At 50.5% G+C, this 57,671-nt stretch carries 52 protein-coding genes and 1 rRNA gene (1 of these 53 running past the window's edge); 29 read left to right on the top strand and 24 right to left on the bottom strand.

Annotated elements, in window-relative coordinates; all coding sequences use genetic code 11:
• From rfaC to coaD, 10 genes are all read left to right on the top strand, one after another.
• Positions 1-657 carry the 3' portion of a lipopolysaccharide heptosyltransferase RfaC gene (gene rfaC, locus LC431_RS22260; protein ID WP_112152577.1) on the top strand. 333 nt of this gene lie to the left of the window's left edge, so only the last 657 of its 990 coding nucleotides appear in the window; its start codon lies off the left edge, out of view; it ends in the stop codon at positions 655-657.
• Positions 654-1,751, top strand: a complete 1,098-nt coding sequence (locus LC431_RS22255) for a glycosyltransferase family 9 protein (RefSeq protein ID WP_013577615.1) — start codon at positions 654-656, stop codon at positions 1,749-1,751. The genes rfaC and LC431_RS22255 overlap by 4 nt, the downstream gene beginning before the upstream one ends.
• Entirely contained in the window at positions 1,744-2,748 is a 1,005-nt protein-coding gene (locus LC431_RS22250) for a glycosyltransferase (RefSeq protein ID WP_013577616.1), read from the top strand. The genes LC431_RS22255 and LC431_RS22250 overlap by 8 nt, the downstream gene beginning before the upstream one ends.
• Positions 2,745-4,031, top strand: a complete 1,287-nt coding sequence (locus LC431_RS22245) for an O-antigen ligase (protein WP_112197350.1) — start codon at positions 2,745-2,747, stop codon at positions 4,029-4,031. Before LC431_RS22250 ends, LC431_RS22245 begins: the two co-directional genes overlap by 4 nt.
• A gap of 69 nt (positions 4,032-4,100) precedes the next feature.
• Entirely contained in the window at positions 4,101-5,108 is a 1,008-nt protein-coding gene (locus LC431_RS22240) for a glycosyltransferase (protein WP_013577618.1), read from the top strand.
• Between the two features lie 160 nt (positions 5,109-5,268).
• The gene (gene rfaQ, locus LC431_RS22235) at positions 5,269-6,351 is read left to right on the top strand and encodes a putative lipopolysaccharide heptosyltransferase III (RefSeq protein ID WP_013577619.1); all 1,083 of its coding nucleotides are present in this window, start codon (positions 5,269-5,271) and stop codon (positions 6,349-6,351) included.
• Positions 6,344-7,489 carry a glycosyltransferase family 4 protein gene (locus tag LC431_RS22230; protein ID WP_119262201.1) on the top strand — a complete coding sequence of 382 codons (1,146 nt, stop codon included), beginning with the start codon at positions 6,344-6,346 and terminating at the stop codon, positions 7,487-7,489. The genes rfaQ and LC431_RS22230 overlap by 8 nt, the downstream gene beginning before the upstream one ends.
• A 120-nt stretch (positions 7,490-7,609) precedes the next feature.
• A complete protein-coding gene (gene waaA / locus LC431_RS22225; protein WP_013577621.1) occupies positions 7,610-8,884 on the top strand; it encodes a lipid IV(A) 3-deoxy-D-manno-octulosonic acid transferase in 1,275 nt (424 codons plus the stop codon).
• Positions 8,884-9,651, top strand: coding sequence for a glycosyltransferase family 2 protein (locus LC431_RS22220; RefSeq protein WP_037035350.1), 768 nt, complete (start codon positions 8,884-8,886; stop codon positions 9,649-9,651). Before waaA ends, LC431_RS22220 begins: the two co-directional genes overlap by 1 nt.
• A 6-nt stretch (positions 9,652-9,657) precedes the next feature.
• The gene (gene coaD / locus LC431_RS22215) at positions 9,658-10,140 is read left to right on the top strand and encodes a pantetheine-phosphate adenylyltransferase (protein WP_013577623.1); all 483 of its coding nucleotides are present in this window, start codon (positions 9,658-9,660) and stop codon (positions 10,138-10,140) included.
• A gap of 8 nt (positions 10,141-10,148) precedes the next feature.
• Here the strand turns inward: coaD and mutM are convergent, their stop codons facing one another.
• The 4 genes from mutM to radC form a co-directional block, all read right to left on the bottom strand.
• Positions 10,149-10,958, bottom strand: a complete 810-nt coding sequence (gene mutM / locus LC431_RS22210) for a bifunctional DNA-formamidopyrimidine glycosylase/DNA-(apurinic or apyrimidinic site) lyase (protein WP_223510340.1) — start codon at positions 10,956-10,958, stop codon at positions 10,149-10,151.
• Positions 10,959-11,098: 140 nt separating this feature from the next.
• Entirely contained in the window at positions 11,099-11,266 is a 168-nt protein-coding gene (gene rpmG, locus LC431_RS22205; protein ID WP_004392084.1) for a 50S ribosomal protein L33, read from the bottom strand.
• Positions 11,267-11,277: 11 nt separating this feature from the next.
• Positions 11,278-11,514 carry a 50S ribosomal protein L28 gene (gene rpmB / locus LC431_RS22200; RefSeq protein WP_004931195.1) on the bottom strand — a complete coding sequence of 79 codons (237 nt, stop codon included), beginning with the start codon at positions 11,512-11,514 and terminating at the stop codon, positions 11,278-11,280.
• 266 nt (positions 11,515-11,780) lie between these two features.
• Positions 11,781-12,461 carry a DNA repair protein RadC gene (radC, locus tag LC431_RS22195; protein WP_013577625.1) on the bottom strand — a complete coding sequence of 227 codons (681 nt, stop codon included), beginning with the start codon at positions 12,459-12,461 and terminating at the stop codon, positions 11,781-11,783.
• Between the two features lie 184 nt (positions 12,462-12,645).
• Here radC and coaBC point away from each other — a divergent pair, with 184 nt between their 5' ends.
• The 3 genes from coaBC to slmA all read left to right on the top strand — a co-directional run bounded on the left by coaBC (position 12,646) and on the right by slmA (position 15,067).
• The gene (gene coaBC, locus LC431_RS22190) at positions 12,646-13,863 is read left to right on the top strand and encodes a bifunctional phosphopantothenoylcysteine decarboxylase/phosphopantothenate--cysteine ligase CoaBC (protein WP_013577626.1); all 1,218 of its coding nucleotides are present in this window, start codon (positions 12,646-12,648) and stop codon (positions 13,861-13,863) included.
• Positions 13,841-14,299: a dUTP diphosphatase gene (dut, locus tag LC431_RS22185; protein WP_013577627.1), complete on the top strand. Its 459-nt coding sequence runs from the start codon at positions 13,841-13,843 to the stop codon at positions 14,297-14,299. Before coaBC ends, dut begins: the two co-directional genes overlap by 23 nt.
• Before the next feature lie 171 nt (positions 14,300-14,470).
• Positions 14,471-15,067 carry a nucleoid occlusion factor SlmA gene (gene slmA / locus LC431_RS22180; RefSeq protein WP_013577628.1) on the top strand — a complete coding sequence of 199 codons (597 nt, stop codon included), beginning with the start codon at positions 14,471-14,473 and terminating at the stop codon, positions 15,065-15,067.
• 53 nt (positions 15,068-15,120) lie between these two features.
• On the opposite strand, the gene LC431_RS22175 is transcribed toward slmA, so the two are convergent.
• The 4 genes from LC431_RS22175 to rph form a co-directional block, all read right to left on the bottom strand.
• On the bottom strand, positions 15,121-15,657 hold the full coding sequence (locus LC431_RS22175) for a GDYXXLXY domain-containing protein (RefSeq protein ID WP_013577629.1): 537 nt from the start codon (positions 15,655-15,657) through the stop codon (positions 15,121-15,123).
• A complete protein-coding gene (locus LC431_RS22170) occupies positions 15,644-17,851 on the bottom strand; it encodes a DUF2157 domain-containing protein (protein ID WP_112152586.1) in 2,208 nt (735 codons plus the stop codon). Before LC431_RS22170 ends, LC431_RS22175 begins: the two co-directional genes overlap by 14 nt.
• 31 nt (positions 17,852-17,882) lie before the next feature.
• Positions 17,883-18,524, bottom strand: coding sequence for an orotate phosphoribosyltransferase (gene pyrE / locus LC431_RS22165; protein WP_037035354.1), 642 nt, complete (start codon positions 18,522-18,524; stop codon positions 17,883-17,885).
• 83 nt (positions 18,525-18,607) lie between these two features.
• On the bottom strand, positions 18,608-19,324 hold the full coding sequence (rph, locus tag LC431_RS22160) for a ribonuclease PH (RefSeq protein ID WP_013577632.1): 717 nt from the start codon (positions 19,322-19,324) through the stop codon (positions 18,608-18,610).
• A gap of 248 nt (positions 19,325-19,572) precedes the next feature.
• Between rph and LC431_RS22155 the strand changes: the two genes are divergently transcribed.
• Positions 19,573-20,436 (top strand): YicC/YloC family endoribonuclease, encoded by an 864-nt coding sequence (locus tag LC431_RS22155; RefSeq protein ID WP_013577633.1) that lies wholly within the window; start codon positions 19,573-19,575, stop codon positions 20,434-20,436.
• 79 nt (positions 20,437-20,515) lie between these two features.
• On the opposite strand, the gene fabF is transcribed toward LC431_RS22155, so the two are convergent.
• Together fabF and LC431_RS22145 are read right to left on the bottom strand one after the other, a co-directional pair.
• Positions 20,516-21,790: a beta-ketoacyl-ACP synthase II gene (gene fabF / locus LC431_RS22150; RefSeq protein ID WP_013577634.1), complete on the bottom strand. Its 1,275-nt coding sequence runs from the start codon at positions 21,788-21,790 to the stop codon at positions 20,516-20,518.
• 145 nt (positions 21,791-21,935) lie between these two features.
• Positions 21,936-22,556: a TetR/AcrR family transcriptional regulator gene (locus tag LC431_RS22145; protein WP_013577635.1), complete on the bottom strand. Its 621-nt coding sequence runs from the start codon at positions 22,554-22,556 to the stop codon at positions 21,936-21,938.
• Positions 22,557-22,899: 343 nt separating this feature from the next.
• Here LC431_RS22145 and LC431_RS22140 point away from each other — a divergent pair, with 343 nt between their 5' ends.
• On the top strand, positions 22,900-23,517 hold the full coding sequence (locus LC431_RS22140; RefSeq protein ID WP_013577636.1) for a trimeric intracellular cation channel family protein: 618 nt from the start codon (positions 22,900-22,902) through the stop codon (positions 23,515-23,517).
• Between the two features lie 20 nt (positions 23,518-23,537).
• Here LC431_RS22140 and ligB read toward each other — a convergent pair whose 3' ends face one another.
• A complete protein-coding gene (gene ligB / locus LC431_RS22135; protein WP_223510339.1) occupies positions 23,538-25,241 on the bottom strand; it encodes an NAD-dependent DNA ligase LigB in 1,704 nt (567 codons plus the stop codon).
• Positions 25,242-25,519: 278 nt separating this feature from the next.
• Here ligB and gmk point away from each other — a divergent pair, with 278 nt between their 5' ends.
• The 6 genes from gmk to LC431_RS22105 all read left to right on the top strand — a co-directional run bounded on the left by gmk (position 25,520) and on the right by LC431_RS22105 (position 32,940).
• On the top strand, positions 25,520-26,143 hold the full coding sequence (gene gmk, locus LC431_RS22130) for a guanylate kinase (RefSeq protein ID WP_013577638.1): 624 nt from the start codon (positions 25,520-25,522) through the stop codon (positions 26,141-26,143).
• A gap of 54 nt (positions 26,144-26,197) precedes the next feature.
• Positions 26,198-26,473: a DNA-directed RNA polymerase subunit omega gene (rpoZ, locus tag LC431_RS22125; protein ID WP_013577639.1), complete on the top strand. Its 276-nt coding sequence runs from the start codon at positions 26,198-26,200 to the stop codon at positions 26,471-26,473.
• Between the two features lie 19 nt (positions 26,474-26,492).
• A complete protein-coding gene (gene spoT, locus LC431_RS22120) occupies positions 26,493-28,601 on the top strand; it encodes a bifunctional GTP diphosphokinase/guanosine-3',5'-bis pyrophosphate 3'-pyrophosphohydrolase (RefSeq protein ID WP_013577640.1) in 2,109 nt (702 codons plus the stop codon).
• Positions 28,602-28,606: 5 nt separating this feature from the next.
• The gene (trmH, locus tag LC431_RS22115) at positions 28,607-29,305 is read left to right on the top strand and encodes a tRNA (guanosine(18)-2'-O)-methyltransferase TrmH (RefSeq protein ID WP_013577641.1); all 699 of its coding nucleotides are present in this window, start codon (positions 28,607-28,609) and stop codon (positions 29,303-29,305) included.
• On the top strand, positions 29,302-31,383 hold the full coding sequence (gene recG / locus LC431_RS22110; protein ID WP_013577642.1) for an ATP-dependent DNA helicase RecG: 2,082 nt from the start codon (positions 29,302-29,304) through the stop codon (positions 31,381-31,383). Before trmH ends, recG begins: the two co-directional genes overlap by 4 nt.
• A 231-nt stretch (positions 31,384-31,614) precedes the next feature.
• Positions 31,615-32,940, top strand: a complete 1,326-nt coding sequence (locus tag LC431_RS22105; protein WP_013577643.1) for a PTS cellobiose transporter subunit IIC — start codon at positions 31,615-31,617, stop codon at positions 32,938-32,940.
• A 54-nt stretch (positions 32,941-32,994) separates the two neighbouring features.
• Here LC431_RS22105 and gltS read toward each other — a convergent pair whose 3' ends face one another.
• Positions 32,995-34,206 (bottom strand): sodium/glutamate symporter, encoded by a 1,212-nt coding sequence (gltS, locus tag LC431_RS22100; protein WP_013577644.1) that lies wholly within the window; start codon positions 34,204-34,206, stop codon positions 32,995-32,997.
• 238 nt (positions 34,207-34,444) lie between these two features.
• On the opposite strand from gltS, the gene LC431_RS22095 reads away from it, so the two are divergent.
• On the top strand, positions 34,445-35,836 hold the full coding sequence (locus LC431_RS22095) for an NCS2 family protein (RefSeq protein WP_013577645.1): 1,392 nt from the start codon (positions 34,445-34,447) through the stop codon (positions 35,834-35,836).
• Between the two features lie 153 nt (positions 35,837-35,989).
• Positions 35,990-37,684: an AsmA family protein gene (locus LC431_RS22090; protein ID WP_112197357.1), complete on the top strand. Its 1,695-nt coding sequence runs from the start codon at positions 35,990-35,992 to the stop codon at positions 37,682-37,684.
• Positions 37,685-37,751: 67 nt separating this feature from the next.
• Here LC431_RS22090 and fabY read toward each other — a convergent pair whose 3' ends face one another.
• The 5 genes from fabY to typA all read right to left on the bottom strand — a co-directional run bounded on the left by fabY (position 37,752) and on the right by typA (position 42,630).
• Positions 37,752-38,684 (bottom strand): fatty acid biosynthesis protein FabY, encoded by a 933-nt coding sequence (gene fabY, locus LC431_RS22085; RefSeq protein WP_013577647.1) that lies wholly within the window; start codon positions 38,682-38,684, stop codon positions 37,752-37,754.
• A gap of 33 nt (positions 38,685-38,717) precedes the next feature.
• Positions 38,718-39,155: a D-aminoacyl-tRNA deacylase gene (dtd, locus tag LC431_RS22080; RefSeq protein WP_015699247.1), complete on the bottom strand. Its 438-nt coding sequence runs from the start codon at positions 39,153-39,155 to the stop codon at positions 38,718-38,720.
• Positions 39,156-39,173: 18 nt separating this feature from the next.
• Positions 39,174-40,043, bottom strand: coding sequence for a virulence factor BrkB family protein (locus LC431_RS22075; protein WP_013577649.1), 870 nt, complete (start codon positions 40,041-40,043; stop codon positions 39,174-39,176).
• Between the two features lie 11 nt (positions 40,044-40,054).
• Complete coding sequence (yihX, locus tag LC431_RS22070; RefSeq protein WP_013577650.1) at positions 40,055-40,642, bottom strand: glucose-1-phosphatase; 588 nt, start codon at positions 40,640-40,642, stop codon at positions 40,055-40,057.
• Positions 40,643-40,806: 164 nt separating this feature from the next.
• Complete coding sequence (typA, locus tag LC431_RS22065) at positions 40,807-42,630, bottom strand: ribosome-dependent GTPase TypA (RefSeq protein ID WP_013577651.1); 1,824 nt, start codon at positions 42,628-42,630, stop codon at positions 40,807-40,809.
• 471 nt (positions 42,631-43,101) lie between these two features.
• Between typA and glnA the strand changes: the two genes are divergently transcribed.
• The 3 genes from glnA to glnG all read left to right on the top strand — a co-directional run bounded on the left by glnA (position 43,102) and on the right by glnG (position 47,233).
• Positions 43,102-44,511: a glutamate--ammonia ligase gene (gene glnA / locus LC431_RS22060; RefSeq protein ID WP_013577652.1), complete on the top strand. Its 1,410-nt coding sequence runs from the start codon at positions 43,102-43,104 to the stop codon at positions 44,509-44,511.
• 252 nt (positions 44,512-44,763) lie between these two features.
• Positions 44,764-45,813 (top strand): nitrogen regulation protein NR(II), encoded by a 1,050-nt coding sequence (gene glnL / locus LC431_RS22055; protein WP_013577653.1) that lies wholly within the window; start codon positions 44,764-44,766, stop codon positions 45,811-45,813.
• A gap of 7 nt (positions 45,814-45,820) precedes the next feature.
• A complete protein-coding gene (gene glnG, locus LC431_RS22050) occupies positions 45,821-47,233 on the top strand; it encodes a nitrogen regulation protein NR(I) (RefSeq protein WP_013577654.1) in 1,413 nt (470 codons plus the stop codon).
• A 64-nt stretch (positions 47,234-47,297) separates the two neighbouring features.
• Here the strand turns inward: glnG and hemN are convergent, their stop codons facing one another.
• Both hemN and yihI read right to left on the bottom strand, forming a co-directional pair.
• Positions 47,298-48,671 (bottom strand): oxygen-independent coproporphyrinogen III oxidase, encoded by a 1,374-nt coding sequence (gene hemN / locus LC431_RS22045; protein ID WP_013577655.1) that lies wholly within the window; start codon positions 48,669-48,671, stop codon positions 47,298-47,300.
• 187 nt (positions 48,672-48,858) lie between these two features.
• A complete protein-coding gene (gene yihI / locus LC431_RS22040) occupies positions 48,859-49,410 on the bottom strand; it encodes a Der GTPase-activating protein YihI (RefSeq protein WP_119262207.1) in 552 nt (183 codons plus the stop codon).
• 579 nt (positions 49,411-49,989) lie between these two features.
• On the opposite strand from yihI, the gene yihA reads away from it, so the two are divergent.
• Positions 49,990-50,640 carry a ribosome biogenesis GTP-binding protein YihA/YsxC gene (gene yihA, locus LC431_RS22035; RefSeq protein ID WP_013577657.1) on the top strand — a complete coding sequence of 217 codons (651 nt, stop codon included), beginning with the start codon at positions 49,990-49,992 and terminating at the stop codon, positions 50,638-50,640.
• Positions 50,641-50,990: 350 nt separating this feature from the next.
• On the opposite strand, the gene polA is transcribed toward yihA, so the two are convergent.
• From polA to LC431_RS22015, 4 genes are all read right to left on the bottom strand, one after another.
• On the bottom strand, positions 50,991-53,795 hold the full coding sequence (polA, locus tag LC431_RS22030) for a DNA polymerase I (RefSeq protein ID WP_217243656.1): 2,805 nt from the start codon (positions 53,793-53,795) through the stop codon (positions 50,991-50,993).
• Positions 53,796-54,182: 387 nt separating this feature from the next.
• A complete protein-coding gene (dsbA, locus tag LC431_RS22025; protein WP_013577659.1) occupies positions 54,183-54,806 on the bottom strand; it encodes a thiol:disulfide interchange protein DsbA in 624 nt (207 codons plus the stop codon).
• Positions 54,807-54,851: 45 nt separating this feature from the next.
• Positions 54,852-55,838: a serine/threonine protein kinase gene (locus LC431_RS22020; RefSeq protein ID WP_037035574.1), complete on the bottom strand. Its 987-nt coding sequence runs from the start codon at positions 55,836-55,838 to the stop codon at positions 54,852-54,854.
• 92 nt (positions 55,839-55,930) lie between these two features.
• Positions 55,931-56,200, bottom strand: a complete 270-nt coding sequence (locus tag LC431_RS22015) for a YihD family protein (protein WP_013577661.1) — start codon at positions 56,198-56,200, stop codon at positions 55,931-55,933.
• A gap of 153 nt (positions 56,201-56,353) precedes the next feature.
• On the opposite strand from LC431_RS22015, the gene mobA reads away from it, so the two are divergent.
• Together mobA and mobB are read left to right on the top strand one after the other, a co-directional pair.
• Entirely contained in the window at positions 56,354-56,941 is a 588-nt protein-coding gene (mobA, locus tag LC431_RS22010; RefSeq protein ID WP_013577662.1) for a molybdenum cofactor guanylyltransferase MobA, read from the top strand.
• Complete coding sequence (mobB, locus tag LC431_RS22005) at positions 56,938-57,471, top strand: molybdopterin-guanine dinucleotide biosynthesis protein MobB (protein WP_013577663.1); 534 nt, start codon at positions 56,938-56,940, stop codon at positions 57,469-57,471. The genes mobA and mobB overlap by 4 nt, the downstream gene beginning before the upstream one ends.
• An 80-nt stretch (positions 57,472-57,551) precedes the next feature.
• Here the strand turns inward: mobB and rrf are convergent.
• A 5S ribosomal RNA gene (gene rrf / locus LC431_RS22000) occupies positions 57,552-57,667 on the bottom strand.
• Positions 57,668-57,671 lie beyond the last annotated feature (4 nt).

Below are 57,671 nucleotides of genomic sequence, written 5' to 3'. Positions count from 1 at the left end.
CACGGTCAGGATTGTAAAAGTGCCCGTGAACCATTCGCCAGCTGGTTCTACAATCAGCGTCATGAAATCGATAAAAAGCAGCACGCGGTAGAACGTACCCGGGAATTGTTTGCGAAAAGCCTGGGCTATGAAAAGCCATCAGGCCAGGGAGATTATGCTATTGCAGCACGTTTCCTCTCCCATCTTCCTGCCGACGCGGGCCGGTATCTGGTGTTTCTTCATGCCACCACCCGCGCCGATAAACATTGGCCGGAAGAACACTGGCGTGAGCTGATCAGCATGTTCGGCGGGCAAGATATCCGCATCAAACTTCCGTGGGGGGCAGACCATGAACATCAGCGCGCATTGCGTCTGGCGGAAGGTTTCCCTTATGTCGAGGTGTTGCCTAAGTTGAGTCTGGAAAAAGTTGCTGAGGTTTTAGCCGGTGCGAAAGCGGTCATTTCTGTTGATACGGGGCTGAGCCATCTGACTGCCGCGCTGGATCGTCCAAATATCACGCTTTACGGACCGACCGATCCGGGATTGATTGGCGGGTATGGAAAGAATCAGTTTATCCTCAAAGCCGAGAACAATTCACTGGAAAACTTACCAGCCAAAACCGTCTTTGAGCGTCTGAGTGATCTGACCGCTGCGAAAGAGGAAATGAACCGACCATGAGCTACGTGATTATTTTCATCTTGCTGTGGCCGTTCAAAATGCTGATGAAGCCTTTTCATCAGGGCAAAGGGCGAAATCTGGTCATACAAACCGCCAAAATTGGTGATTTCGTCAATATCACGCCTTTACTGAAGCATTTAAAAAAATCAGATGTCTTGATCAGTAAAACGGTTTTGCCTTTGGCTGCACACGATTCGACGATCGATTCTATTTATCTCATTGAAGATTACAAAAAATCTTTAGTCAGTAAAATTGGTCTCGCCTTTCGCCTGCTCAACCGCTACGACAATATTTATCTGCTACAACCTAACAGCGTTAACGTTTTCTATGCCGCCTTCTGTAATGCGAAGCATAAAGCCTTTCTGATCGCTTATACCCGCAAGTGGTATCACGGGATTTTTTATCAGACGGCCGACGTTGTTCGTTTGCATCAGAAAACCGATTTTACGCTGGAAAGTTATCTTAAGCTGGCAGACCCCAGCCTCAGCGCAGAAAGCTATACTAAACATGCCACCCTTCCCTTGTGGATACCTGAAAAAACCTTGCCGGAGCTGGCGGCAAGCAAGCAGGTCAAAATTGGTATCAGCATTTCGGCAGGCAATAAAGCTAAAACAATTCCGACAGCGGTATGGATTAAAATCCTTAATACCCTGGCTGGCCTTCCTTGTCAGTTTTATGTTTTTGGCCCGGAGAATGAGCAGAAATACCTTGATCAGTTGCTGGAAAAACTCAGTGCTCGCGAAAACATCATTAACCTGATCGGTAAGCTAAAATTGCATGAAGTCCCACATGCCATTTCTCAGATGGATATGTATATCGCCTCAGATTCTGGAAACGTGTATATCGCAGATGCGGTGAATATCCCAGTGGTATGTTTAGCGGGTCCTTGTGACTTAACCGAGCAGCATCCAACCTATGCGCCACTCATCCTGACGCCTGAAGATAAAAAACTCGCGCCTGAATCTTTTATTTTCTCAGCACCTTATCAATTCCGGCACAGTGCTGAAGAACTTTTTTCACTCAGTGATGCTCAACTGGAGAAAATACGTTCATTTGTTATAAGCAAAACAAGTCAGGTACAACATTATGTCTGACCATAAATATATGAGCTATCTCGAGCATAAAGAAGAGCTCGTGAACAATTTAGGGGATTCATCACTCCCGGTGGTCCATATCGCATTCGGAATAAATAATGCCTATGCCCGTGGTATGGGGGTCACTGTCTTTTCTGTTCTGAAAAACAATCCTGACTTAGCTTTTCATATTCATATATTTGGCAGTGCGCTCGATGAAATATCAAAATCCCGGCTGCTTGAGCTGGCGGCAAATCATCCGCTGGCCATCACCTGTTACGTTTTTAAAGAATCTGCGTTCACTGCTTTACCGCTGATGGGGCGCTATCCTCAGGCTATTTATTATCGGTTATTCACTCCCTACATCCTTTCTGGCGTCACATCAAAATTACTCTACCTTGACGCGGACACATTATGTTTAGGCAGTTATAAAGAACTGAGCGAGATGGATATCAGCCCTTATACGCTGGCAGCCGTCAATGATACGCAACGGGCAAGAAATAAACTTTGTTCACAGTTAAGTCTGACAAAGGGAAATTATTTCAACTCAGGATTCTTATACATCAATATCCCTCAATGGCTTGAGAAAAATACAACTGAGCGGATCATCCGGACACTTAGCCTTCAGGAAAGTGAATTTAAATTCCCTGATCAGGACGCACTTAATATTGTCCTGGAACAGGAAGTTCTGCTGCTTCCTAAAAGATATAATTTTGTGTGTGACATCATTTTAAATAAAGTGGGAAAGAGAGTTGATATCCCGAAAGATACCATCCTGATTCATTATACGGGTAAATGTAAACCCTGGCACCTTTGGGGAATGGGAGAACTGGCCGATATTTATGATCAATATTATGCGCAATCCCCATGGCACGCAGTCCCACATGACGTGCCGGTTTCCTATAAAGAGATGAAACGCTATGCCCAGGCACTCTGGCATAAGGGTCGCTACCTGACCAGCTTGCGCTGGATGACCAAATATATGAATAATAAGATTTTCAGGAAAAGCTCTTTATGAAAAGTAATCTGATGGCACAGATAAAAAAATCGTCTTTTGACGATAAACTTGCATCTTTACTATTCTTATTGATTACCATTTCCATTTCTTTCTTTATGTACTCTGGTGAAATAACCCGGAATTTCTTTTATATCGCAACGTATATTGCTGTCCTGTATTTCATCTACGTCACCCTGCGTGTTGATAAGAAAATTAAATTCTACCCGGTTGCCTGCACAATTCTACTTCTGGGTATCAGCAAGTTGCTTTGGGTTATGCTCACCGTAAACCATCAATATCCGCTCATTGCCTATCATTACCAAATTAGCGGTAAGAGACTCATATTAGCTTCATTTATTCTGTATGCCATTGAACATAACATTCACAAATGGAAAATCCCTGCACTGACAGTGCGCACGGGGATAGCTATTATGACGATTCTTTTTATCGTTATATCCGTCATACGAATCATTGTTTATTTAAAGACAGGCGAAAGAATGAAAATAAATTCTGACGCTCCGACTTCCGGCGCCTATACATTTACTATTTTTTCTTTGCTGGTGATGTACAGTCTTAAATATCATGCGTTAAAGCATTACAGGCTCATTTGTCTGATTGTGATGACGCTAACTTTTGCGGTTCTCGCTGCCACAGAAACCCGCTCTGCAATAATACTCTTTATACTTATTAGTGCAGGCAGCATTATTTACGATTTCACCAAAAGCTCGCATACGTCTAAAATCATCTACGGTTTTGCCATTGCGGTCTTAATTATTGCCGCCGTGACTTCTGGTCATCCTTATTACAATAAAGTCCTCACCCGCTTCGATAATCTCCAAAACGAGGTTACCTCTTACAATGACGGGGAGCGTAATACTTCAGTCGGTGCGCGTTTCTCAATGTGGCGAGCCGGAGTGGATGCTTTCAAACATCACCCGTTTGGTCAGTCCGCCGACAGCCGCAATGCACTTGCCACCACGTTCATCGATGAGCATGAAGGCGGAAACCCGGAAGCGTTACGCAATCTTCAGTTCCATTTGCACAATGATATTATCGATACAATGTCATTACAGGGAATTTTAGGCGCATTGATTATGGTACTTTTCTTCGCCGTATTATTGCTCTATCCCTTCAGGCTGGTGCCCAAAGGTTACGAATTTTTATTACTGTCGGTCCCGGTAATTTACTTCAGCATGGGTGATACCCAGTTTTACAATCGCGAATCACCGTATTTTATTGTGCTGGTATTTGCCTACCTGATGATGCTCAGGATGAGGCCACATCCCGCGATAGAAAAACAATGATTTTTTCCGGGCTGTGAAACTTACACCGGCCCGGTTGATTGCCCTCCTTATCAGTGGAAATTGTGTGATATGCCCCTTACAACGACATCCGACAACATTAAGCTCAGCGCGATTATCCCTCTGTATAACGCAGGGGAAATGTTCCGAAACTTTATGGATTCGCTCGTCGCCCAGACGCTGACAAACTTCGAGATCATTATCGTCAATGATGGTTCGACAGACGGTTCCGAGTGCGTTGCGCAAGAATATGCTGAGAAATACCCGCATATTCGCGTCATTCATCAGGCTAACGGCGGCGTATCGCGTGCGCGTAATGCTGGCCTGGATATCGCCAAAGGTCAGTACGTCACTTTTCCGGATGCCGATGACATACTCTATCCGAACATGTACCAAACGCTGATTGAACTGTGTGAACAGGATGATCTGGATGTCGCACAATGCAATGGTGAACGTTATTTTGTCGGCTCAGAAAAAGTTAAACCCATCATCCCCACCGATCGTTTAACGTCGACTGCCGTGCTGGATGGCCCGCACTGGCTTAAAATGGCGCTGGCAACAAACCGTTATTTGCACGTAGTGTGGTTAGGTGTCTATCGTCTGGAACTTATTAAAAAGCATCATCTGTATTTTGAACCCGGCCTGCATCATCAGGATATTCCCTGGACAACCGAATTCATGTTCAACGCACGCCGCGTGAAATACACCCAAGAGGTGCTTTATCGCTATTACATTCATGGTCAGTCAATCAGTAACCAAAAAAGAACCGGAATGAAAAACGTTGAATATCAACGGCATTACCTGAAAATCGCCAAAATGCTTGATGAATTAAATAAGCGATATAAAGACCGGGTAAAAATCTATGCGGAGTTTCCGAGACAGGTCACCCGGGAAGCCCTGACGGTTTGTCATTCTGTTCGCCGCGAGCCTGTTCAGGCCGCTCAGAAAGCCATGATCGACGATATTTACACCTCCGGCACACGCAGGATAATGCTGCGTAACGCACGCGGACCGAAACAATGGTGGCAACTGTTACTGTGGCTGTATCGTCTCCATAACCTGCGTAAAAAACTCGGTTAAGTTGTTTCAGAAAGAGACGATTCCTTTATTCGTTTAAGTGGAATCTAACTATTTCATAAATGAAGTTATTTATCTTTCTATATCAGGAAGATAAATAACTTCACAGCATACGATTCTTCACCTAAAATCAACTCACTATATTCTACTATCAGATAATAGAATGCCTAATTCAGAAGCCAAATACGCAGCGTTCAGACCCCAAAGAATTCTTCTGGTGAAACTCCGTCATCATGGAGATATGGTGCTGACCACGCCGGTGATAAACAGGCTACGCGAGCATTACCCCGATGCTGAAATTGATGTGCTTCTGTATAAAGAAACTCGCCCTATTCTCAGTGAACATCCAGCGCTATCTCATATCCATGTCATTGACAGAACATGGAAAAAACAAGGTGTCCGCTATCAGTTACAACAGGAATATCAGTTACTCAAAGCTGTTCGCGACCGACATTATGATCTGGTGATTAATCTTGCCGATCAATGGCGCAGTGCTTTGATTTCCCGATTTAGTGGCGCGAAAGTTCGTTTAGGATTCGACTATAAAAAACGACGTTCTGCTTTCTGGCGGGCAGGTCATACGCAGTTAGTGACGACCGAAAATCACAGCATTTTGCATACTGTCGAACAGAATATGTCGATTTTGTCACCGCTTGGTATTTCCACCGATAACGCTCTGACATCAATGCATTATTCAGAAAGTGACAAGTCATTTTGTCAGCAATTACTTCTGAAAAATCAGGTGTCCGGCGAATATATTGTGATTCAGCCAACGTCCCGCTGGACGTTCAAATGCTGGGATGATGACAAATTCGCCAATGTGATTGATGGACTTGCTGAAACCGGCCTGACGATCGTGATGACCTCCGGCCCGGATAAGAAAGAGCTGGATATGGTGAGCAAAATCCAGGATCTCACGCACAATCCGCAGGTGATCTCTGTCGCCGGTCAGTTATCACTGACCCAGCTGGCTGCAATGATTGACGGTGCAAAACTCTTTATTGGGGTGGATTCTGCGCCGATGCATATGGCCGCCGCGCTTAATACGCCTTGCGTCGCCTTATTCGGCCCGACGAAAATGCAACACTGGCGTCCATGGGGCAAAAATAATACCACTCTCTGGGCGGGGGACTACGCGCCGCTACCCGCACCCGATTCGATCGATACAAAAACTCAACAACGTTATCTGCATGCAATCCCTGTCAGTGATGTGATTGATGCAGCCAGGAGTTATCTGCATGACTAATGCCGCCAGTGGGAAAAACATCCGTTTAGCGATTGTCAGACAAAAATATCGCCCGGATGGCGGCGCGGAACGTTTTATTTCCCGCGCCCTGGAGGCACTGGATGACCAAAATATTGATCTGAATATTATTACCCGCCAGTGGGAAGGCAAGCCAAATCCGCAATGGAAAATTCACCTGTGTAATCCGGCAAAGTATGGCCGTGTTTCACGTGAGAAGGGTTTTGCCGCTGCTGCGCAACAATGTTGGAAACAGGAACATTTCGACATAGTGCAAAGCCACGAACGTATTCCGGGTTGCGACATTTTCCGGGCCGGCGATGGTGCACATCGTGTCTGGCTGGAACAACGGGCGCGTGTCATTTCCCCTCTTCAGCGTTTTCTTACAAAAATCAGCCCCTACCACCGCTATGTCCTGCAAGCCGAAGAAGAGATGTTCCACTCCCCGGCATTGAAAAAAATCATCTGCAATTCTGAGATGGTAAAACGGGATATCATCCGCTGTTACGGAGTTGATGAGAGCCGTTTTGAAGTGATCTATAACGCCATTGATTCCCAAAAATTCGTACCGGCGACAGATGCACAGCGCCTTGCTGCGCGTGAAATGCTTTCAATTCCTGCGCAGGCCGTGGCACTGATTTACGTAGGTTCAGGTTTTGAACGCAAAGGGCTGAAGCCTGCCATTGAAGCGATCGCTTGTGGCGATCGCTACCTCATTGTCGTCGGACAAGATAAAGACCAGAAAAAATATGCGTCGCTGGCTCAGCAATCAGGATGCGCTGACCGGGTCCGCTTTGTCGGGGTACAAAACAATGTACTCCCTTATTACCATGCGGCTGATGGCATGATTCTGCCGACATTATACGACCCGTTCCCGAACGTGATTCTTGAAGCCATGGCCTGCGGATTGCCCGTTATCACCAGCGAAACCTGTGGTGGCGCAGAGTTTATTATGCAGGGGCGCGAAGGCTTCGTTTGCGATGCGCTGGATGTGATAAGACTTAGCGAATACGTCAATAAAATTCCTTCACGTCAGGAAAATGACCAGATGGGAAATGCGGCAAGAGACCGGATTTTACCTTACAGCCCTAAAAACCTTTCAAAACAGTTGGTTACACTTTATCACTCGTTACTGGTCTGAGGACGCAGGCGCTGACATGATGAGTCGATCACACTTATCTGATAACATGTGCCCATCTATCCGCCGGGACTATTTTCGCTCTATGAAATTGACTTTCCCTTATGCAACGCCTGATAAAAGATGAATATTTTTTATAATATAATCATATATTTAATTCAGCCATTGATTTGGATCCGTTTACTTTTGCGCAGCCGCAAGTCGCCCGCCTATCGTAAACGCTGGGCTGAACGTTATGGCTTCTGCAAAGGAAAGGTTGTCTCCGGCGGCATTATGCTGCATTCCGTTTCCGTTGGAGAAACGCTGGCAGCGATCCCTTTAGTCCGCGCATTACGTCATCGTTATCCTTCCTTGCCAATTACCGTCACCACCATGACACCGACAGGCTCAGAGCGTGTTCAGTCCGCTTTTGGCAAGGGTGTGCACCACGTCTATCTGCCTTATGATCTGGCCGGATCCGTAAATCGTTTCCTGGATGAGGTTAACCCCAAGCTGGTAATCATTATGGAAACCGAGCTTTGGCCGAACCTTATCAGTGCATTGCATCGTCGCAAAATTCCACTGGTTATCGCCAATGCCCGTCTTTCTGCCCGTTCAGCGAAGGGATACCAGAAGCTAGGCAAATTCATTCGCACCATTTTGCAACGCATTACACTGATCGCCGCACAGAATCAGGAAGATGGTGAACGCTTCTTGTCTTTAGGACTCAAACGCAACCAGCTTGCGGTGACCGGTAGCCTGAAATTCGATATCTCGGTCACGCCGGAACTGGCGGCAAAAGCCATTGCACTGCGCAGCCAGTGGGCATCACGCCGTCAGGTGTGGATCGCTACCAGTACGCATGAAGGCGAAGAAACTTTACTGCTGGAGGCGCACAAAGAGCTGCTGAAAGCGCATCCGAACTTGCTGCTTATTCTGGTGCCGCGCCATCCTGAACGTTTCCCGGTAGCTTGTGAGCTGACGCGCAAAGCTGGCCTCTCTTTCATTCAGCGCAGCTCAGGGGAAGTTCCTTCTTCGGCCACTCAGGTCGTGATCGGCGATACGATGGGCGAATTAATGTTGCTGTATGGCATTGCTGACCTGGCATTTGTCGGTGGCAGTCTGGTCGATCGCGGAGGCCATAATCCCCTGGAAGCGGCAGCCCACGCAATTCCGGTGCTGATGGGACCCCATACCTTCAATTTCAAAGACATCTGCGCCAAGCTGGCTCAGGACGACGGTCTGATCACGGTCACTGATACTGCATCGCTGGTGAAAGAAATTTCTACACTGTTGACCGATGAAGACTACCGTTTGTATTACGGTCGCCATGCCGTTGAAGTTCTGCATCAAAATCAGGGGGCGTTACAGCGCCTGCTGCATTTACTGGAGCCTTATCTGCCCATCCGGAGTCATTAATGGCTGATAAAAAACGTTTATCCGTCGTGCTGATTGCCCGTAATGAGGCGGATTTATTGCCGGAATGCCTTAAGTCAGTAGACTGGGCAGATGAAATAATTCTGCTCGATTCCGGCAGCAACGATGCGACGCAGGATGTTGCCCGCCACTTCGGCGCTAAAGTATTCCAGAACACAGAGTGGCCGGGTTTTGGCAAACAGCGCCAGCTGGCGCAAAGTCATGCCACCGGTGACTACATTTTGATGATCGATGCCGACGAGCGTGTCACCCCTGAATTACGCCAGTCGATTGAAACCGTGCTGAATTGCCCGCAGGAAAATACCGTTTATAGCCTCGGACGCAGTAATCTGTTCCTCGGAAAATTCATGCGCCACAGCGGCTGGTATCCTGATCGGGTCAACCGCCTGTACCCTGCTACATTCTGCTACAACGACGATCTGGTGCATGAATCACTGAACACAGGCAATGCGACTGTCGTTGCTTTGCAAGGTGACCTGCTGCATCTCACCTGTCGCGACCTTTTCGCCTTCCAGCGTAAACAACTCAGCTATGCGCAGGCATGGGCAGAGCAACGCCATCAGCAAGGCCGCCGTTGCAGTTTTTCCTCAATTCTTTCGCATACGCTGGGCGCATTCGTCAAAACCTGGATCCTGCGGGCCGGTTTTATGGATGGAAAGCAGGGGTTGATCCTGGCAGGCGTCAATGCACAATATACGTTCAATAAATATGCCGCCCTGTGGGCACTCAGCCACCAACTGCAAAAGTGAGCCGTCATGAGCACTAAGGCAATTTATCCCGGTACGTTCGACCCGATGACCAACGGGCATCTCGATATCGTCACCCGTGCGGCGCTGATGTTCGACCAGGTCATTCTTGCGATTGCGGCCAGCCCGAGCAAAAAACCGATGTTTTCGCTGGATGAACGCGTGGCACTGGCGACCCAGGTCACATCCCATCTGGATAATGTTGAAGTCATTGGTTTCAGCGATTTGATGGCGAATTTCGCCAAAAATCAGGGCGCAAACGTGCTGGTACGGGGATTACGTGCGGTGTCTGATTTTGAATATGAGATGCAACTGGCGAACATGAACCGACATTTGCTGCCAACGCTGGAAAGCGTGTTCATGATGCCCTCAAAAGAATGGTCGTTTATTTCTTCTTCGCTGGTCAAAGAAGTCGCCCGCCACGGTGGGGATATCACGCCTTTCCTGCCGCAAATCATTACTCAGGCACTGATGGAAAAAATCAGCGCCTGAATCATGCGTTAGCGCTGACAGCGCGGGCAGAAAAACGTGGTGCGCTGAGCGTGTTTCTTACTCTCAATGGGCGTACCACATGCGCGGCAAGGCTCGCCCGTTCTGCCGTATACCTGCAGTTCTTGTGCAAAATATCCTGGCTTCCCATCTGACTGTAGAAAGTCTTTCAGCGTCGTCCCGCCCTGTTCAATAGAGCGCAGCAATACCGCTTTGATGGTTCTCACCAGTAATTCCGTCTCATCACGTTTGAGCGAATGTGCAGGTCTGTCAGGTGAAATACCGGCAACAAAAAGGGATTCGCTGGCATAGATATTCCCGACGCCGACCACCAGTTTGTTATCCATCAGCCAGGGTTTGATTGGCGATTTCTTCGTACGGGATTTCTCAAACAGATAATCTGAGTTGAAATCCTCGCTCAGCGGTTCCGGCCCCAGATGGGCTAAGACATTACTGGCCGCCAGATCAGAAGACCATAACCAGGCACCAAAACGTCGCGGATCGGTATAACGCAGCACATGGCCGGTATCCATCACCAGATCAACGTGGTCATGCTTACCTGCTTCAGTTTCTTCCGGCAATACCCGCAAACTGCCGGACATGCCCAGATGAATGATAATCCATCCGGTTTGCAGCTCAACCAGCAGATATTTCGCCCGACGCTGCACACTCAGAACCGGCTGATCGCTTAACGCTAAGATCTCCGCCGAGACAGGCCAGCGCAGGCGCGGATTACGCACAATGGCATGCAGTATCGTGTGACCTTTCAGATAGGGTTCAATCCCTCTGCGGCTGGTTTCAACCTCAGGTAATTCCGGCATAATTTCCCCTTGAGCAAAATCGTGTTCAAAGTGTGTCGCAGACACCGACATCAGGCAAATAAAAGTCGCACTAAATGGAAATCACGAAATTCAGGCAATAAAAAACCCGGCCGGAGCCGGGTTTTAGCAATCCACTAAAATTATTTAATTTTAGCTTCTTTATAGATCACGTGTTGACGGACAACTGGATCGAATTTCTTCAGTTCCAATTTTTCCGGCTTAGTACGCTTGTTCTTCGTGGTGGTATAGAAGTGACCAGTACCAGCAGAAGAAACCAGCTTGATCTTCTCGCGAACACCTTTAGCCATGATGCAGTTCCTTAATACTTCTCACCGCGGGCACGCAGATCGGCCAAGACCGTCTCAATACCCTTCTTATCAATAACACGCATACCTTTAGCAGATACACGCAGAGTTACAAAGCGCTTCTCAGCCTCAACCCAAAAACGGTGGGAGTGCAGGTTCGGCAGAAAACGGCGTTTGGTCGCGTTCATTGCGTGGGAACGGTTGTTACCGCTCACCGGGCGCTTGCCAGTAACTTGGCAGACTCGGGACATGTCTATTCTCCAAAAATCAAATCAGCTCGAGCTTCGTATAGGGTATGGCCGCCTCGTCAGGCTTTTAGAGCCCATCTCAGCAAACTCCACTGAGAACCGACTCACTGTCGTCGGGTAAAAAACCAATTCATCAGGTCAGAAACCTGCTGAGATAGGCTCTTAACGCCAAACCCAAGATTCTCAAAGGTGGCGTAGTATACGCTCTGTAGCGTAAGTGCTCAAGTCCCGAACAGCTAAAGATCCCTAAGGATCTTCAAAAAACGAAGTTAAATCCAGCCGCGTTCGGCAAAAGATACCGTTTCTCCGTGGCCTACAACCAAATGGTCGAGGACACGAATTTCCAGCAACTGGCACGCTCGAATAATCTGTTCAGTTACTTTTCTGTCCATCAGACTGGGCTCAGCCCGACCGGATGGGTGATTATGCGCCAGAATTAGGGCTGCCGCATTAACCTTCATCGCACCACGAACAATTTCGCGGGGATACACTTCTACGTGCCCAATAGTACCAGCAAACATCTCCTCATGGCGAATAACGCGATGCTGGTTGTCGAGAAAAAGTACCAGGAACACCTCTCTTTCCCGAAAAACGAGTAAATTCTGCAAATATTCACGGATAACTTTGGGGCTGAGCATCGCATTTTCGGCACTCAGGTGGCGCAGATAAGCGCGGCGGGATAATTCGGACACCGCCACAAGTTGCGAAAACTTGGCAACCCCCATTCCTTTCGTGCGCGCCATGGCGTCAAAATCCGCCATCAGTAACTGATGCAATGAACCGAACTCTTCCAGCAGATTCTTTGCCAGGTCCATCACATGCAATCCCCGGCATCCTGTACGCAGGTAAATCGCCAGCAATTCCTGATCCGTCAGCTCTTTTGCCCCTTGCTGCAATAATTTTTCGCGCGGTGGCATCACTCCCGGCCACTGGTTTTGCTGTTTCGTCATCCTGACTCCTTTTTTGCGGCGATTGTGTCACAGCATTCTCCCTGTCATAACGTCCGGTATGTCAGCTTGCGAGATGTTACGCAGAATTTTTATTCCTCAACTTTCGACGCATCGCCAATAGCTGTCATCATTCCCCGTTATGCTAAAATGTCGCTTCTTTCAGCTTTCAACCAATCGGACAATGATGATGACGGGACTTTCCGGCAAACATATTGTGCTCGGTATCAGCGGTGGTATCGCTGCCTATAAAGCACCAGAACTGGTACGTCGCTTACGTGAAAGAGGCGCTGAAGTTCGCGTCGTCATGACAGAAGCGGCGAAATCTTTCGTGACTCCGCTGAGCCTGCAGGCTGTTTCTGGCTATCCGGTTTCTGACGACCTGCTTGATCCGGCGGCCGAAGCGGCAATGGGACATATCGAGTTAGGGAAATGGGCAGATTTAGTCATTATCGCGCCTGCCACAGCGGATTTGCTGGCTCGCATGAATGCTGGCATGGCAAATGATCTGCTGACGACGGTGTGTCTGGCGACAGCGGCACCGGTCGCGGTACTTCCTGCGATGAACCAGCAAATGTATCGTGCGGCCATCACGCAAGAAAACCTGCAAAGCCTGGCAGCACGGGGCACATTGTTGTGGGGGCCGGACAGCGGCAGTCAGGCCTGCGGCGATGTTGGCCCGGGACGTATGCTGGACCCGCTGGTGATTGTGGATATGGCCAATGCGCATTTCTCTTCGCGCAAGGATCTGGCGCATCTGAATATTATGGTGACCGCAGGCCCCACCCGTGAGCCGCTGGATCCTGTCCGCTTCATCAGTAATCACAGTTCCGGCAAAATGGGTTTTGCCATTGCCAAAGCCGCCGCTGAACGTGGTGCCAAAGTAACGCTGATCGCCGGGCCGGTGACGCAACCGACGCCTGCCCGTGTTCATCGTATTGATGTGGAAAGTGCGCTGGAAATGGAGCAAGCCGTCCAGCTTTCGGCAGCTTCTCAGCATATTTTTATTTCCTGCGCTGCCGTGGCAGATTATCGCGCAGAACGTATTGCTGATGAGAAGATCAAAAAGCAAGGCGATGAAATCACTGTAAAAATGATTAAAAACCCTGACATCGTCGCTGGCGTCGCGGCCATGACAGAAAACCGGCCTTACGTCGTGGGGTTTGCCGCTGAAACCCAGAATGTGGAAGAATACGCGCGGCAAAAAAGGATCCGTAAGAATCTGGATCTGATCTGCGCCAACGATGTTTCACTTGCCGGGCAAGGTTTCAACAGCGATTCCAATGCCTTGCATCTTTTTTGGCAGGACGGGGATAAAATCTTACCACTCAGCGATAAGTCCCTGCTTGGCCAACGTTTATTAGAAGAGATTGTCAGCCGTTATGATGAAAAAAATCGACATTAAAATTCTCGACCCGCGCATCGGTTCGACTTTCCCTTTACCGGCTTACGCGACACCGGGGTCTGCGGGTCTGGATTTACGCGCCTGTCTGGATGCTTCTGTAGAACTGAAACCGGGCGAAACCACACTGCTGCCAACAGGTCTGGCTATCCATATTGGTGATGCTAATCTGGCGGCGGTGATTTTGCCACGTTCCGGTCTGGGTCATAAACACGGCGTTGTACTGGGCAATCTGGTTGGCCTTATCGATTCAGATTATCAGGGCCAACTTATGGTGTCCGTCTGGAACCGTGGTCAGACAACATTTGTTATCGAACCGGGCGAGCGCATTGCTCAGATGGTGTTTGTGCCTGTCGTTCAGGCAGAATTCAATCTGGTGGAAGATTTTGACGCCAGTGAACGCGGCGAAGGGGGCTTTGGCCACTCAGGTCGCCAATAAGAACCTGTTCAGCACCGCTGATTTTGACGCGATATTGAACAGATCCTTATCACTATCAGACCGTAACAACGCGAAGGGAACGAAATAAGCCGCAGGATCACAGCGATTCATGCGGCAGTTGTGCGGTTTCTCCATGATTTTAGCCGTTTTTTAGCAAGGGTCTATTCAGACATGGCAGAGAAAGAAACGACAAAAAGGAACAGGCGCGAAGAGATTTTGCAGGCATTAGCGCAAATGCTTCAGTCCAGCGACGGCAGCCAGCGGATCACGACTGCAAAGCTCGCCGCCAGCGTGGGGGTTTCAGAAGCAGCTCTTTATCGTCATTTTCCCAGTAAAACGCGGATGTTTGACAGCTTAATTGAGTTTATCGAAGACAGTCTGATCACCCGTATCAATCTCATCCTGCAGGATGAAAAGGATACGCTAAACAGAATACGTCTGATTTTGCTGCTGATTTTAGGGTTTGCCGAGCGTAATCCGGGATTGACCCGTATTATGACCGGCCATGCCCTGATGTTTGAACAGGACCGTTTGCAGGGCCGCATCAACCAACTTTTCGAGCGGATTGAAGCGCAACTGCGTCAGGTACTGCGGGAAAAGAAAATGCGTGAAGGCAGCGGATTCATCAGCGATGAAACTCTACTCGCCAGCCAGTTACTGGCATTTTGCGAAGGGATGCTGTCACGTTTTGTACGCTCTGAATTCAAGTACAAACCGACTCAGGACTTCGATACCCGCTGGCCACTTATCTCTGCTCAGCTGCAATAAACGCGCAGGGACAAACGTCAAATCTAAAAAGGGCCGAAAGGCCCTTTTTCATATTATGGCTGAATCATTTTCCCATTTTCATCCAGCATCGCGGTCAGTAACGCTGTGCCGTCATCACCTACCCGAAATGCACCATAACGCGCACGGGCGAAACGTTCACCTTGCCCTTCCTGGAAAAAATACGCATTAGTTCCCACCATCAGTGTTCCGGCATTCATATGATAGTTAACCCGTAATTCATCGGGCTTCAGCGGGTCACCGCTATCAAACCGCGCCTGAGTGACCTGCCGGTGCTCATTAACTGCCACAATAATTTTGCCACTAACAGGAAAACAAGGCGTCTGTGGAAGAGAATTACAACCCTGACGTTGCTGGTATAACTCCTCTTGCAAAGATCGCGTGATGGCATAATTGAGAGCCATGTAATCCCCCTGCATCAAAGAACGCGGATCAACCGGCGCAAGCTGCAATATCATTACCGCACCCTGTTTAAGCACCTGCTCTTTTTGCCAGATACCCGCATTCACTGCGATCAGTGCCAGCAGTATCACTACTCCTGACAGCCATTTCCTCAGATTACGGGTTTGCATAAGCTTCCTCCTTACGCACGGGGATCAGTTTTTTGGCTGCAAAGGCCAGCGCCAGCAACACCACGCCTGTGACAAACATCAGAAGGGATTTCTGCAATAAGCTGACGCCGAGGAAGTAATACCAGTCGATAACATACAGCGCGAGGAAACAGCCGCTCGCGGCTAAAACCCCCTGATTTCCCTGATAACGCGCCATCAGTAATAGCCACAGCCCCAGGCCAATTCCCGGCGCATAAAAGGCTGCGACGCCACACACAACCGCCGCCACCAGATACAGCATTGCTGATGGCGTCTTTTTCACCACAGTCTGATACAAACACACCAGTACTAAACCTGCGGCAATGCCTGCGCCAGTTCCTCCCGAAAGAGGAAAATACCCCGCTGGCCGCCAGAAAACATCGAAGAGAAGCGAGGTGTTAATGGCGGAAAAACACTGCAATATCAGGCCGGAAGGAATACCCCAGAGGAGGGGGAAAACAGCCTCAGCCCATGATGTGGCTTTTAAGTTAATTTGTTCTCTGATAATCCACAGCCAGAAAATCACAATGACAGTAACCAGCGCGGAAACCGCCCAAAAACGGGTGACCGGCGGTAAATACATCCCTGTCAGCAAATTGCCGGAAAGGATCAGCAAAAATGTCAGCGCCGTTATCGCCATAAAGCGGAAAGTACGATCGCGCATTGCCAGCGCCATCAACGTAAGCACCGGTAATGAACAGAGCGAGCCCACCAGGAAGGACATTTCCCAGTCGGGTTCAAAGAGAAGATAGAAACCAAAACAGAGGCCGCAGGTCGCGGCTATCGCCCATGCCAGCCCGATATGATGCTTACTCACGCCCTGCATGCGCAAAAGCCCACCCGCGACAATTGCAAGGAGCAGAGAAGGGATAATCACCGTGGCTGCATTGGGGTCATTGAGCAGGTCGACAACATACAGCACCAGAATCAGCAGAAATAAAATAATCATCGCGGCGACCCAGCCACCGATACCCAGTGTCAGTCGCAGGTACCAGGGAAGATGAGAGGAGTGATCGTATTGCTGAATCTCTTCAATTTGCACCTGACTAAGCAAATCATTTCGGCGTAGTTGTTCCGTCAGCACTGCCATTTCCGTGGAAGAAACCTCGACCGGCTGGCTCTCATAGAGTTTACGCCGCCAGTAGAGCATCAGGGCGCCACATCCCGCCAGCCATAAAGCCATCAGGCAGCCCAGCATAAACAGGCCGCCAATATCGTAAGAACTGTCGAACATCTGCACGATCAGCACACATCCCACTGCCGCTGCGCTGGCGGTTCCCAGAGTCAGCATGCAGAGATCAGGATAGCGATAACGATAAAAGAAGTAACTCACCACTAAGACTGCCAGCCATAAAGCGGTGACGAAGGGGTGAGGGGTATCGTATCCCCAACCGGATATATTTTCGGCAACAATGCAAGTCAGCACTAATAGCAGGAAGCCAGCCATCACCCGGGAAAACCAGCGGCTGGCAAGCCAGGCGTGGGGATTGTGCTTAATGACCCGTATGGCCAGAACTTCGCGAATAATCAGGCACAACGTCTGCGCAATCAGATAGCTGTAGAGCGCAGTTGTGGGAAAATAGTCGAGACCGTCGAATACGGCGCTGTCCATCAGGGACATAGACACCGTGGCGTAATAGAGCTGAAACGTCAGATTGGCAAGTAACCAGGAGCAGAACCACAGACTGTTCTGTCGGGCGATTAAGGCTAAAGGCAGGAAAACAAACAGCCAGGCCCTGAACAGCTCCCAGCTGTCGGCCCCCGTCTGATAAATCTGGCCATAAAGGGCAAACAGAGCACCAAAGCCGAGACCCGCAGCCAGCAAGGCACTGCGTGCAATCCCGTCATACCAGCGCCACCAGACGACGACGGCAAGCGCAACGATCAGTAACTCGGCCAGCGCAAATTTTGCCATCTTTGGCATATCAGCCCAGTTCCAGGCTACAAAGAATACGGCACCGGCCACCAGTGATAACAGACCCAGCAGGGAGAGTAAGGGAACCAGAAATTTCTGCCATTCGGGATAACCCGGCCGGACGCCACAAAAGTCATAAATACGCTGACATGCGGCCGGCGTCAGGCTACCGCTTTTGACCAGACGCTCCGTCTGGCGACAGAGAAACTCTGCCGCCCGCGAAGGCATCCATTCTTTGCTGCCGGCTTCATTTTGTGTCATGACATCCCTGCCTTTGAGGTTTTACCCGATATTAAACACCATACTCCTGCCGGTAAGCCCGCACAGCAGCCAGATGGTCAGCCATTTCCGCCTTTTCTTCCAGATACTCAATCAGGTCGGCCAGCGTAATAATTGAAATCACTTTGCAATGATAGTCGCGCTCAACCTCCTGAATAGCGGAGATATCTGCGCGTCCACGTTCCTGACGGTCCAGAGAAATCAATACGCCAGCCAGAGTGGCTTTGTTCGCGTTGATGATTTCCATCGATTCACGGATGGCAGTACCGGCGGTGATCACATCATCGACCAGCATGACACGCCCCTGCAAAGGGCTGCCGACCAGCAAGCCGCCTTCACCATGGTCTTTGGCTTCTTTGCGGTTAAAGCAGTATGGCACATCGCGCTCATGATGCTCAGCCAGTGCAACCGCGGTGGTCGTCGCGATTGGAATACCTTTGTAAGCCGGGCCAAACACTAAATCGAAATCAATTTTGGAATCCACCAATGCTTCGGCATAAAAACGTCCCAGTAACGCCAGATCACGGCCAGTATTAAATAGACCAGCATTGAAGAAGTAAGGGCTGATGCGCCCGGACTTCAGGGTAAATTCACCGAATTTCAAAACCTGTTTGTTCAGTGCGAACTCAATAAACTGGCGCTGATAGGCTTTCATTGATGGTCTCCTCTATAACGTCTTATTTCTTATTGTCAGCCCGCAGGCCATAAAAAAGGCGACTTCTCAGTCGCCTTAAAAAATTATTCCGCCAGCGCCGCTTTCTGCGCCTGGAAGATAGTGTCGATGCCCCCTCTGGCGAGAGCAAGTAAACCGAGTAACTCTTCGTGGCTGAATGGCTCACCTTCTGCGGTGCCCTGCACCTCAATCATGCGGCCATCTTCCATCATCACCACGTTCATGTCGGTTTCTGCCGCTGAGTCTTCGACATACTCGAGATCACACAGCGCTTCGCCTTTCACGATGCCTACGGAAACCGCTGCAACCATGCCTTTCATCGGATTAGCTTTCAGTTTACCTGCAGCTACCAGCGCATTCAGTGCATCCGCCAGAGCAACGCAAGCACCAGAAATGGACGCAGTGCGCGTGCCGCCGTCCGCCTGCAACACATCACAGTCGAGCGTAATGGTGAATTCACCCAGCTTTTTCAGATCCACCGCAGCACGCAGGGAACGGGCAATCAGACGCTGAATTTCCAGAGTACGACCGCCTTGCTTGCCTTTTGCGGCTTCACGCGCATTACGCGTATGGGTAGAACGCGGCAACATGCCGTACTCTGCGGTGATCCAACCTTGTCCCTGACCTTTCAGAAAACGCGGAACACCTTCCTCCACCGTCGCGGTACATAGCACTTTAGTATCACCAAACTCCACCAGCACGGAACCTTCAGCGTGTTTAGTGTAATGGCGGGTCAGTGTTACGGGGCGCACTTGTTGTGCATTTCGGCCTGCTGGACGCATGGATACTTCTCCGGGTCACGAATCATGTTTGGCTGCGCATTATACCCAAAAACATTCAGGTTGCATCAAGGCGGCAAGTGAATGAACTCCGCGAGCTTACTCAGGTAAGCGACCGGAATGAGTAAACGACGCCAACGCAGAGGCAGCCTGAAGGGTGACGGGGATACGGACTTCAGGAGGTTATACCTATCATGACTGGCATGGCACGGCTATAATCGCTGCATCTTTACATTAACAGGTACGCATACATGATCAGAAGTATGACCGCTTATGCCCGACGCGAAATTAAGGGTGACTGGGGCAGCGCAGCGTGGGAACTCCGCTCGGTAAACCAACGTTATCTCGAAACCTACATCCGTCTGCCCGAGCAATTCCGCAGCCTGGAGCCGGTTGTCCGTGAGCGCATTCGCGCCCGGCTTACCCGCGGTAAAGTCGAATGTAATCTGCGTTTTGATCTCGATCCGGGCGCACAAAGCACGTTGCAGCTCAATGAAAAACTGGCGAAACAGCTGGTTGAAGCCGCGCAATGGGTGAAAATGCAAAGTGATGAAGGCGAAATTAATCCGCTGGAAGTCCTGCGCTGGCCGGGCGTGATGCTGGCTGAAGAACAGGATCTGGATGCCATCAGCACCGAGTTGCTGCTGGCGCTGGAAACAGCACTGGACGATTTCATCAGCGCACGCGAAAGCGAAGGTGCCGCACTGAAAACGATGATCGAACAGCGTCTCGACGGTGTGAGTGCAGAAGTGGTAAAAGTCCGCGCCCAGATGCCAAATATTCTGCAATGGCAGCGCGAGCGCCTGGTCAGCAAACTGGAAGATGCGCAGGTTCAGCTGGAAAATACCCGTCTGGAGCAGGAACTGGTTCTAATGGCGCAGCGTGTCGATGTAGCTGAAGAGCTGGACCGACTTGAAGCGCACGTCAAAGAAACACATAAAATCATGAAGAAAGAAGAAGCCGTGGGCCGTCGTCTTGATTTTATGATGCAGGAATTTAACCGCGAATCGAACACACTGGCATCTAAATCTATCAATGCTGATGTCACGACGTCAGCCATCGAGTTGAAAGTGTTGATCGAACAAATGCGCGAGCAGATTCAGAACATCGAGTAAATCCTCTCCCCCGCATAATAAAAAACGCCTCCGGTCATAAAACCCGAGGCGTTTTTTTATGCGTCAGCGAAGAAAGAAATTAGTCTTCCCAGCGTTTCAACAATACACAGGCATTAACGCCACCGAAGCCGAAACCGTTTGATAAGGCATAGGTGATGTCATGTTTCTGCGCAGTATTACCGACGATGTTCAGACCGGCAGCCGCTTCGTCTTTGTTTTCCAGATTCAGCGTCGGAGGAACGATTTGGTCACGTACGGCAAGAATGGTGAAGATCGTCTCCAGCCCGCCAGCCGCGCCCAACAAGTGTCCGGTCGCAGATTTGGTAGACGTAACAGCCAGTTTGCCGTCAGTGCCAAACAGGGTTTTAATCGCATTGATTTCACCCAGATCACCCACCGGTGTAGACGTGGCATGAGCATTCAGATGTTGCACGTCTGATGGCTGAATACCCGCCTGACGCAGGGCGATTTTCATCGCGCGGCCCGCACCGTTGCCATCTTCCGCACCGGACGTCATGTGGTAGGCGTCACCGCTGGTGCCGTAACCGACAATCTCAGCCAGAATTTTGGCGCCACGTGCCTTCGCATGTTCCAGCTCTTCGATCACCAGCATGCCTGCGCCTTCGCCCATGATGAAACCATCACGCGCGCTGTCAAACGGACGGGAGGCTTTTTCCGGATGATCTTCATGACCGGTAGACATGGCCTTCGCTGCAGCAAAACCGCCCAGGCTCACGGTATCAATCGCCGCTTCTGCGCCGCCACAAAGCGCAACATCGGCTTCGTCATTGCGAATCAAACGCACTGCATCACCAATCGCCTGAACACCTGCCGCGCAAGCCGTTACCGGTGCGCCAATCGGGCCTTTGAACTGATGTTTAATCGAAACCTGGCCAGACGCCAGATTCACCAGGAATGAAGGTATAGTGAAAGGCGACAAACGCTTAGCGCCACGGCTGTCATTGGTGCGCACGGCATGGGCAATAGCCGGGAAGCCGCCGATACCAGAACCGATGATAGTTGCGGTACGTTCCTGTTGTTCCTGCGTTTCTGCTTTCCAGCCAGCGTCAGCAATAGCCATATCCGCAGCAGCCATCGCAAACAGAATGAAACGGTCCATTTTTTTCTGGTCTTTCGGTACCACGAACATATCCGGATCGAATCCTGACTCAGGGTCCTGTTCTTTAGTTTGTACCTGACCACCAATTTTCACAGTCAACGTTTCAACAATCTCTTCCGGCAAAACTCGGATACCAGACTGACCGGCCAGCAGACGCTTCCAGATAGTTTCGATATCACAGCCCAGAGGACTCACAGCCCCCATGCCGGTAATAACCACTCGACGATGAGTCATAAAACATTCCTCTCTGTCTGTATAAGACGTAAGTTTCTGCAGGCGATTACATGAACCGGCCAGAAACGGGTTTCTGGATAATAAAGCCTGACAGTATGTGACGAATTACGTTTTTGTAAACCCGTAACCCAAAATTTTATTGTGCCTACTTTGCGAGGCTACGCAACACCAGGCTGGTGATTGCCTGAACGCGTTCTTCCAGTTGTTCAGGTGTTTTTTGTTCCAGCAATAACGGATGCGAGAAGGGGGTTGTCACCGTGGTGATCGCCATACAAACCTCATCCAGCGGCGTTTTACGCTCAAATTCACCGGATTCCCGGCCGTCGGCAACCACTTTCTCAACAATGCTGTATATCATAGCACGATGATTTAATGTGGATTTCCATCGCTGAGCTGAGGCTATCGCGGCCAGATCATGTAATTTCCTGTCCAGGAAAAAGAGATCCAGACTACGTGTCAGCAGCGTTTTAAAAATAGATCTCAGGCGCAGAGTCGCACTTTGGTCACTTTGCGCAATCACCATGAGCGCTTCATCTATCTGCCCCACCCGCTGCGAGCAAATGGCTTCGCCAATAGCTTGTTTAGACTCAAAAAACTTATAAATATAAGCACTTGAAACGCCAATCGACTTGGCAAGATCCGCCACCGACGTTTTGGCATAGCCATAAAGACGAAAGTGCTCGAATGCCGCATCTATAATTTGTTCACGCCGTTCGTGCTCGGCAGGTCCACGCTGTGTTAACGCAACCGGAATATCGGGCTTCATACACTCCTCCGGGCAGATTAAACAATTAAGCCGTGCGTCAATGAGTGACGATTTTAATTAATCGTAACCTATAAGCGAAGAAAATTCACCTCTGATAAAAAACGGCGTCATGGATAAATGGAAAAGCACCGTCAAAACAAACGAGTAATCACCAATTTTCTAATCTAAAATAATGCAACATTTTCTCTTACCCTTTAGTAATGGCTGACACGAGAGAAATCAGCATTAGATAAAGTAATGTTAAAAGCCATGTAAAAGAAAAACTCAGTCGCCAGCTAATGGGAAACTCATTACTCTACGCGGCTACCGTTTCCTCACTGACTGATTTGTCTGGCGCACATCCATGTTACTCACCGTTCTTTATATTATTGGGATCACCGCAGAAGCCATGACCGGTGCTCTGGCTGCCGGACGTCGGAAAATGGACTCCTTTGGCGTCATTATTATTGCTGCAGCGACGGCCATTGGCGGCGGTTCTGTTCGCGACATGCTTTTAGGGCATTACCCATTGGGATGGGTTAAGCATCCGGAGTACATCGTGATTGTGGCTGTGGCCGCGCTAATGACCACCTGGCTGGCTCCTTTAATGCAACATCTGCGAAAGCTCTTTTTAGTGCTTGATGCCGTGGGGCTGGTGGTGTTTTCCATTATCGGGACACAAGTGGCCCTCGATATGGGACATGGCGCTATCATTGCTTCGGTTTGTGCGGTCATTACCGGTGTTTTTGGCGGCGTGCTGCGGGACATGATGTGTAATCAGATCCCGCTGGTCTTTCAGAAAGAAATTTATGCCGGCGTGTCATTTGCCTCAGCCTGGGTTTACATCGGGCTACAATATTTCTCACTGCCCCACAATCTGGTGGTTATTATCACGTTACTGATCGGCTTTACCGCGCGTCTTATTGCGCTGCGTTTTCGCCTTGGATTGCCTGTGTTTAATTACCCGCATTCGGACCACTAATGCGTCCTTCCTGTAGCCCGTTAGCGGAATGCAGGCAATTGCGCCTGCCTCAGAGCTTCGGTCAAAATCTCAACGTCCGGATGATGAATAAAATCAAAAACCTGAGCGGCCCGTTTTCTCCCGATCCCCTCAGTCATTTCCCAGTCGCGGGACGTCAGCTGTTTCAACCTGTTCCAGCTTTGCTGGCGTTCTGCAAATCCCAGGGCAAAAGAAGGAAATCCTATTGCTGACAGCCAGCGCCGGAAGCTCTTTTCGCGTGCAAGATGAATTTGCGCCATCAGTTTTTGCGCCTGTTTAACACCGATACCCGGAACCGCAGCCAGCTCTTTCTCGTTAAAGCTTAACCAACTGATCAGAGAATCCGCCGGGGAAGCATCCAGTAACTTTTGCCATGTGGCCCCGCCGAACCCCGCCATATCTAACGCTTCCGGCCCGCTAAGCCAGATCAGACGTGAGAGAAACTGCTGCATACAGCCCGGTTCAGGCGTAAAGCAGGAAAGTGCGTTATAGCGCGTTGGTTCAGGCAAAGGCATTTCCGTACGCTTACTTACCCGCCATGTCACTTCATCAAGGCGCGGGATCCCCTGTCCGGCCAGCGCGACAGCGACCTGATCGCCAGGAAGAACATCCCATTGTCTGAACCGGCTAACCGATCCCACACTCACCTTACTGACTAACTTATCGTCCAGCCTCAGGGGCTTCAGGTTGAGGATAACGGTCACTTTCCCGCTTCGTCCTGTGGTGGTGGTGATACCCGTGACATCGGTGAGCTCTCTGGCGGGCGGATATTTCCAGGCAACCGCCCAGACTGCGGGTTTATTTTGCCAGTATTTCCCGGCAGGCTCTTCTTGCTGACGAACAACCACACCATCCGTCGCAAAAGGCAGAGGCTGGTGAAACCAGTCTTCACGCCACTTTTCCACATCTTCGACAGCGCTCACCGCATGCGTGAACTGAGCCACAACCGGAAAACCGAACTGGCTCAGCTTCTCCAGGTGGTCAGCCATAAGCGTGGGTCCATCCGGCCATGACCAGATAAAAATACCCGTCTGCTTCAGCAGGTCAGAAGCAGAAGCAGAAGCACGCATCATTGCACCCGCAACTTTTGATCTTGCATTCATCCCGCCATCAGCACTTTGTTGATGACCGGTCATCAACAGATAAAGCTCGCCCTGTAATATCAACTCAGGGCTCATGTCCGGGATATGCAGCGGGATCGCCGGAATTGACGCGGCTTTTACCGTCCAGTTTTGTCCTTTCTCACCATCGCCACGACTTACCAGTGCGGCCAGCTGCCCATAACGGTAAATCAGCGACACCGCTACGCCATCGATTTTGGGCTGCACCCACAGATTCTTTCGCCCTTGCATCCAGTTTGCGACAGCATGTTTATCTTTCATTTTATGCAGGCCGGTATGAGCCACCGGATGCGTAAATTCAGCATCATCACTCGCTGGCACTGTTAGTTCAGGCACCGGCTGGCTGGCACACTGTAGCCAGAGACGTTGTTTCTGACGCAAATGATCATAGACCGAATCTTCTATCGGGCTGCTGCCAGACTGATGGTAGGCTGCATCCCACTGGGTCAGCTGAGCGGTGAGATGGTGGGTTTCCTGTGTCAGGCGTTCTGATGGCCAGACAGGGCAGTCTGGCGACGGCATATTCTTACCGTAAGCAGAGAAAGCAAAAGGGAACAGGCAGATGAGAAAAATAAACTGGCGCATTGGCACCTCCTTGTGAAGGCAAGTAAACGCCGGTGTAATTTTTCCTGCCAGTGGCATAACCCCTTCTTGCGAGATACCTTCCTGGTTATTTCATCTGTTGCTGCAACGAAGAAAAAATTTGGAATGCGGCACGTAAATCTGTCAGGAAAGGCTATTTTCTCTGGCAAAGTTGCGATGAAATACGTCTGGGCGCTGCACCGAATGCAGCGAGCGTGTATACTGTGCGAGAGATCACTCTTCGCATACTTCCTATCAACCCATTCAGTTGAAACGTCATCATGGTTCAAGGCACGCTATATATTGTCTCCGCCCCTAGTGGAGCAGGCAAATCAAGTCTGATTCAGGCTTTACTTAAAACACAACCGCTCTACGACACACAGGTTTCTATTTCTCATACGACCCGAGCTATACGTCCGGGCGAGAAAGATGGCGAGCATTACTTCTTTGTCGACAAAGAAGCGTTTCGCGAGATGATTGAACGTGATGCCTTTTTAGAACACGCAGAAGTTTTTGGTAACTATTACGGGACTTCGCGTGAAACCATTGAGCAGGTTTTAGCGTCGGGTGTGGATGTTTTTCTGGATATCGACTGGCAAGGCGCGCAGCAAATTCGGAAAAAAATGCCGCAGGCACGCAGTATTTTTGTCTTACCGCCATCGAAAGATGAGCTAGACCGTCGCCTGCGTGGCCGCGGGCAAGACAGCGAAGCCGTTATCGCAAAACGTATGGCACAAGCCGTAGCTGAAATGACACACTTTGCCGAATACGACTATTTAATTGTGAATGATGATTTTGATCTGGCTTTATCGGATTTAAAAACCATTATTCGCGCTGAACGTCTGCGTCTGAGCCGTCAGCGGCTCCGTCATGACGGATTAATCACCAAACTATTGGCAGACTGAAGTCACTTTCAGTATTATGCCCAGTCTTTCGTCACCCTGTGGAGTAGCACATATATGGCACGCGTAACTGTTCAAGACGCTGTTGAAAAAATTGGTAACCGTTTTGACCTGGTGTTGGTGGCTGCTCGTCGCGCACGCCAGCTGCAATCTGGTGGTAAAGATCCACTGGTCGCTGAAGAAAACGATAAAGTCACTGTAATTGCCCTGCGCGAAATCGAAGAAGGCCTGATCACCAATCAGATCCTCGACGTTCGTGACCGTCAGGAGCAACAGGAGCAGGAAGCCGCAGAGATTCAGGCAGTGACTGCCATCGCTGAAGGCCGTCGTTAATTAACGAAACGGATCTCACTTGTATATCTTTGAAAGCCTGAATCAACTGATTCAAAAATACCTGCCGGAGGAGCAAATTAAGCGCCTCGTGCAGGCTTACCTCGTGGCGCGGGACGCGCACGAGGGGCAAACACGTTCCAGCGGTGAGCCGTATATTACTCACCCGGTGGCCGTGGCATGTATTTTGGCTGAAATGAGGCTCGATCATGAGACTCTGATGGCGGCGTTATTACACGACGTTATCGAAGACACGCCTGCAACTTACCAGGACATGGAACAACTGTTTGGCAAAAGCGTTGCTGAGCTGGTTGAAGGCGTTTCAAAGTTAGACAAGCTGAAATTCCGTGATAAGAAAGAAGCGCAAGCGGAAAACTTCCGCAAAATGGTCATGGCGATGGTGCAAGATATCCGCGTCATTTTGATCAAACTCGCTGACCGTACTCATAACATGCGCACGCTGGGCTCTTTACGCCCGGACAAACGTCGCCGCATTGCCCGTGAAACGCTGGAAATTTACAGCCCGCTGGCACACCGTTTGGGTATTCATCACCTGAAAACCGAGCTCGAAGAGCTGGGCTTCGAAGCCCTTTATCCAAACCGTTATCGCGTCATCAAAGAAGTGGTGAAAGCTGCGCGTGGTAACCGTAAAGAGATGATCCAGAAAATCCTCTCTGAGATTGAAGGCCGTTTAACCGAAGCCGGCATTCAGTGCCGTGTCAGTGGTCGCGAAAAACACCTGTATTCTATCTATTGCAAAATGCACCTGAAGGAACAGCGTTTCCATTCTATTATGGATATCTACGCCTTCCGGGTGATCGTTAAAGAACTCGATACCTGTTATCGCGTGTTAGGACAGGCACATAGCCTGTACAAACCGCGTCCGGGTCGGGTTAAAGATTACATCGCCATCCCAAAAGCCAACGGCTATCAATCTTTGCATACATCACTAATCGGTCCGCATGGTGTGCCGGTTGAAGTACAGATCCGTACGGAAGATATGGATCAGATGGCGGAGATGGGGGTTGCGGCTCACTGGGCTTATAAAGAGAACAGTGAAACCAGCACCACCGCACAGATCCGTGCTCAGCGTTGGTTACAGAGTCTGCTTGAGCTGCAACAAAGTGCAGGCAACTCCTTTGAATTTATTGAGAGCGTGAAATCGGATCTGTTCCCGGACGAGATTTACGTCTTTACGCCGGAAGGTCGTATCGTCGAATTGCCTGCGGGCGCGACACCGGTCGACTTTGCTTATGCTGTGCATACCGATATCGGCCATGCCTGCGTTGGCGCGCGCGTTGACCGCCAGCCGTATCCGCTCTCGCAACCGCTGACCAGCGGACAAACTATCGAAATCATTACCGCACCGGGCGCCCGCCCGAATGCTGCCTGGCTGAACTTTGTCGTCAGCTCACGTGCACGCGCCAAAATCCGCCAGATGCTGAAGAACCTGAAACGTGATGATTCGGTTTCACTTGGCCGTCGCCTGCTGAATCATGCGCTGGGTGCCGGTAAAAAACTGTCAGACATTCCGCCGGAAAACATCAAAAACGAGCTGGATCGTATGAAGCTCGCCGCGATGGATGACCTGCTGGCGGAAATCGGTCTCGGCAATGCCATGAGCGTTGTGGTTGCCAAAAACCTGATGGGTGACCAGTCTTCAATGGCATCGTCAGGTACCCGTAATCTGCCGATTAAAGGCGCAGATGGCGTGCTGATCACGTTCGCGAAATGTTGCCGTCCGATTCCGGGTGACCCGATTATTGCCCACGTCAGTCCGGGCAAAGGGCTGGTGATCCATCATGAATCCTGCCGTAATATTCGCGGTTATCAGAAAGAACCTGAGAAATTCATGGCCGTTGACTGGGATAACCACCAGGAAACTGATCAGGAATTTATCGCTGAAATCAAAGTTGATATGTTCAACCATCAGGGCGCACTGGCGAACCTGACCGCTGCAATTAATGCCGCGCAGTCGAACATTCAGAATCTGAGCACCGAAGAAAAAGACGGTCGCGTCTACAGCGCCTTTATCCGCCTGACGACCCGCGATCGCGTTCATCTGGCGAATATCATGCGTAAAATCCGTATCATGCCGGACGTCATCAAAGTTACCCGCAACCGAAACTGATTGTTATGACCCCAGAACGTTATGCCCGCATCCGCGAAATGCTTGCGGCCCGACAGCCAGACCTGACGGTCTGTATGGAACAGGTGCATAAACCACATAACGTTTCTGCCGTCATCCGTACGGCAGACGCCGTCGGCGTTCACGAAATCCACGCTGTCTGGCCTACGACCCGAATGAAGACACTGGTCTCTTCGGCGGCAGGCAGCAACAGCTGGGTTCAGGTCAAAACACACAAAACCATTCAGGATGCCGTCGCCAAAATGAAGGCGAAGGGCATGCAAATCCTGGCAACCAACTTGTCAGAGAAAGCCGTCGACTTCCGCGCGATTGATTACACCCGCCCGACCTGCATTTTGCTGGGTCAGGAGAAAACCGGTATCACACCTGAAGCGTTAGCGCTGGCTGACAGCGATATCATCATTCCGATGATCGGTATGGTGCAATCTCTGAACGTCTCCGTTGCCTCGGCGCTTATCCTGTACGAAGCACAGCGCCAGCGCGAAAACGCCGGTATGTATCGCCGCGACAGCAGTCTGCTGAGCGAGAAGGAACAGCAGCGACTGCTGTTTGAAGGCGGCTATCCCGTTCTGTCCAATGTGGCGAAGCGAAAGAAGCTTCCCCGCCCTTTCATTGACGATCACGGGCAAATCATTGCCGATGATGAATGGTGGTCGGCGATGCAAATGACGGTCAAAAAAAGATGAAAGGCCGCCTGCTCGACGCCATCCCGCTGACGTCGCTTTCCGGCGTCGGAGCCAGTCAGGCAGACAAGCTCGCCAAACTCGGCCTTGAAACTATTCAGGATTTACTGCTTCATCTTCCTTTACGCTATGAAGATCGTACCCGCCTTTACACCATCAATGATTTACAGCCCGGCATTTTCGCCACCATAGAAGGCGAAGTGTTGCGTAGTGATATCAGTTTTGGCCGCCGCAGAATGCTGACCTGTCAGATAAGTGACGGCACTGGCATGGCGACGTTACGCTTCTTCAACTTTAACGCCGCGATGAAAAACAGCCTGGCAACAGGTCGCCGTGTTACCGCTTATGGTGAAATCAAACGCGGCACGATCGGTGCTGAAATCATTCATCCGGAATACCGCATTCAGGGTGAAAACAGCGAAGTCGTTCTGCAGGAATCACTGACGCCGGTTTATCCGACAACGGAAGGTATCCGCCAGGCGACCTTGCGTAAACTGACGGATCAGGCACTTGAACTGCTCGACACCGTACCTGTCGCCGAACTGTTGCCAGAGGAACTGAGTCGTTCGCTGATCCCGCTTCCTCAGGCGCTGCATTTGCTGCACCGCCCGCCGCCAGATATCCAGCTTGCAGACCTTGAAAAAGGTCATCATCCGGCTCAACGCCGCCTGATTATGGAAGAACTTCTGGCACATAATCTCAGTATGCTGGCTGTCCGCGCCGGTACGCAGAGTTATAAAGCTCTGCCGTTGCATCATGACGACCGCCTGAAAAATCAGTTCCTCGCGTCGCTTCCTTTCAGCCCGACCGGTGCGCAAGCACGGGTTGTGGCAGAAATTGAACAGGACCTGGCAAAAAGTTATCCCATGATGCGTCTGGTGCAGGGCGACGTGGGATCAGGTAAAACGCTGGTAGCCGCCCTCGCCGCACTTTGCGCTATTGCTCAGGGCCAACAGGTCGGATTAATGGCGCCGACAGAATTGCTGGCCGAACAGCATGCCAATAATTTCCGTCAGTGGTTTGAGCCACTGGGTATTCAGGTCGGCTGGCTGGCGGGCAAACAAAAGGGTAAAGCCCGGCAGGCACAGCAGGATGCGATCGCCAGCGGACAGGTGTCGATGGTGGTGGGAACGCACGCTATCTTCCAGGAACAGGTTTTGTTCTCGTCACTGTCGCTGGTCATTATCGATGAACAGCACCGTTTCGGTGTGCATCAGCGTCTGGCGTTGTGGGAAAAAGGTCTGCAACAGGGCTTCCATCCACATCAGTTGATCATGACCGCCACGCCGATCCCACGCACACTGGCAATGACGGCTTACGCTGATCTTGATACCTCTGTGATCGACGAACTCCCGCCAGGCCGCACGCCGGTGACTACTGTCGCCATTCCGGACACCCGCCGCAGTGACATTATCAGCCGTGTCAAAAGTGCCTGCGAGCAGGAAAATCGTCAGGCTTATTGGGTGTGTACGCTGATTGAAGAATCGGAAATGCTGGAAGCGCAGGCCGCTGAAGCCACATGGGAAGGCCTGAAGGAGGCACTCCCGGCGCTGAATATCGGACTGGTTCACGGTCGTATGAAAGCCCAGGAAAAGCAGGCCGTTATGCAGGCATTCAAACAGGGTGAAGTGCAGCTTCTGGTGGCAACGACTGTCATTGAAGTCGGCGTTGACGTACCGAATGCCAGCCTGATGATTATCGAAAACCCGGAGCGTTTAGGGCTGGCGCAGTTGCACCAGTTACGTGGGCGCGTTGGACGTGGTGCCGTTGCTTCTCACTGTGTACTGCTCTACAAAACGCCGCTCAGCAAAACAGCACAGAAACGTTTGCAGGTTTTACGCGACAGCAACGATGGCTTTGTTATCGCACAGCAGGATTTGGAAATCCGCGGGCCGGGTGAACTACTGGGCACGCGCCAGACCGGCAGTGCTGAATTTAAAGTCGCTGATTTATTACGTGATCAGGCGATGATCCCGGATGTACAGCGCATTGCGCGTTATCTGCAGCAACAATTCCCTGATCATGCCAAAGCCCTGATTGAGCGCTGGCTGCCAGAAAGAGTCCGTTACACCAACGCCTGATCTCTCTTTTCGCTCATTCACTTCATCAAAACATTATTAAAAAGGATGTTTTGTTTCCAACATATTCTCTTCTCTTTTCCCTATTGTGCCCCCAAAACCACTCTCCGCACTGGTTATTTGATAACCTTCACAGAGTGGGGAAAAGCCGGTAACCGGTTTCACATCCCGTCACTACACTGATGATAATTAAGGCAACCCTGTCTGATGTCCTCAACATAAGGCCAAATCATCATGAGTATCAGCCAATCCCTCTTCACTTTTATAGAACAGAAAATCAGCCCCTTCGCCGCACGATTATCCTCACAGCGACATGTCATGGCAGTGCGTGATGGCTTCATCTCAGCAATGCCCTTTATGATTGTTGGTTCGTTTTTACTGGTTTTTGTTCACCCGCCATTTTCGCCCGAATCTTCATGGGGCTTCGCCAGAAGCTGGCTGGCGCTCTCGGCAAAATATGAAGTGCAGATCCTGACGCCGTTCAATATGACGATGGGCATTATGTCCATCTACATCTCGGCATCGATTGCCTACAATCTGGCAAGAAGTTACAAGCTAGACCCGTTCATGACCGCAATGCTGGCGCTGATGTCTTTCCTGCTGGTCGCCGCACCGCAGATTGATGAAAAGATGTCGACGACGGCGCTGGGCGGCGTGGGGATCTTTACGGCTATTCTGGTGGCGATTTATGTCACCGAACTGACGCGGTTATTGAAAAAATACAATATCGGTATCCGTTTACCCGAACAGGTACCTTCAAACATTAAGCATTCGTTTGATTTACTGATCCCGATTGTGGCCGTGGTGATTACACTTTTCCCGCTGAGCTTACTGGTCCAGTCAGGGTTTGATATGTTGCTGCCACAGGCGATTATGGCGCTGTTCGAACCCCTGATTTCTGCCGCAGACTCACTGCCTGCTGTACTTCTCGCCGTGCTGATTTGCCACCTGTTGTGGTTCGCCGGCATTCATGGCTCGGCCATTGTATCTGGCATGTTGCAGGCTTTTTGGTTAACCAATCTCGGCCTGAATCAGACAGATCTCGCTGCCGGTTTACCCATGACGCACATCATGACCGAGGCATTCTGGAATTTCCTGATCGTGATTGGCGGGTCCGGCGCGACAATGGGACTGGTGCTGCTGTTTTGTCGCAGTAAGTCAGCGCATCTGCGCACCATGGGGAAACTCAGTCTGGTGCCAAGCTGTTTCAATATCAATGAGCCGGTGATTTTTGGCACACCTATCGTCATGAATCCGGTATTTTTCATCCCCTTCCTGCTGGCACCGATGGTCAATGCCGTTATCGCCTATCTGGCCGTATCGACGGATCTGCTCCCGCATATGATTTCACTGGTCCCCTGGACATCGCCGGCACCGATCGGGGCGGCCTGGGCGATGGGCTGGGATTTCAAAGTGTCGGTTCTGGTTATCCTGCTGATGGCACTGTCGATGGTAATTTATTATCCATTCTTCAAAGTCTACGAGAAGCAGTTACTGACGCAGGAAAAAGCCGCTGAGGCCGAACAGGTGTTCACTGAGAAGGCGGACGCGGCACAATAAACCCGACGGGAAGGAATCGTCAGGCACAGAAGCGATGTTTCTGTGCCTGTTTTTTTAGCTTATAGCCGGGAATACAGGCAGCATCAGGTAGAGTTTAATCACAATCGCATTGGCGATATCGATGAAGAATGCGCCCACCATCGGCACCACCAGAAACGCCAGATGCGAAGGGCCAAACTGGTTGGTGATCGCCTGCATATTGGCAATGGCCGTCGGGGTGGCACCCAGCCCGAAACCACAGTGTCCTGCCGCCAACACCGCCGCATCGTAGTTTTTCCCCATCACGCGATAAGTCACGAAAATCGCATAAAGTGCCATTGCGAGGGCTTGAACGATAAGAATTGCCATCATCGGCAAGGCGAGTGCCGCCATCTCCCACAACTTAAGGCTCATCAATGCCATGGCAAGGAACAGTGACAAACTGACGTTACCCAGCACGGATACCGCACGGTCGAAGACACGATAAAAACCGAGCCATGCCAGCATATTACTCAGGATCACACCAACGAAGAGCACGCAGACAAAGGTTGGGATTTCAAATGCCGAGCCTTGCAACAGACTGGCGGCATATGTCCCTGCCATCAGGCAAATCGCGATCAGGGCAATGGTTTCAACCATCACCAGTGGCGTGATCATCCTGCCAATCGACGGTTTCTCAAATGCGCTCGGATCGACCATATCCTCGGGGTTTCCGTTGGGGGTGGAAGAATGGCTGACCAGATAGCGCGCTACCGGCCCCCCAATAATACCGCCGAGCACCAGACCAAAAGTTGCGCAAGCCATCGCGACTTCCGTCGCATTTTCAAAGCCATAACGCTCGATAAACAGCTTGCTCCATGCCGCGCCGGTGCCGTGGCCACCTGAAAGGGTAATCGACCCCGCCAGCAACCCCATCAGCGGATCCAGCCCGAGCATTTTCGCCATTCCGATACCGATGGCATTTTGCAAAAGCAGTAAGCCCACGACGACAAACACCAGCAGAAACAGCGATTTACCGCCTGCCCGCAGACTTGCCAGATTGGCGTTAAGACCGATCGTGGCAAAAAATGCCAGCATCAGTGGCTCTTTTAAAGACATGTCGAAACCGACTTCCCAGCCGAATATCTGGTTGGCGATCAGTAACAATAAAGCGACCAGCAAACCACCGGCAACGGGTTCAGGAATGGTGTATTTTTTGAGGAATTTGACCGACTGGACGCATTTCCGTCCTAAAAGGAGCACCAACGTGGCGGCAACCAGGGTGCCGTAGGTATCGAGTTGAATCATTGACGAACTCCATTTTAAAATAAATCCAATAAAATTATCGAGTTATAAAAACTTCACTGACATGTTTTTTCCCAGAAGCTGAATTAGAAGTCATTCAAGCTGCGTCAGGCAAGAAAAACAGGCCATAAATCCCGTCCAATCCAAAACCAGTCGAGGAATATTGCCATTAGCAAACGATTGCTTTTGTCGTTAATTTCAATAAAAATGCCCGCTTTGCCGCTTATTGGAATGCCACAGCATGAGTTCGCAAACCGCAGAACAAGAAACACAGCAACCCGATCTTTCCCGCCAGCAAAAAAGTGAACTGATTTACCGGCTCGAGGACCGCCCGCCATTACCTCAAACGTTATTCGCCGCCTGTCAGCATTTGCTGGCGATGTTTGTTGCGGTAATCACACCAGCACTACTGATTTGCCAGGCGCTGGGTTTGCCTGCGCAGGACACGCAGCACATCATCAGCATGTCGCTGTTCGCCTCCGGCCTGGCTTCTATTTTGCAGATTAAAACCTGGGGACCGGTCGGCTCGGGTTTACTGTCGATTCAGGGCACCAGCTTTAACTTTGTTGCGCCGCTGATCATGGGCGGAATGGCGCTGAAAAATGGCGGTGCGGATGTGCCGACCATGATGGCGGCGCTGTTCGGCACCCTGATGCTGGCTTCCTGCACTGAAATCATTCTTTCCCGTTTCCTGCATCTCGCACGCCGCATCATTACGCCGCTGGTTTCCGGCATCGTGGTGATGATTATCGGGCTGTCGCTGATTCAGGTCGGTCTGACGTCTATCGGCGGCGGTTATGCGGCCATGAGCGATCACACATTCGGGGCACCGAAAAATCTGCTGCTGGCTGCCGTCGTGCTGGTAGTGATTGTTCTGCTGAACCGTCAACGTAACCCTTACCTGCGTGTCGCCTCTCTGGTTATCGCCATGGCGGTGGGTTATCTGGTGGCCTGGATGACGGGCATGTTGCCAACCGTTGCGCCAGCCGCGCAAAGCAACTGGATAACATTACCAACGCCGCTGTATTACGGACTGGGTTTTGACTGGAATTTGCTGATCCCGCTGATGCTGATTTTCATGGTGACATCGCTGGAAACCATCGGTGATATTACCGCAACCTCGGACGTTTCTGAGCAACCGGTCAGCGGCCCGCTGTACATGAAGCGCATCAAAGGCGGCGTTCTGGCCAATGGCCTGAACTCGATGCTTTCTGCTGTATTTAACACCTTCCCGAATTCCTGCTTCGGGCAGAACAACGGCGTCATTCAACTGACCGGCGTTGCCAGCCGCTATGTCGGTTTTGTGGTCGCGCTGATGCTGATCATCCTCGGGCTGTTCCCGGCTGTTGCGGGATTTGTGCAGCATATTCCTGAACCGGTACTGGGCGGCGCGACCATCGTGATGTTCGGTACCATTGCCGCTTCGGGTGTGCGCATTGTTTCCCGCGAGCGTCTGAATCGCCGCGCGATTATGATCATGGCGCTTTCTCTCGCCGTCGGTATGGGTGTTTCTCAGCAGCCGCTGATCCTGCAATTCGCACCGGACTGGCTGAAAACCCTTCTCTCTTCTGGCATTGCAGCGGGCGGCATTACTGCGATTGTTCTGAATCTGGTTTTCCCTCACGAGAAGTAAAAGCAGGATGTAATCCGCGTGCAACAGCGGCAGAGGGTCTGGAACCTCTGCCGCTTTTTATTGCCTCCATTTGGCTAACCTGTTGAGAAAATTCGCTGTTTGCGGCATAAACAAAGAATCTTTTTCCATTTTCCCGTTACAGGGCTCCAGACGATGAGATTTATCGGTAAAATTTTGCTGACGTTCGCCTTACTTCTGGTGCTGGCGATCGTGCTGGTGTACGTCCTATTACAAACCCGCTGGGCTGCTGGCTGGGTCAGCCGCTGGGTCAGCAATAACAGCGAGTACCGTCTCTCCGTGGAGAAACTCGACCATAACTGGTCGTCGCCGGGTCGGGTGACGTTAACCAATGTCATCTTCGGGCAGAAGAATCAGCCGGAAGTGCTGAATGCCGGTGAAGTTGATCTGGATTTAAGCTGGCGTCAGATCACCGAGCCACGCTTTTTCGATCGCGTCGTGCTGGTCAGCGGACGCCTCAATGTCAGTCCTTCGTCAATGAATTTGCCATTGCAGGCCAATACCCTGCAACTGAGTAAAATGGCGCTCACCGGCAATACCGCTGGCTTAGACATTCAGGGTCAGCAGATTAACGCCGGTATTTCGCCGTGGCAGCCAAAACCCAATCAGCTTTTAGGCGATAAGGCAGACTTCCAGCTGAGCGCCGCCAGCCTGACGGTCAACGGACTGCCGGCCGAAAATGTGCTGATTCAGGGCAACATCAATAATAAGAATCTGACGCTGAGTAATTTTGGCGGCGATCTGGCTCGCGGTCAGTTAACGGGTAAAGCGACGCAGGCCGCCGATGGCAGCTGGAACATAGAAAACCTGCGGCTGAGCAATGTGCGTCTGCAAACCTCCAAACCGCTTTCTGCTTTCTTCGACGACTTCCAGACCCTGCCAAAAGTGACTATTCAGCGACTTGATCTGATCGACGCGCGTTTGCAGGGAACAGACTGGGCATTCAGCGACGTTGATTTGTCCGTGCAGGATCTGACGCTCGAAAAAGGCGACTGGCAAAGTGATGACGGCGAAATCACCCTGAATGCGACGGATATGATTGATGGAAACCTGCATATTCAGGATCCGATCATCAGCCTCGACCTTTCGCCGCAGGGCATTGCGATCAAACAAGCTACGGCGCGCTGGGAGCGCAGTTTATTGCGCACGACCGGCAACTGGCTGCGCGCCAACAAACGCCTTCAGCTTGATGAAGTGTCTGTTGCGGGGCTGGAATACACCTTGCCGGAAAACTGGAAACAACTCTGGAATCAGGCACTGCCGGATTCGCTGTCTGAAGTCTTTATCAGCCGGTTCATTGCTAACCGGAACCTGATTATTGATATCAATCCGCAGTTCCCCTTCCAGCTGACTGCACTTGATGGCCTCGGCAATAACCTGTTGCTGGCGCGTAATCATCAGTGGGGGATCTGGAGCGGTAAGCTGAATCTGAATGCAAGTGAAGCCACATTTAACCGCAATGACGTGCGCCGTCCTTCCATCACCCTGGAGGCGAACGACCGTCAGGTGAATATTTCTGAGCTGAGCGCCTTTACCAAAGAAGGATTGCTGGAAGCCAGTGCGACGGTTGATCAGCAGCCGCAGCGTCATTTCTCTGTGAAGATGACCGCCCGCTCAGTACCGGCGAATCAGCTGGAAAACTGGGGATGGCCACATGTGGCGCTGGAAGGTAACGCTAATATGCAGCTGAATCTGCAAGGACAGATGCCGGCAAACGTGGATTACAAACCCACGCTCAGCGGGACATTGCAGATAAACGGCAGCCAGACAATTGACCAGAGAATGGTAAACGGGTTGGTTTCCGGTACGCCAGCATCTGCTACTCCTTAATCCAGGCATCACCAAAAATGCAAAAGGCACCGCAATGGCGGTGCCTTTTATTTTGGGTAGAAACCAATCAGTTAATTTCAGGCTCCAGCGGTGCGCCGGGCGCGGCGGGCAATACCAGATAGGTGCCTTCAAACACCGCGCCGTCTGTCTCATCGCCGTATAAATTCACTTCGAGTTGCACGCGTGCTTTCCGCCCGCGAGCCAGACGGTCGAGATCACCGCGGACAGAGCCCAGGTCGGCAACGGCACGCGGCCTGCCGGTCACCGGCATGCTGTAACGGATATGCGCATCCGCCAGCACAATGGTGCCGCCCAGATGGCGCTCACGCAGCAGCAGCCAGATCAGCCCCCAGCCGGTCAGCGTTGCCAGCGAAAACAAACTGCCAGCGAACAATGTATGGTGCGGATTCTGGTTGCCCGTTTCCGGCATCGTGGTGACAAATCGCTGGCCGGTGTACTGACTGATACGCACGCCCATTTTTTCACTGAGCGGGATGTGGTCATACCAGGCCTGCTGAAGCTGACCGCACCAGTCAGGGCGATGCAGAATATCATCCAGCGTTTCGATGGGTTTTATCATCAGGAAGTGGCGAACCGGGGTTGTTTGCGGCGTGGTGATTTCGCCCTGATTCACAAAGCCCAGTTTGGCAAAGAAATCCACGGCATCTTCGCGGGCGCTACAGACCACTCGTTTCACCCCTTCCTGACGCGCCACAGACTCCAGGGTCATCGCGACCAGCGTTCCCAGCCCTTTGTCTTGTACATTTGGATCAACCGCCAGAAAGCGGATAGAGGCTTCATTATCGGCATTGATGTATAAACGGCCAACCGCCACCGGTTCGCCCTCCTCATCAACTACCATCTGGTGATGTGCGATGGAATCGTAGGCATCACGCTCTGAACCCTCCGGCTGATGCAACGGTTTACGCAGCATTTCCCAACGGAATCGGTAATAGGCGGCCAGTTCTTTTTCGGTCGTCGGTACTCTCAGATGATACATAGATGCTTTCTCTCCGGCGTTATGCCTTATGGATCAGACTTGTAGCCAGAAGGTCACCGGCCCGTCGTTCACCAGTGCCACTTTCATATCCGCTGCAAAGCGTCCGGTTTCGGTAGCAATGCCCTTTTCCCGGCACTGCCCGCAAAAATACTGATATAACCGATCCGCTTCCTGTGGCTCAGCCCCGCGCGAGAACCCAGGACGCATGCCTTTTTGTGTGTCCGCCGCCAGCGTGAACTGCGACACCACCAGCAGGCTGCCACCGGCCTGCTGCACGTTCAGATTCATCTTGTCATTTTCGTCACCGAAGATTCGGTACCCGATCACCCGTTCACAAAGGCGTTTGGCTTTTTGTTCGTCATCGCCCTGTTCAACGCCCAGTAAAACCAGTAACCCCGGTCCTATCTGGCCACAGATTTCGCCATCGATCGTAACGCTGGCATTCAATACCCGCTGAATTAACGCAATCATACAAATCCTTCGGACTGATTATTCTTCTGCCCTATGTTGAGCAGACTGCAATTTTCTTAGAGAACGGTACTCGCCCAGCGTGACGGTAATTTCCGCCCCAAGAAGAACGATACACCAGCTGACATAGACCCAGAGAAATAAAATGGGGATCACCGCCAGTACACCGTAAATCAACTGATATGACGGGAAAAGCTGAATGTATAAGGTGAAGATTTTTTTACTCAACTCGAATAATACGCCGGAGACCAGTGCGCCGATCAGGGCATCTTTTGCCGGCACTCTGACCGTCGGGACTACCTGATAGAGCAGCCAGAATGTCACCCAGGAGATCAGCAAGGGCAGAATGCGCAGCGCGTGGTCGATCACCGAATGCACACCGCTGATGTTCAGCCAGTTCAGGGAGAGCAGATATGAGCTGACAGCCACGCTGGCCACCAGCAGAATTGGCCCGAGCGTTAACACCATCCAGTACACAGCGAAAGAAAACACAATCGGACGCGTGGTTTTGCTGTCCCAGATTTTGTTCAGCACGCTGTCTACCGAGGCTATCAGAAGTAGCGCGGTGACGATTAATCCACAGGTGCCCACGGCCGTCATTTTGCTGGAGTTGGCAACAAACTGTTCCAGATAGCGCTGGATAGTATTACCGGTCGCGGGCATGAAATTGGAAAAAATGAATGTTTTCAGCTGCATGCTGATTTCTGAAAAAACAGGGAATAATGCAAAAAGTGAAAATACCACGGCGATCAGTGGCACGAGCGATAGCAAAGAGACATAGGCCAGATGGCCCGCCAGAAGCGTCAGGCCATCTTTATCCGAACGCTTTAAAAGCAGGCGCGTAAATTTCCACAACGATTTTAGGTAGTGGCTCAGTGCCCTTTTCTGCATCCTTACATCCTTCAGGAAAAGTATTTCGGTACCGTCTGGTTATCTTCTACCCATACAGCCTCAATGCCAGCATTCCGGGCGGCTTCGATATTTTCAGCAACATCATCAAAGAACACGGCCTGATCGGCGGTGAATCCTTCTTTCTCCAGAACATGCCGGAAAATTTCGGGCTCCGGTTTGCGCATACCCAAATTTTGCGAGAGGTACATCGCGTCGGTATTGGCTTCGATTTCAGGATAATGGTGAGGCCAGAAATCCAGATGTAAGCGGTTGGTATTAGAAAGCACGACGACACGATGACCTTCTTCGCGCAGTTTCTGAAACAGGGCAATGACCTCAGGACGCAGACCAACAAACACCGCATGCCAGCCCGCACTGAATTGTTCAAAGCTTAGTGCGATACCCATTTCATGACATAAATCGGCAGCAAACTGTTCGTCGCTGATTTCACCACGCTCGTGTTTCTGGAACACCTCGCCCATTGAAAACCGCTCGGTCAGCGTCGCCAGCGGGGTGCCACTCAGATGGCTCCACACCCCAAGCACTCGTTTGAAATCAATATCAATAATGACGTTTCCCATATCAAAAATGTACAGCATTGCACGCTCCTGATTTCAAAGATGACAGTTAACTTTAGCGGTAAAACGTACAAGTGAACAGGGGCAACGCGACGGGGCGTAACGAACGGAGGAGAAAAAAACATAAAAAAAACAGGGTACCCGAAGGCACCCTGTTTCTGTGTAACGGCAAACGTTAAAGAAGATTAACCTTCTTTAGGACCACGCATTGCACGTTTACGATCGTTCTCGGTCAGGTGACGTTTACGGATACGCACAGACAGAGGAGTCACTTCGACCAGTTCGTCATCATCGATGAATTCCAGAGCTTGCTCCAGAGACATTTTGATAGCAGGAACCAGAGTCGTTGCTTCGTCAGTACCGGACGCACGCATGTTAGTCAGTTTCTTACCGGTCAAGCAGTTCACGGTCAGGTCGTTAGAACGTGAGTGAATACCGATAATCTGGCCTTCATACACTTCTGCGCCGTGACCCAGGAACAATTTACCGCGGTCTTGCAAGCTGAACAGTGCGAACGCAACCGCTTTACCCTGACCGTTGGAGATCAGCACGCCGTTCTGACGCTGGCCGATTTCGCCCGGACGAACGTCATCGTAGTGGCTGAACGTGGAGTACAGCAGACCGGTACCGGAAGTCATGGTCATGAATTCGGTACGGAAGCCGATCAGGCCACGTGCAGGGATCAGGTAATCAAGACGGATACGACCTTTGCCGTCTGGGATCATGTCTTTGACATCGCCTTTACGCTCACCCATGGCCTGCATAACAGAACCCTGGTGTTGCTCTTCGATATCCAGTGTCACGTTCTCGAATGGCTCTTGCATGCGGCCATCGATTTTACGGTTGATTACTTTAGGACGGGAAACCGCCAGCTCGAAACCTTCACGACGCATATTTTCGATCAGAACCGACAGGTGAAGTTCACCACGGCCTGAAACACGGAATGCATCAGCATCTTCAGTTTCTTCAACACGCAATGCAACGTTGTGCACCAGCTCTTTGTTCAGACGGTCAAGGATCTGACGTGAAGTCACATACTTACCTTCTTTACCACAGAACGGAGAGGTGTTTACGTTGAAGTACATGGTTACTGTTGGTTCATCAACGCTCAGCGCAGGCAGAGCTTCAACATTCGCCGGATCACAGATTGTGTCGGAAATGTTCAGTTCGCCCAGGCCGGTGATTGCGATGATGTCGCCCGCTTCAGCAACGGTGGCTTCGATACGCTCAAGACCCATGTGGGTCAGAACTTTACCGACTTTACCGTTGCGGGTTTTGCCTTCGCTGTCGATGACAGTGATTTGCTGGTTAGGCTTAACGGTACCGCGTTTGATGCGGCCGATGCCGATGACGCCAACATAGTTGTTGTAGTCCAGCTGAGAGATTTGCATCTGGAACGGTGCTTCCATCTCAACTTGTGGCGGAGATACGTGGTCAACGATCGCCTGGTACAGCGGGGTCATGTCTTCGGCCATATCGTTATGGTCGTTACCCGCGATACCCATCAATGCTGATGCATAGATGATTGGGAAATCGAGTTGTTCGTCGGTTGCGTCCAGGTTTACAAACAGGTCGAAGACCTGATCGACAACCCAGTCAGGACGCGCGCCAGGGCGGTCAACCTTGTTGATTACCACGATCGGTTTCAGACCATTAGCGAAGGCTTTTTTGGTCACGAAACGGGTTTGCGGCATTGGGCCATCCATTGCATCCACAACCAGCAGCACCGAGTCGACCATTGACATCACACGCTCTACCTCACCGCCGAAGTCGGCGTGTCCTGGGGTATCCACGATGTTGATGCGGTAGTCTTTCCAATTAATGGCGGTGTTTTTTGCGAGGATGGTAATCCCACGCTCTTTCTCCAAATCGTTGGAGTCCATTACGCGTTCAGTGGCTTCTACACGCTCTCCGAAAGTACCGGATTGTTGCAGCAGCTTGTCGACCAGGGTGGTTTTACCATGGTCAACGTGGGCAATAATGGCGATGTTACGCAAATTTTCGATCACAGCTTTGCCTCAGGCATTAGAAATAGCGCGCTATTGTACACGTATTAAGCGAGGTTCTAAACAAGATCACAAGGATCTTGTTGAAACAACTTATGGATGGCTACTTTGTGATCCCTTTCACGGTGCAAAAAGACCACTGAACCATTATGACGCACCATTGTAGTGCTTTCACTCTCACAGTTAGCACCATTTTAGTGCGGGAATTCCGTTATGGTGCATACTTGTCGAGTGCAAAAGCCCTGTAAAATGGCGTTGTTTGCATTTTCTCAAAGTTGGCACAGTTTTCGCTAATAGTTTTTAGAGTAAAAGTTTTTTAGGGTAAAAAATTTTTTACAGGGTGAAGAGCCTGACCAGACAAATAATAGCGCTGTTCAGTCTACACGCCAGTTCCAGTAAGGCTGTTATTTCCAACTAAAGACCAAAAATGGTTATTCGTTCCACGACGATAATGAGAAATTCGGGAGAACTAGTATGTCCGCTGAACACGTTTTGACGATGCTGAATGAGCATGAAGTGAAATTCGTAGATTTACGCTTCACTGATACCAAAGGCAAAGAACAGCACGTCACCATTCCTGCGCACCAGGTTAGCGCTGACTTCTTCGAAGAAGGCAAAATGTTTGACGGCTCTTCAATCGGTGGCTGGAAAGGCATTAACGAATCTGACATGGTCTTGATGCCAGATGCGAGCACTGCTGTTCTTGACCCATTCTACGAAGAAACTACCCTGATCATTCGTTGCGACATCCTTGAGCCAACCACGCTGCAAGGTTATGACCGCGACCCACGTTCTACCGCAAAACGTGCAGAAGATTTCCTGCGCTCTTCCGGTATCGCGGACACCGTTCTGTTCGGGCCAGAGCCAGAATTCTTCCTGTTTGATGATGTGCGCTTCGGCAGCAGCATCTCCGGTTCTCACGTCGCTATCGATGATATCGAAGGCGCATGGAACTCAAGCACCAAATACGAAGGCGGCAACAAAGGCCACCGTCCTGCAGTAAAAGGCGGTTACTTCCCGGTTCCTCCGGTCGACTCCTCTCAGGATCTGCGTTCTACCATGTGTCTGACCATGGAAGAAATGGGTCTGGTTGTTGAAGCTCACCACCACGAAGTGGCAACCGCTGGTCAGAACGAAGTGGCAACCCGCTTCAACACCCTGACTAAAAAAGCTGACGAAATCCAAATCTACAAATACGTGGTTCACAACGTGGCTCACGCATTTGGCAAAACTGCGACCTTCATGCCAAAACCAATGTTTGGCGATAACGGTTCAGGTATGCACTGCCACATGTCTCTGTCCAAGAACGGTAACAACCTGTTCGCTGGCGACAAATACGGCGGCCTGTCTGAAATGGCACTGTTCTACATCGGCGGTATCATTAAGCACGCTAAAGCAATCAACGCCTACGCTAACCCGACCACCAACTCCTACAAGCGTCTGGTCCCGGGCTACGAAGCGCCAGTAATGCTGGCTTACTCTGCGCGTAACCGTTCTGCATCCATCCGTATTCCACACGTATCAACGCCTAAAGCGATGCGTATCGAAGCACGTTTCCCTGATCCAGCGGCTAACCCATACCTGGCGTTTGCTGCACTGATGATGGCTGGCCTGGACGGTATCATCAACAAGATCCACCCTGGCGATGCGATGGACAAAAACCTGTATGACCTGCCACCGGAAGAAGAAGCAGAAATTCCAAAAGTTGCAGGTTCACTGGAAGAAGCCCTGAACGCACTGAACGAAGACCGCGAGTTCCTGACCCGTGGTGGCGTGTTCACTGACGACGCTATCGATGCTTATATCGGTCTGCGTAAAGAAGAAATGGACCGCGTGCGCATGACTCCGCATCCGGTTGAGTTCGAACTTTACTACAGCGTTTAATTTTTCGATTAAACCGGACTCAGCGCTCGTCTTCGGGCTGGCGCTGAGGGTAATACCCGACTGAAGGCCTGTGTTCACAAACCCTTCAGCGTCAAAATTAAGTAAGACGATTTATATTTGTTGCCGTGGAAACTTTCAGCCCATCTCCGGATGGGCTTTTTTCTCCACACTCTTTCCTGCTCAACCCCTCTGACCCGTGATTTCACCGGGTAGCGAGATAAAATGCACCAATCAGGTGCGGGAGACTGCGGTATGGCAACTGGCAAACTGCCCGATGCTGGGCAGATCCTGAATTCCTTAATCAACAGCGTTCTGCTGTTAGACGACGAATTGGCTGTGCATTATGCCAATCCGGCAGCTCAGCAGTTACTGGCGCAAAGTTCCCGAAAGCTTTTTGGCACCCCTTTGCCAGAACTGGTGGGATATTTTTCGCTGAACATCGAATTAATGCGTGAAAGTCTGACAGCCGGACAAGGCTTTACAGACAGTGAAGTGACGCTGGTCGTAGACGGCCGCGCGCATGTGTTGTCGCTGACCGCACAGATGCTGCCAGAAGGTTTCATTCTGGTGGAACTGGCGCCGATGGATAATCAGCGCCGCCTGAGCCAGGAACAATTACAGCACGCTCAACAGGTTGCTGCGCGTGATTTGATCCGCGGTCTGGCACATGAAATCAAGAATCCGCTCGGCGGGTTGCGTGGCGCAGCACAATTATTATCCAGAGCGCTGCCCGATCCGGCCTTGCTGGAATATACGAAAGTCATTATTGAGCAGGCTGACCGTCTGCGTAATCTGGTCGACAGATTGCTGGGCCCGCAACGTCCGAGCCAGCATGTGACACAAAGTATTCACCAGGTTGCGGAACGGGTTTGCCAACTGGTCTCGATGGAGAAGCCGGATAACGTTCAGCTGGTGCGGGACTATGATCCGAGCCTGCCTGAACTGGCGCACGACCCCGATCAGATAGAACAGATTTTGTTAAACATCACCCGCAACGCATTACAGGCGCTGGGGGAGGAAGGCGGCACAATTACATTACGCACGCGTACTGCTTTCCAGATTACGTTACACGGCGTGCGTTATCGTCTGGTGGCCCGTATCGATATTGAAGATGATGGCCCCGGCGTACCGGCGCATTTGCAGGACACCCTTTTTTACCCCATGGTCAGTGGCCGCGAAGGGGGCACCGGTTTGGGCCTGTCCATCGCGCGCAGTTTGATTGATCAGCATTCGGGTAAAGTTGAATTTAACAGTTGGCCAGGACATACCGAATTCTCGGTATTCCTGCCTATTCGCCAGTGAGGTTCTTATGCAACGAGGGATAGTCTGGATCGTCGATGACGATAGCTCCATCCGCTGGGTACTTGAACGTGCGCTCACTGGAGCCGGTTTAACGTGCACCACGTTTGACAGCGGCAATGAAGTGCTTGATGCCATTGCGACTCAAACCCCTGACGTTTTGTTATCAGATATCCGTATGCCCGGGATGGACGGTTTAGCGCTGTTAAAGCAGATTAAACAACGTCACCCGATGCTTCCGGTCATCATAATGACAGCACACTCCGATCTGGATGCTGCAGTCAGCGCCTATCAGCAAGGTGCGTTTGATTATCTGCCAAAACCGTTCGACATTGATGAAGCCGTGGCACTGGTTGAACGAGCCATCAGTCATTATCAGGAACAACAGCAACCGGCACGCAGCCAGCCTGCGAGTGGCCCGACCGCAGACATTATCGGTGAAGCGCCCGCTATGCAGGACGTATTTCGCATCATCGGCCGTTTGTCCCGTTCTTCAATCAGTGTGCTGATTAATGGGGAATCCGGTACAGGTAAAGAGCTGGTCGCTCACGCCTTACACCGCCACAGCCCGCGCGCCAAAGCGCCCTTTATCGCGCTGAATATGGCTGCTATCCCGAAAGACCTGATTGAGTCCGAATTATTCGGCCACGAGAAAGGGGCGTTTACCGGCGCCAACACCGTCCGTCAGGGACGTTTTGAACAAGCCGATAACGGCACGCTGTTCCTCGATGAAATCGGGGATATGCCGCTTGATGTGCAAACCCGTCTGCTTCGCGTGCTGGCAGATGGCCAGTTCTATCGTGTTGGCGGTTATGCGCCGGTGAAAGTGGACGTGCGTATTATCGCTGCGACTCACCAGAATCTGGAGCTACGGGTTCAGGAAGGGAAATTCCGCGAGGATTTATTCCACCGCCTGAACGTTATCCGCGTCCATCTGCCGCCGCTGCGTGAACGTCGTGAAGACATCCCGCGTCTGGCGCGTTACTTCCTGCAAGTCGCGGCTAAAGAGCTGGGTGTGGAAGCAAAAAACCTGCATCCGGAAACAGAAACGGCACTGACGCGATTGCCATGGCAGGGCAATGTGCGCCAGCTGGAAAACACCTGCCGCTGGCTCACCGTCATGGCGGCGGGTCAGGAAGTGCTGATTCAGGATTTACCCAGCGAACTGTTTGAGACCTCGGCCCCTGAAACCGGTGGTCAGAGTCTGCCAGACAGTTGGGCGACATTGCTGGCACAATGGGCAGACCGTGCGCTGCGTTCCGGTCATCAAAACCTGCTGTCAGAAGCGCAACCTGAAATGGAACGTACATTACTGACCACGGCGCTGCGCCATACACAGGGACATAAACAGGAAGCGGCACGGTTGCTGGGCTGGGGGCGAAATACCCTGACCCGCAAACTGAAAGAACTGGGCATGGAATAAAAGTCCTCGCACCAGACAGCAAAACAGCCGCTTATGCGGCTGTTTTTATTTGCAGAGCAGACTGTCAGATAACGCGGGAGAATTGTTGCTGGCGCACCTGACGTCGCAGATAAATATCAAAGCACATACAGATATTACGGATCAGCAAACGCCCGCGCGGTGTCACCTGAATATGCGTGCCACTCACCTCAACCAGCCCGTCTTCAGCCAGCGGCTTCAGCAGTGCCAGATCATCAGCAAAATAATCGGTAAAACGAATGTCGTAACGCTGTTCGATATCAGCAAAATTCAGCTCAAAATGGCAGATCAGAGATTTAATGACATCGCGACGAAGGCAGTCATCATTCGTCATTTCCAGACCGCGCCATAAGGCATGTCCCTGCGCTTCCACATGAGCGTAATAGGTTTTGATATCTTTTTCGTTCTGCGCGTAGGTATCGCCGAGCATGCTGATGGCCGAAACGCCCATTCCCAGCAAATCACTGTCGCCCTGCGTGGTGTAGCCCTGGAAATTGCGGTGCAATTTGCCTTCGCGCTGGGCGATCGCCAGTTCGTCATCAGGGCGAGCAAAGTGATCCATCCCGATAAAGCGATAGCCGAAACCGGTCAGTGAAGCGATGGTTTCCTGCAAAATTTTCAATTTCTCTTCCGCACCAGGCAAATCAGCATCTTTGATTTTGCGCTGAGCGGCGAACAATTTTGGCATGTGCGCATAATTGAACACACTCAGACGATCAGGGTTGAGCTCTGCCACACGCTGCAGCGTGTAAGCAAAACTTTCTGCCGTCTGTTTCGGCAGACCGTAAATCAGATCGATATTAGTCGAGTTGAAACCCAGCGCCCGGGCGCGTGCAATGAGGGCAAAGATGAAATCTTCATCCTGCTCACGGTTAACCAGAAGCTGCACTTCTTTGTTGAAATCCTGGACCCCCATACTCAGGCGGTTAAAGCCTTCGCTGCGCAGATGGTCAAGCACATCAAGCTCAATTTCACGTGGATCTACCTCCAGTGACATTTCTGCGTCGGGCAGGATATCAAAGTGTGCCCGCAGAAGGCCCATCAGACGGCTTATCTGCGCTTTATCGAGGTAAGTCGGAGTACCACCGCCCCAATGCAGCTGACTGACCTGACGACCTTTAAAGAGCGGTGCACGGTGACTGATCTCTTTTTCAAGCACGTTGAGATATTCTTCGGCTTTATGCTGCTGGCGGGTCACCAGTTTATTGCAGCCGCAGAAGTAGCAGAGCTTATGGCAGAAAGGAATGTGCACGTACAATGAGAGCGAGCGTGCCGGATAACGGGCAGCCGCATTTTCGAAAGCGGTATTATCGTAGCGTTCACTGAACTCAAGTGCTGTTGGATAGGATGTGTATCGCGGACCCGAATAATTGTATTTCTGGATCAGCGCTAAATCCCAGACGGTAGTCTGTTCTGACATGGGGTACTCACTCCTTCCGGCGTCGGATGCGACCGGTTCGCTTTACAGGCAGGCTTTGAGCCTGCCGTGCAAAGGTCGCTCTGCGCAAACGTGCTTTGGTTTTCGATAACCGGCGTAGTTTACCGAATAACCAAAGCAGATAACATGCAAAGAGTAAGGCTATTGCCGGGATGACCCAGCGCATAGCTTAGAAACCTTCTTTTGGATTTCCGCGCTTGAGCAACTGCATCATGTCTTCGTTTTTCTCTTCTTCTTCGTCATCTTCATCTTCGCCGAGTTCGATGCCGAGGATTTCCATCAGAACGTCGATGCGATCAAGTGTCTGATCAACATAAGCCTGATCTTCTGCGCTTAATGCTTTGCCATCGTCGATGAGATCCAGCAAAGAATCCAGACGCTCATCATTTTCGAGTAACGTCAGTTCTTCTTCCGGTGTCATCTTAGGTTTTGCATCTTGCTTCGGCTGTGCGGCTTTTTTAGCTTTCGCTGCATTGTTCGTAACGGTCTCAACGATCAAAGGCACGGCTTTTTTGCTACCGATACGCGGATCGGCTTTTTTCGTGCCCGCGCCGCTTTGGTTCTGGGCCGCATCCGGATTGGCGCGTGAGCCTGCTTTATGGCCACGGCGCTTGTTGTCACGCTTGCGTTCGCGCGCTTCGATATCAAGCTCGACACGACTTTTCTTCTTCGTTTTAGCTGTCGCGGTATTGGCGCGCGGTGCTTTCGCTGGCTGTTTCATGGCATCTGCTCTTAGGTGTGTACATTTAGTATAGATTTGCGCCGGAATCTAGCAGAAAGCGGGCAAAGAAAAAAGGCAGCAAGGTAACCTTGCTGCCTTTTTCTTTCCTTCCTCAGAAGGATATTCATCAAATACTTTCCCTGTATAGCATCAACGTCCCGGTTTTTCCTTTGCCTTTCAGAGCCTCCGGCTCCGTTCATCCTTAAATCGCGATGCATTTCCCGTGATCCGTGAATGCAATAATCGTCCTTGTTTCCCTGCTCGCCTTCACCGCGTAAGAAATACTTTACCCGACTGGCACAAAGGCTCAAGATACCCGCCAGCCGTCTTGTCGATTTCATAACGACATCAATTTTATCTTATTGAAATTGAATAACATTAAAAAATTCGGCGACAAAACAAGCGAAATAACCCGCATCATGAATAGCAAATGTCTTACATCATGAAGGCAATTTCCCCCGCCTTCATCTCTGTGGTCCCTTCGCCTCATCATTCGGATTTTAAAAACACGAACGCATCTCGGCTGTGTTGCAGTTATAATCGCCAGCCAGATACTCATGCCTCACGGAGACGCACGCTTTGACCAGCCAAACTTACAACTATCATATGACCCATTTCGTCATGAGCGCCCCGGATATCCGGCATTTGCCATCTGACGCAGGCATTGAAGTCGCATTTGCTGGTCGTTCAAACGCCGGCAAATCCAGTGCGCTGAATACCCTGACACAGCAGAAAAGCCTCGCACGTACCAGTAAAACGCCTGGCCGTACTCAGCTCATCAACCTGTTCGAAGTGAAGCCGGGCATCCGCCTGGTCGACTTGCCGGGTTATGGCTACGCGGAAGTACCGGAAGAAATGAAGCGCAAATGGCAGCGCGCGCTGGGCGAATATCTGCAAATGCGTAACTCCCTCAAAGGTCTGGTTGTGTTGATGGATATCCGCCATCCGCTTAAAGATCTCGATCAACAAATGATTCAGTGGGCAGTTGATGTGGGTACGCCGGTCATGTTGCTGCTGACTAAAGCCGACAAACTGGCTTCAGGCGCACGTCAGGCGCAGATAAAAATGGTCCGTGAAGCGGTGAAAGAATTCATGGGTGATATTCAGGTAGAGGCATTTTCCTCACCGAAGAAAATGGGCGTGGATAAACTGAGTGACAAACTGAACACCTGGTTCAGCGAAATCCCGCCGGAAGTGCAGGAAGAAGAGCTTTCTAACGAAGGCGAATAGTAGCGCCCCGGGAACGGGGAAATGTAAGTAAAGAACAGAAAGGGGTGACCGCAAGGTTGCCCTTTTTTATGGGTATAACGCTATGAAAAATCCAATAAAAAACGCCCCAGACATAAATGCCTGGGGCGGCTAAAATATTCAGCCAAATCCGATTACGTGAAGTAAAAGGTCTGAAAGATAGAACATCTTACCTCTGTACCCTACGAGAGAAACTTTACCCTATTTTCTGACGGGGAAAAAGAACTTTTTGTAGTTTACTTACACAAAAATCGCGGATTATGCGATCACTCGCATGGTATGAGCACATAATCCTGTAGCTTAATTACAAAAAAAGCTTAATAACTATTCACTTAGTGAGCCTGATCCCAGTTTTCGCCAGTGCCCACATCTACTTTCAGTGGAACGGCCAGCGTCATGCTTGCTTCCATAAGATTGCGGATTTTTTCGCTTGCCACTTCCACATCATCTTTATGCACTTCAAACACCAGTTCATCGTGTACTTGCATGATAATGCGGGCACGCGGCGCATCCGGTTGTTTCAGCCAGTCAGCGACGTTTATCATCGCACGCTTGATAATATCCGCAGCCGTTCCTTGCATCGGGGCGTTGATCGCTGCACGCTCCGCACCTTTACGGCGCATGGCGTTACTGGACTTAATGTCTGGCAGATACAGACGGCGACCATCCAGCGTTTCAACGTAACCCTGCTCAGACGCCTGAGTGCGGGTGCGTTCCATGTATTCCAGCACGCCCGGATAGCGCTCAAAGTACAAATCCATATAACGCTGGGATTCTTTGCGCGGAATATTTAGCTGGCGCGACAGACCAAAGGCGCTCATGCCATAAATCAGGCCGAAGTTAATCGCTTTCGCACTGCGGCGTTGCTCACCGGATACTTTCTCCAGCGGCGTACCGAAGACTTCTGCGGCAGTCGCGCGGTGGATATCTTTCCCCTCGGCGAACGCTTTCAGCAAACCTTCATCCTTAGATAAATGCGCCATGATACGCAGTTCAATCTGCGAGTAGTCGGCAGCGAGAATAATGTAGTCTTTCGGCGCGATAAACGCCTGACGGATGCGGCGACCTTCGTCATTACGCACCGGAATATTTTGCAGGTTTGGATCACTGGAAGATAGACGCCCGGTGGCAGTCACTGCCTGATGATAAGACGTGTGCACACGTCCGGACTGCGGATTGATCATCAATGGCAGTTTATCGGTATAGGTCGATTTCAGTTTTGCCAGACCACGATATTCAAGAATGACTTTTGGCAGCGGGTAATCCAGAGCCAGCTCAGCCAGAACTTCTTCATTAGTCGATGGCGCGCCACCCGGCGTTTTCTTCAGAATCGGTAATTTCTGTTTTTCATACAGAATGGCCTGCAATTGTTTGGTCGAAGACAGGTTGAAAGGTTCTTCTGCCAGTTCATGTGCCTTGTTTTCCAGCTCATTCAGACGGATAGCCAGTTCTTTTGAGTGGGCGGCGAGGATATTCTGATCAATCAGAACGCCAGTGCGCTCGATATGAGACAGCACAGGTACCAGCGGCATTTCGATATCCGTGAAAACAGTCTTCAGGGATTCGCTTTCCGCAATCCGAGGCCACAGTGCCTGATGCAATTGTAATGTGACATCAGCATCTTCTGCCGCATAGGGCGCCGCTTGCTCCAGCGCGATTTGGTTGAAGGTCAGCTGGTTCTTGCCTTTACCTGCGATCTCTTCAAAACTGACGGTCTTATGGCCGAGATAGCGATCGGCCAGGCTGTCCATATCATGGCGGCCAGATACGCTGTCGAGCACATAGGACTCGAGCATGGTATCAAAGGCAATGCCTTTTAATTCGATGTCATAACGCAGTAACACGCCGCGGTCGAATTTCAGGTTCTGACCCACTTTCAGCTGCTTTTCATCTTCGAGTATCGGCTTGAGCTGTTTCAATACTTCATCACGATCCAACTGTACCGGCGCATCCAGATAATCATGAGCAACCGGTAAATAGGCTGCTTTACCTGCTTCTGTAGCAAAAGATAAGCCAATCAGATTGGCGGTCAGCGTATCCAGACCATCCGTTTCTGTATCGAATGCAAACACCTCAGAGCCTTTCAGATAACCGATCCATTCATCCAGCGTCGCCTGATCCAAAATGGTGACGTAACCGTCCTGAGAAAGCTGGTTAGGTTCGATCACTGCTGCTGAAGTTGTGTCTTCAGCCTGTGCGCTTTTCTTCGCTGCTGCCGGCGCTTTACCTGCTGATTTTTTACCGCTCAGCCAGGTACCGGATTCAACATCAGCCAGCCAGCGTTTGAATTCATAGCGACCAAAAAGCTTGTGCAGTTCATCAGCATCAGGTTCAGAAACCGTCAGCTCTGCACAGGTTAAATCCAGCTTCACGTCAGTTTTAATGGTCGCCAGCTGATAAGAGAGATAGGCGACGTCTTTATTATCAGCGAGTTTGGCGGCCATGGTTTTGGCGCCGCGGAAACTGAGTGTCGATACTTTATCAAGATCGGCATACAACGCATCAAGACCACCAATGCCTTGTAACAAGGCTTGTGCGGTTTTCTCCCCCACGCCCGGCACGCCTGGAATATTGTCCGAGGAGTCGCCCATCAGGGCGAGGAAATCGATGATCAGCGAAGGCGGAACACCGTACTTCTCGACAACTTCATCTGGCCCCAGAATCGCGTTGTTCATGGTATTAATTAATGTCACGCCCGGTGTCACGAGCTGCGCCATATCTTTATCACCGGTGCTGATCAGAACAGCATGACCCGCCTGTTCAGCTTCGAGTGCCAGCGTACCGATTACGTCGTCCGCTTCTACACCAGAGACCACCAGCAAAGGCAACCCCATTGCTTTGACCATTTGGTGAAGAGGCTCAATTTGAGAGCGCAGGTCATCCGGCATCGGAGGACGGTGAGATTTGTACTGTTCGAAAAGTTCGTCACGGAAGGTTTTGCCTTTCGCGTCAAAAACCACAGCGACATGGCTTGGTGTGTATTGCAGCAATAAACTGCGCAACATGTTAAGCACACCGTACATCGCACCGGTCGGTTCACCCGCAGAGTTGGTCAGCGGAGGAAACGCATGATAGGCGCGATAAAGGTAAGACGAACCGTCTACCAGGATTAAGGGGTTTTCTGCTATCTGGGCCATAACTCTTCTTTATTCGTGATCAGACATGCTCTAAGGATGCCATAGCCAGCGGGAAAGACGAACCTTGAGAGGGAAATTCATTGCGAAGTTGCGAGGGATCTCGAAGGATCATCCTGTGGATAACTTTGTGAATAGTTTTTATAGTAAATTATTATCTGATCATATCCGGAAAATACTCCAGAATTTTAACTACTGGTTTCATCAGGTTATCGGTTTTTTTATGAAATAGTCGTGTAATAGAAGCTTAATAGCTATTGTGGATAGTAATATTTACAGGAAACATTCCGGGCATAAATTATTTATATTTCATAGGGTACTCATTTTGGTTGTTATTTTTTTCAGAAAATATAACGCCAGCCCGAAAGCTGGCGCCGAGATCAAGAATTCTTATTTTTTGGTCGCTAAGAAATTGATCACATCAGAATATTGTTTGACATACATATCCATTGAGCTGGTATCAAGTCCGTCATTTTTAACCATGTATTTCCCATTCACAAATACAGAAGGGACGCCTTGCAGACCCAAATCAGCAGCGGCTTTTTCCTGCTGAACAACCAGTGATTTCACGACGAAGCTGTTAAGTGCGGCATCATAATCTTCTCCCTTAACACCCGCCTGAATAAAGACTTTACGGATATCATCAGCATTTTGTACCGACTGCTGTTTCTGCACAGCATCAAACATCAGCGGGCTGACTTTTTCTTCAACACCCAGAGCAATAGCCACAGCCCATGCCTGAGTTAGTTGCTTACCTAACGGACCTAGGAACTCAACGTGGTATTTAGTGTATTTCACATCTTTTGGCAGGTTCTTACGGATGCTGTCAGAGACATGCCAGACTTGTTCAAACTGGTAGCAGTGCGGGCAATAAAATGAGAAAAACTCGAGTACCTGTGGCTCATTAGCTACGGTTTTATCTAAAGTAACGTATTGCGCGCCATCAGAAAATTGCGCTGCAGATACACTGAAGGCCATAACCATACCAACCAGTGCCAGGAATATCTTTTTCATATAAAGCCTATCTCCATTTAATTAAACTTGAACGTTAATCGTGACTCAATACATTGGCATCAGCCGTAAAGGAGGTGCCTGTAATTTCTTAATTTGCTCAGTGAAAGCCGCTATCTGACCACGCCAAAAATCTTCGTCCTGCATCCAGGGGAAGCTCTTAGGAAATGCAGGATCGTCCCAGCGACGGGCGACCCAGGCCAGATAATAAACCATGCGCATAGCACGCAGCGGCTCCATCAAAGACAGTTCACTTGTATCTAAATCAGCAAACTCTCCATAAGCTTCCAGCAAGATATCTAACTGAAGCCTTTGCTCACTTTGGTCGCCATGTAACAACATCCAGAGATCCTGGATTGCCGGACCATTACGGGCATCATCCATATCCACAAACAGCGGGCCATCTCGCCAGAGAATATTCCCCGGATGGCAATCCCCATGTAAGCGCAAAGGCTGCCAGTCGGTATGCCAGAATTCCCGGGTCGTCGTGATCAGTTTATCTGTCGCAGTTAAAAAAGGCTCTCGCAGGCTTTTGGGGATCAGAGGACACTGCGCCAGGACATCACGTGGTCGGGAAAGGTATTCATCGAGGCCAATTGTCGGGCGTGCGGTGAAGAGACTTTCACTGCCAACCTGATGGATACGCCCGAGGAATCGCCCCACCCATTCCAGCTGATCGAGATTATCTATTTCATACTGACGGCCACCGACGCTTGGAAACACGGTGAACATATAACCCTGGTAGTGATGAAGTGTATCTTTATTAATAGAAAGAGGGGCAACAGCAGGGATTTCAGCATCAGCCATATCACGAGAAAACTGGTGCTCTTCGTGGATTTGTTCTTCACTCCAGCGCTCCGGCCGGTAGAACTTCACTACATAACGTTTTCTGTCTTCTCCCAGAAACTGGTAGACACGATTCTCATAGCTGTTTAAGGCAGTGAGGCCGGACTCAGCAATCAGACCGATACTCTCTAACGCATCAAGGATAAGATCCGGCGACAATGCCTGAAAATTAAAAGCAGAATTGTTCATAACTTCATTCGGGTTAGCCGCACAGAAAAGTGACAATGGGAAATAGTATCATCTATTTTTGGCGGTTCGCATGAAGTTCACATAAGTTTACATCAATCTTTAATCACGCCACGGGCACGTAAAAGTGCAGTTTTAAAGTCATCCTCATAATCTTTCTTTAAACCTGGGATTTCAGTCGTGCTGTCAGTTCCGCGCATTTTCAGGTGATAAATCAACATGTCATCACTCAGTTCTCCCAAAGGTCCCTGATAACCACATTCTGTCGCCAGCTTCTGAATAAACTCCATCAGGTTAAGATCGCAATCTTCTTTCCATGCAGGATGCAGCAGTTCGATCAACTCATTTACGCGATGTTCTTTCATGATATTCCCTTTCAACGTAGTTGCAGACCCTAAAAATAACAGGGTTATTTCTTCAGGGAAAGGACAAGCTGACCGGGTAACAGTTAAACCTGCCTGACCGCAAGGTAAGGCGTTACAATGAGCGGAATATAGACATTTTTACAGGTAAATATTATGGGGCAGGATAACATTACCGGCGTGATTTTAGCGGGTGGTCGTTCGAGCAGGATGGGTGAAGACAAAGGGCTGGTCGAAATTAATGGTAAACCCTTATTTGAACATATTGCCGAAAGATTACGCCCACAAGTCGGAGATATTCTCATCAGCTGTAACCGAAACACGAAACGATATGGCCGAAATTTCCAGACGGTCCCTGACATTACACAGGATTTTCAGGGCCCCCTTGCAGGAATGCTTGCCGCATTATCTGCCAGTAAAACCGAGTGGGTACTGTTCGTTCCCTGTGACGTACCAGCCTTTCCGTTAAATCTCACCGAAGCCTTTTTAGCCAACGCGGCCGGGCAACGGGCAGTTTTTGCCTGTGACCCTGAACGCGGGCATCCGACACTTTGTCTGCTGAACCGTAATCTGATTCCAGTACTGGAAACCTATCTCGCAAATGGCGACAGGAAATTAATGATTTTCTTTCATCAGATTGACGCAAAAGCAGTATTGTTCAACGAATCCACAGCGTTTTCCAATCTCAACACGCCTGAAGATGTGTCACATTGGAAAGCTAATCACCACGATATTTTCATATGATAAATCAACAAATTCCCTTGCTTGGGATCGTCGCTCACAGCGGAACAGGAAAAACAACATTGCTGAAGCAGCTTATCCCCTATTTGCGTCAACGTGGTATACGAACCGGTCTGATAAAGCATACACATCATGATGTGGATGTAGATACTCCAGGGAAAGATAGCTTTGAGCTACGTAAAGCGGGTGCAGACCAGACTATGGTTGCCAGCAGCAGCCGATGGGCATTAATGACAGAAATGCCCGAGCAGGATCATCTAAACCTAGACTATCTTGCGACGCGTTTTGACCGCAATAAACTGGATATGATCTTCGTTGAAGGGTTCAAGCATGAAGAGATCGACAAAATTGTGCTGCACAGGGAAGGAACAGGGGGAATATTGGAACAGTTAATTGATATTCATGCTGTTGCTGTGGCTAGTGATTGTCTATCAGAGACTATTTCAACGACAATTAGCGTCTTGAATATAAATAAGATAGAAGACGTTGGAGAATTTGTTATCAGGTGGCTGGAAAATCAGCAAAAACAGTAGTTTTCGATCTTCTGCCATTATCCAAATTCCGCATAGCAAAAATCCCCGCACTTTCGTACGGGGCTTTCCACTTATTTGATGCCTGGCAGTTCCCTACTCTCGCATGGGGAGACCCCACACTACCATCGGCGCTACGGCGTTTCACTTCTGAGTTCGGCATGGGGTCAGGTGGGACCACCGCGCTACTGCCGCCAGGCAAA

The organism is Rahnella sp. GSA61A (assembly GCF_019969905.1).
Lineage (GTDB): Bacteria > Pseudomonadota > Gammaproteobacteria > Enterobacterales > Enterobacteriaceae > Rahnella > Rahnella aceris.
The sequence above is the reverse complement of the archived record's forward strand: the minus strand, read 5'-3'. Positions and strand labels throughout refer to the sequence as shown.

Excerpts from the sequence above, each read along its gene's own strand:
- LC431_RS22255 (WP_013577615.1), top strand. The coding sequence starts at position 654 with ATGAGCTACGTGATTATTTTCATCTTGCTGTGGCCGTTCAAAATGCTG.
- LC431_RS22250 (WP_013577616.1), top strand. The coding sequence starts at position 1,744 with ATGTCTGACCATAAATATATGAGCTATCTCGAGCATAAAGAAGAGCTC.
- LC431_RS22245 (WP_112197350.1), top strand. The coding sequence starts at position 2,745 with ATGAAAAGTAATCTGATGGCACAGATAAAAAAATCGTCTTTTGACGAT.
- LC431_RS22240 (WP_013577618.1), top strand. The coding sequence starts at position 4,101 with ATGCCCCTTACAACGACATCCGACAACATTAAGCTCAGCGCGATTATC.
- rfaQ (WP_013577619.1), top strand. The coding sequence starts at position 5,269 with ATGCCTAATTCAGAAGCCAAATACGCAGCGTTCAGACCCCAAAGAATT.
- LC431_RS22230 (WP_119262201.1), top strand. The coding sequence starts at position 6,344 with ATGACTAATGCCGCCAGTGGGAAAAACATCCGTTTAGCGATTGTCAGA.
- waaA (WP_013577621.1), top strand. The coding sequence starts at position 7,610 with ATGAATATTTTTTATAATATAATCATATATTTAATTCAGCCATTGATT.
- LC431_RS22220 (WP_037035350.1), top strand. The coding sequence starts at position 8,884 with ATGGCTGATAAAAAACGTTTATCCGTCGTGCTGATTGCCCGTAATGAG.
- coaD (WP_013577623.1), top strand. The coding sequence starts at position 9,658 with ATGAGCACTAAGGCAATTTATCCCGGTACGTTCGACCCGATGACCAAC.
- mutM (WP_223510340.1), bottom strand. The coding sequence starts at position 10,958 with ATGCCGGAATTACCTGAGGTTGAAACCAGCCGCAGAGGGATTGAACCC.
- rpmG (WP_004392084.1), bottom strand. The coding sequence starts at position 11,266 with ATGGCTAAAGGTGTTCGCGAGAAGATCAAGCTGGTTTCTTCTGCTGGT.
- rpmB (WP_004931195.1), bottom strand. The coding sequence starts at position 11,514 with ATGTCCCGAGTCTGCCAAGTTACTGGCAAGCGCCCGGTGAGCGGTAAC.
- radC (WP_013577625.1), bottom strand. The coding sequence starts at position 12,461 with ATGACGAAACAGCAAAACCAGTGGCCGGGAGTGATGCCACCGCGCGAA.
- coaBC (WP_013577626.1), top strand. The coding sequence starts at position 12,646 with ATGATGACGGGACTTTCCGGCAAACATATTGTGCTCGGTATCAGCGGT.
- dut (WP_013577627.1), top strand. The coding sequence starts at position 13,841 with ATGATGAAAAAAATCGACATTAAAATTCTCGACCCGCGCATCGGTTCG.
- slmA (WP_013577628.1), top strand. The coding sequence starts at position 14,471 with ATGGCAGAGAAAGAAACGACAAAAAGGAACAGGCGCGAAGAGATTTTG.
- LC431_RS22175 (WP_013577629.1), bottom strand. The coding sequence starts at position 15,657 with ATGCAAACCCGTAATCTGAGGAAATGGCTGTCAGGAGTAGTGATACTG.
- LC431_RS22170 (WP_112152586.1), bottom strand. The coding sequence starts at position 17,851 with ATGACACAAAATGAAGCCGGCAGCAAAGAATGGATGCCTTCGCGGGCG.
- pyrE (WP_037035354.1), bottom strand. The coding sequence starts at position 18,524 with ATGAAAGCCTATCAGCGCCAGTTTATTGAGTTCGCACTGAACAAACAG.
- rph (WP_013577632.1), bottom strand. The coding sequence starts at position 19,324 with ATGCGTCCAGCAGGCCGAAATGCACAACAAGTGCGCCCCGTAACACTG.
- LC431_RS22155 (WP_013577633.1), top strand. The coding sequence starts at position 19,573 with ATGATCAGAAGTATGACCGCTTATGCCCGACGCGAAATTAAGGGTGAC.
- fabF (WP_013577634.1), bottom strand. The coding sequence starts at position 21,790 with ATGACTCATCGTCGAGTGGTTATTACCGGCATGGGGGCTGTGAGTCCT.
- LC431_RS22145 (WP_013577635.1), bottom strand. The coding sequence starts at position 22,556 with ATGAAGCCCGATATTCCGGTTGCGTTAACACAGCGTGGACCTGCCGAG.
- LC431_RS22140 (WP_013577636.1), top strand. The coding sequence starts at position 22,900 with ATGTTACTCACCGTTCTTTATATTATTGGGATCACCGCAGAAGCCATG.
- ligB (WP_223510339.1), bottom strand. The coding sequence starts at position 25,241 with ATGCGCCAGTTTATTTTTCTCATCTGCCTGTTCCCTTTTGCTTTCTCT.
- gmk (WP_013577638.1), top strand. The coding sequence starts at position 25,520 with ATGGTTCAAGGCACGCTATATATTGTCTCCGCCCCTAGTGGAGCAGGC.
- rpoZ (WP_013577639.1), top strand. The coding sequence starts at position 26,198 with ATGGCACGCGTAACTGTTCAAGACGCTGTTGAAAAAATTGGTAACCGT.
- trmH (WP_013577641.1), top strand. The coding sequence starts at position 28,607 with ATGACCCCAGAACGTTATGCCCGCATCCGCGAAATGCTTGCGGCCCGA.
- recG (WP_013577642.1), top strand. The coding sequence starts at position 29,302 with ATGAAAGGCCGCCTGCTCGACGCCATCCCGCTGACGTCGCTTTCCGGC.
- LC431_RS22105 (WP_013577643.1), top strand. The coding sequence starts at position 31,615 with ATGAGTATCAGCCAATCCCTCTTCACTTTTATAGAACAGAAAATCAGC.
- gltS (WP_013577644.1), bottom strand. The coding sequence starts at position 34,206 with ATGATTCAACTCGATACCTACGGCACCCTGGTTGCCGCCACGTTGGTG.
- LC431_RS22095 (WP_013577645.1), top strand. The coding sequence starts at position 34,445 with ATGAGTTCGCAAACCGCAGAACAAGAAACACAGCAACCCGATCTTTCC.
- LC431_RS22090 (WP_112197357.1), top strand. The coding sequence starts at position 35,990 with ATGAGATTTATCGGTAAAATTTTGCTGACGTTCGCCTTACTTCTGGTG.
- fabY (WP_013577647.1), bottom strand. The coding sequence starts at position 38,684 with ATGTATCATCTGAGAGTACCGACGACCGAAAAAGAACTGGCCGCCTAT.
- dtd (WP_015699247.1), bottom strand. The coding sequence starts at position 39,155 with ATGATTGCGTTAATTCAGCGGGTATTGAATGCCAGCGTTACGATCGAT.
- LC431_RS22075 (WP_013577649.1), bottom strand. The coding sequence starts at position 40,043 with ATGCAGAAAAGGGCACTGAGCCACTACCTAAAATCGTTGTGGAAATTT.
- yihX (WP_013577650.1), bottom strand. The coding sequence starts at position 40,642 with ATGCTGTACATTTTTGATATGGGAAACGTCATTATTGATATTGATTTC.
- glnA (WP_013577652.1), top strand. The coding sequence starts at position 43,102 with ATGTCCGCTGAACACGTTTTGACGATGCTGAATGAGCATGAAGTGAAA.
- glnL (WP_013577653.1), top strand. The coding sequence starts at position 44,764 with ATGGCAACTGGCAAACTGCCCGATGCTGGGCAGATCCTGAATTCCTTA.
- glnG (WP_013577654.1), top strand. The coding sequence starts at position 45,821 with ATGCAACGAGGGATAGTCTGGATCGTCGATGACGATAGCTCCATCCGC.
- hemN (WP_013577655.1), bottom strand. The coding sequence starts at position 48,671 with ATGTCAGAACAGACTACCGTCTGGGATTTAGCGCTGATCCAGAAATAC.
- yihI (WP_119262207.1), bottom strand. The coding sequence starts at position 49,410 with ATGAAACAGCCAGCGAAAGCACCGCGCGCCAATACCGCGACAGCTAAA.
- polA (WP_217243656.1), bottom strand. The coding sequence starts at position 53,795 with ATGGCCCAGATAGCAGAAAACCCCTTAATCCTGGTAGACGGTTCGTCT.
- dsbA (WP_013577659.1), bottom strand. The coding sequence starts at position 54,806 with ATGAAAAAGATATTCCTGGCACTGGTTGGTATGGTTATGGCCTTCAGT.
- LC431_RS22020 (WP_037035574.1), bottom strand. The coding sequence starts at position 55,838 with ATGAACAATTCTGCTTTTAATTTTCAGGCATTGTCGCCGGATCTTATC.
- LC431_RS22015 (WP_013577661.1), bottom strand. The coding sequence starts at position 56,200 with ATGAAAGAACATCGCGTAAATGAGTTGATCGAACTGCTGCATCCTGCA.
- mobA (WP_013577662.1), top strand. The coding sequence starts at position 56,354 with ATGGGGCAGGATAACATTACCGGCGTGATTTTAGCGGGTGGTCGTTCG.
- mobB (WP_013577663.1), top strand. The coding sequence starts at position 56,938 with ATGATAAATCAACAAATTCCCTTGCTTGGGATCGTCGCTCACAGCGGA.